Origin of the sequence: Photorhabdus antumapuensis (assembly GCF_020387775.1) — a bacterium.
GTDB lineage: Bacteria > Pseudomonadota > Gammaproteobacteria > Enterobacterales > Enterobacteriaceae > Photorhabdus > Photorhabdus antumapuensis.
The window spans coordinates 5,717-63,387 of the sequence record NZ_JAHZMK010000010.1 but is presented as its reverse complement, the minus strand read 5'-3'; the positions used below and the strand labels follow the sequence as shown (position 1 = coordinate 63,387).

Here is a 57,671-nt window from a genome sequence, read left to right as displayed (position 1 = left end):
ACAAAATAGCACTCGATTTCCTCGGTGGCACGGGGGTATTTACCGCATTAATTTGCGCTATCTGGTCAGTTGAACTAACGCGTTTACTAAAAAAATATAACATCACCATCCGAATGCCAACACAAGTACCACCAGCAATTGCCCGTTCTTTTGAACTTCTGTACCCAGTCATAGGTATCTTGTTGACAGTTTATCCTGCCAGCTTGTTATTGCAGAGTGAATTCAACCTACTTATTCCTGCGGCTATAATGCAAATGTTCCAACCCCTCATTTCCGTCGGTGATACTCTGCCTGCCATTATACTAGCGCTACTCATTGCTAACTTACTGTGGTTTGCCGGTATTCATGGTGCCAACATCGTTACTGGCTTGATGGCCCCTATTTTTATGGCAAATATTGCTACTAATGCAACATTAATGGCCCAAAGTACTGCTGCAACACAAATTATCACAGATCCTTACTGGTCGTTTTATATCTGTATTGGCGGCTCTGGTTCTACGTTGGTTCTGGCGATTCTGTATCTGCGCAGCCGCTCTATACATTTGCGTACTATCGGAAAACTGAGCGTGGTTCCATCCATATTCAATATTAACGAACCACTGCTGTTTGGTTCACCGATTGTGATGAATCCAACCTTATTTATACCACTATTGGTTGTGCCATTGGTCAATGCTGTATTGTCCTACAGCACCCTGCATCTTGACCTGGTGCATAAAATGGTCGCCATTTCGCCCTGGACTACACCGGCACCATTCGGCGCAATGATTTCTGCCGCCTGGGATTACCGCGCGGCAGTGCTGGTTATCGTATTAATGATAATCGATCTCTTTATCTGGTATCCCTTCTTCAAAATTTACGAAAAACAATTAGTCAATGAAGAAGTTAAACAACAAGAAGGTACGGTATCTACTGGTGTAGAAACTCAATCCCAACCATAAATTTGGAACATTTACACATGAATTTAGAACAACCTATTGATTTAGAACAAACTATTGTAGAACTGCTGGTTCATGCCGGAAGCGCACGCAGTCATGCACTAATAGCATTACAACATGCCAGAAACGGTGACTTTCAAACAGCACAAACACTGATGGCTGAATCCCAACAGGTAATCAAAGAAGCGCACACCATTCAAACCACTCTGATCGGATTAGATGAAGGCTGCGGTAAATTACCTGTCAATCTCATCACCATCCATGCGCAAGATCATTTAATGAACGCAATGGTTATTCAAGATCTTGCCAGCGATATGATTGAACTCTATCGCCGAATATCATCACAAGAGGAAAAAATATGAAACAAATCAAAATAGCCGTTATTGGTGGCGGTAGCAGCTACACCCCCGAATTAGTCGAAGGGCTTATTCAACACAAAAAAAACATTCCACTATCTGAACTGGCATTAGTTGACATTGACAGTGGAAAACAAAAAGTAGAAATTATCGCCGCGCTTACTCGCCGTATGTTAGTTCGTCACGGCATGGAACACGTTATCGTCAGCATCCATTTCACACCAGATAATGCCATTCGCGGTGCCAGTTTTATTTTAACTCAACTACGTGTCGGCCAGCTTCCGGCTCGCGCCGCGGACGAGCGTCTGGGGTTAAAATATGGCTTGATCGGTCAGGAAACTACCGGCGTAGGCGGCTTTGCCAAAGCATTACGTACCATCCCCGTTTTGCTAGATATCGCCCACAAAGTTGAGCAACTTGCACCAGACGCATGGATGATTAACTTCACCAATCCAGCCGGGATCGTTACCGAAGCGATTTCCCGCTATAGCAAAGCAAAAATTATCGGCCTATGTAATGTCCCGGTCACAATGCATCACATGATAGCTAATATGCTACAACGCCCTTATCAGGATGTGCAGTTACGCTTTGCCGGGCTGAATCATATGGTCTGGGTGCATCAAGTACTGGTTTCAGGTCAGGATAAAACTCAACAGGTACTTGATATGCTATGCAATGGTGCAGCCTTAACCATGAATAATATTAAAGAGGCACCCTGGCCTCCGCCACTACTCAAGGCATTAGGCGCAATCCCCTGCCCTTATCACCGCTACTTCTACCAAACCCGCAATATGTTACAGGAAGAGCGCGAAGCCGCTGTCGGACAAGGCACTCGGGCAGAACAGGTCATGAAAGTAGAACAGGAACTATTTGAACTGTATGCTGATCTAGAACTTGATCACAAACCAGAACAACTCAGTTTCCGCGGTGGTTCATTCTATTCTGAGGTTGCACTGGATCTGATTTGCGCCATTCATAACAATCTCGATAGCCAATTAGTAGTCAATACCACAAACCACGGGGCTATTCGGGGTTTGCCGGACGATGCCGTCATTGAAACCAATTGTGTTATTAATGCGAAAGGCGCCCACCCGCTAACGTTTGGCCGCCTGCCTGACAGTATGTATTCTCTGACACAACAGATAAAAACCTATGAACGCTTAACAATCAAAGCAGCAGTTCATGGCGACCGCAATGCTGCACTGTTAGCACTGATCACCAATCCATTGGTTGCCGATGTAGATATTGCTTCACCACTGTTAGATGACGTATTGACGATAAACCGTGATTATCTGCCACAATTTCGATGAATAAACAGCAATTAATTTGAAATTAGGATCGGAATAAAGTTAAAGAGATACCCATTATTGCCAACTAATACTGGTATCGTTAATTGATTTTGTCACTTTTTTTGCGGTGCAATACGCAATTATTTCTCACACTAAGTTAAAACAGGAGAGTCTGTATTATACTGCGATGAAATCAATTGATTGAAGATTACAGATTTAACCGGAGCTGTTTTTTCGAAGTCTCATTTGATGCAAAAAACAACTTATACCTTATGGATTTCAAGATGCATCGCGACGGCAAAGGAACGAATCCCCGGGAGCATAGATAACTATGTGACCGGGGTGAGTGAGTGCAGCCAACAAAGAGGCAACTTGAAAGATGACGGGTATAGATAATAACACGCTATTTGAGAGGTATCCTACAAATAACCATAATCAGATGATAAGGATTATGTACGCAGTTGAAAGGCTGATTAATGAGCACTATAATGCGGTTAGCCCTAGTGGATACATTTTGCTAGCCGCAGATGAGCGACTGAACAAGGTCTATAAACGATATATTAATCGATTTGTGACACAAAACGGCTTTACCATGACAGATAAGTTAGCTCCAAACGGGAGGGGTTATGTCATATATACATAACGAACAAGCTGAAAAAGAAAATCTTGAACTCGAAAGAGCAGTAGCTAAAAAAGCTGAACGTATGAGAGTGGCTTACAGCGCCCTAAAAAAATCCAAAAGAGAGGGTACTGTTCAATATCTCAATGAAAAACGAAACTGGTACGTAGTCCGATAAACACTTGAAGGGAGCTTTTCGCTCCTTTTTTACTCCACAATAAACAAACTACTTATACCTAATAGATTTCGAGTTGCAGCGCGGCGGCAAGTGAACGAATCCCCAGGAGCATAGATAACTATGTGACTGGGGTGAGTGAAAGCCGCCAACAAAGCAGCAGCTTGAAAGATGACGGGTATAGTAGATACTCATACTAATTAATGTACATTTATAGAGACGTAGAAATGCGCATTCAAGCAGTTTTGCAAAAATGGGGAAACAGTATTGCTCTGCGATTATCGGGAAATCTGAAAACGATACCTAATCTTGAAACAGGTGATATCGTAAACATTAATATCAGTGAAGAAGGATTAATTATTCGAAAAGCCGTCAAGAAACGATTAACCGAGTCTGACTTATTAAATAGCTTATCCGCTTATACTGCGCATGCTGATGAACTGGCAGTTCCGAATCACAAGGAGCTCAATTACTGATGTTTGTTCCTAAACGTGGAGATATTTGTTGGCTTGCTTTCAAACAAAATCTCCCTTACGAATAAAATGATAACCATCATCCCCACCTGTTCATAATGAAAATGACTCCAAGCAGGGAGAAATCAGTTCAAGTTTATTGCCCTGTTATTTACCGTGCTTAACAGACTCAACGGAAGATTCAATATACCGTTCTTCTGGGCGAAAGACAGCAATCAGACGGAAAATCAAACTTATACCGATACCGACAATCGTTGCCAGCGCCATGCCTTTGAGTTCAGCAACACCGATATTAATTTTCGCCCCACTGACACCAATGATAAGAATAACGGAAGTCAGGATAAGATTTTGTGCTTTATTGTAATCCACTTTGGAATCAATCAACACCCGAATACCTGACGCGCCAATAACCCCATAAAGCAACAGCGAGACACCACCCATGACCGGAACCGGCACGGCTTGAATTACCGCCGCCAGTTTACCGACGCAGGAGAGCAGAATCGCCACTACCGCAGCGCCCCCAATAACCCAGGTACTGTAAACTTTGGTAATTGCCATGACGCCAATATTCTCGCCATAAGTCGTATTCGGCGTTGAACCAAAGCAACCGGAAATCACGGTTGAAAAACCATTTGCGAACATAGAACGATGCAACCCCGGCTCTTTTAGCAAATCTTTCTTTACAATATTCGCCGTTACAACCAAATGACCAACATGTTCAGCTATGACAACCAGCGCCGCAGGCAAGATTGTCATAATAGCGAACCATTCAAAACGTGGTGTATAAAAAGTTGGCAATGCAAACCACGGTGCTTCACGTACCGGCGTCAGGTCAACTACGCCCATCAGGAACGCCAATGCATAACCTACCAATACGCCAATGAGAATCGGGATGATAGCCAGGAATCCTCGGAACATAACTGAACCAAGAACGGTTACCGCCAACGTTACCAGAGAAATGGTCAATGTTGTTGAATCAACATCGGCACCTTCTGCCGGACGCAAACCCGCCATATCAGCCGCCACACCCGCCAGTTCCAGACCGATAACAGCAACAATCGCCCCCATTGCCGCAGGGGGAAACAGCACATTAATCCAACTTCGCCCTGCCACCTTAACAATCAGTGAAACCAGACAAAATAGCACACCGCACAGAATAAACCCTCCCAGAGCCAATTCATATCCCAGAGGCAACAACAATAAGACCGGTGAAATAAAAGCAAAGCTCGATCCCAAATACGCCGGAACCTTTCCTTTACAAATCACCAGATACAACAATGTACCGATACCATTAAATAGCAGAACTGTCGCCGGGTTGATTTTAAACAAAATCGGCACCAATACCGTCGCACCAAACATAGCAAAAAGATGTTGGAAGCTGAGTGGAATAGTCTGTAAAAAAGGAGGCCGCTCATCTACCCCTATAATGCGACGGGTCATCTTATTTATCCTCTTAATATTATCGCGTCAGAACCAAAAAAAGCCGACTTAAAAGTCGGCTAGCTAACCTATTATTTCGTACCAAATATTTTATCGCCTGCATCCCCCAAGCCAGGCACAATGTATCCCTGTTCATTGAGTCTTTCATCAATAGAAGCCGTATACAGTTCCACATCGGGATGGGCTTTTTCCAGCGCGGCAATACCTTCGGGAGCAGCCACCAAAACCAGCACTTTAATCGACTGACAACCTGCTTTTTTCAATAAATCGACAGTTGCAATCATGGAACCACCGGTTGCCAACATGGGGTCAACCACCAGCGCCATACGTTCATCAATATTGGAAGCCAGTTTCTGGAAATAAGGGACAGGTTCTAAGGTTTCTTCATTACGATAAACCCCTACGACGCTGATCCGGGCACTGGGAACATTCTCCAATACACCATCCATCATACCCAATCCCGCACGCAGAATCGGTACGACGGTTATTTTTTTACCTTTAATCTGCTCAACTGCTACTGGGCCACACCAGCCATCAATAGTGACTTTTTCTGTTTCTAAATCAGCAGTTGCTTCATAAGTCAAAAGGCTTCCAACTTCTGCGGCCAGTTCACGAAAGCGTTTGGTGCTGATATCATTCGCTCGCATCAGGCCGAGTTTATGTTTAACAAGAGGGTGATTCACCTCAACGATCTTCATGGACCTCTCCTACTGTATGTCATGTCGCCAGCAGACAAAAAAACCGCGAGATTATACCTTCTTTTACCCATAACACCACTACCAATCCGTTGATTTTCATCAAACATAGCCCAGCTTGCCGAGAACTGAGATCCTAAACAAGAGTCTCGCAAACGTTTGCTTAGACTGTTAGAATTGTTACTATTCTGTCTTAATTTATCAAACGCAACCGCCTTGGGGGCTTCGAGTGACCAACAAAACCTCTCTCAGTTATAAAGATGCTGGTGTCGATATCGACGCCGGTAATGCCTTAGTCAACCGTATTAAAGGTGTTGTAAAACAGACCCGTCGCCCAGAAGTGATGGGCGGTTTAGGTGGATTTGGCGCTTTATGTGCATTACCACAAAAATACCGCGAGCCAATTCTGGTTTCTGGTACTGATGGCGTGGGTACCAAGTTGCGTCTGGCAATGGATCTCAAACGCCATGACACGATTGGTATTGACTTAGTTGCAATGTGCGTCAATGACCTGGTTGTTCAAGGTGCAGAACCCCTGTTTTTCCTTGATTACTATGCCACCGGGAAACTGGATGTTGATACGGCTGCCAGCGTTATCAGCGGTATCGCAGAAGGCTGTCAATTATCCGGCTGTGCTCTGGTTGGTGGCGAAACCGCAGAAATGCCGGGGATGTACCACGGTGAAGATTATGATGTTGCCGGCTTCTGCGTTGGCGTGGTTGAAAAATCAGAAATCATTGATGGCAGTAAAGTTCAGGCGGGTGATGCCTTGATTGCCCTCGCCGCCAGTGGCCCTCACTCAAACGGCTATTCTCTGATACGCAAAATTCTGGCCGTCAGCAACACCGATCCAGAAGCAACAGAGCTTGAAGGTAAATCACTGGCCGATCACCTGCTCGCCCCGACAAAAATTTATGTGAAATCTCTTTTATCCTTGATTGAACAGGTTGATGTTCACGCTATTGCTCATCTAACCGGTGGCGGTTTCTGGGAAAATATTCCGCGTGTCCTGCCTGAAAATACCCAAGCACAGATTAACGAATCCAGTTGGCAATGGCCGGCCATATTTAATTGGCTGCAACAGACTGGCAACGTTAGCCGTCATGAAATGTACCGCACATTCAACTGTGGTGTCGGGATGGTAATTGCATTACCACCAACAGAAGTTGAGCACGCGCTTGAATTACTTAATACCGCCGGTGAAAAAGCCTGGCAAATCGGTACTATCGCAACTCTGAAAGAGGGTGAACAACAGGTTGTTATTCAATGAAAAATATCGTTGTACTCATCTCTGGCAGTGGCAGCAATCTCCAAGCGGTGATTGACGCCTGCCAGCAGAACAGAATCAATGGGCAGGTTTGCGCGGTATTGAGCAATACCGCAAATGCTTACGGTCTGTTACGCGCTAAACAGACGGATATTCCCACCCATGTTATTAGCCCGAAAAACTATGCAGATCGTCAGGCTTATGATGAAGCGCTAAAACACGCGATTGATCAGTATCAACCAGATTTGCTGGTCCTCGCGGGTTATATGCGTATTCTGACGCCAGATTTTGTGCAACACTATCTTGGCCGCTTGTTAAACATTCATCCTTCTCTATTACCCAAATATCCTGGCCTGCATACTCACCGCAAAGCGATAGAAAACGGAGATACAGAACACGGCACTTCCGTCCATTTTGTCACAGAAGAGTTGGATGGCGGCCCGGTGATCCTACAAGCTAAAGTGCCTATTTTTGCCGGTGATCAGGAAAATGAGGTTGTTAAACGGGTTCAAACTCAGGAACACAGCATCTATCCATTAGTTATCAACTGGTTTGTCGAAGGGCGCCTAAGTATGGTTAATGGCAAAGCGTATCTGGATGGAAAGATTCTCCCTCCAGAAGGCTATGCCGCAGAATAATCTATTTATTAACGGCTAATTACAGTACAGTGCTGTGGTAACATACCCGGCACTGCGAACTATTATTAATTATGTTCCTTTTTTATTAAAAACACTGAGGTGTCAAATGTCTGGTGGTTCTCATACTCCACCTGTTAGGTTACGCCCCCTTGAGCGGGAAGATCTGCCTTTTATCCATCAATTAGATAACAATGCTAGCGTCATGCGTTACTGGTTCGAAGAACCTTATGAAGCTTTCGTTGAACTGTGCGATCTCTATGACAAACATATTCACGACCAGAGCGAGCGCCGATTTATTATCGCAAGTTCTGACGCCAAAGTTGGTTTGGTTGAATTAGTCGAAATCGACTATATCCACCGCCGGTCAGAATTTCAGATTATCATCGATCCCGCCTATCAGGGCCAAGGCCATGCAACCAAAGCGGCAAAACTGGCAATGGAATATGCATTTTCCGTACTTAATCTGTATAAACTCTACCTGATTGTTGATAAAGAGAATATCAAGGCCATTCACATCTATAATAAGCTAGGTTTCTATATTGAGGGCGAATTAATAGACGAATTCTTTATTAATGGCAGTTACCGCACAGCCATTCGCATGTGCGTTTTCCAACATCAATATTTTGCATCCAAGGAAGATGAAAAAATGAGTCAACAATTACAGACCATAATATAGCGACAAACGACGCCCCGTCGTATTCAAAGTTTTAATACTTTTACCTCAACACCTGGAGTAACAATGTCCCAAGACAGGCTCTATACCGAGAAAGAACTTAGTTGGTTATCATTCAACGAACGTGTGCTTCAAGAAGCAGCGGATAAGAGCAATCCATTAATAGAACGGATGCGGTTCCTTGGTATTTACTCCAATAATCTGGATGAATTTTACAAAGTCCGTTTTGCTGATGTGAAACGGCGGATATTAATTAATGAAGAACGAGGATCGGCCACTAGCGCTCGGAATGTATTGAAAAAAATTCAGGCTAAAGTGGCTAAAACCGATCAAGAATTTGATGTACTGTACAATGAATTGCTACTAGAAATAGCTCGCAATCAAATTTTTCTCATCAATGAACGACAAATTTCACCCAATCAACAAATCTGGTTACGTCAATATTTTCGTCAACATCTGCGGCTACACATTACGCCAATTCTGATCAATCCAGAAACCAACCTGGTTGAATTTCTGAAAGATGATTACACTTATCTGGCAGTTGAAATTGTCCACGGCCAGAATATTCAATATGCGCTATTGGAAATTCCGTCAGATAAGGTGCCACGTTTTGTTAACTTGCCGCCTGAAATGCCACACCGCCGCAAGTCAATGATCCTGCTAGACAATATTATGCGTTATTGTCTTGATGAAATTTTCAAAGGCTTTTTCGATTATGATTCACTGAACGCCTATTCAATGAAAATGACCCGTGATTCTGAATATGATTTAGCAACAGAGATGGAATCAAGCTTGCTCGAACTGATGTCATCCACGCTGAAACAACGGCTGACAGCGGAACCAGTAAGACTCGTTTATCAGCGAGAAATGCCAGATGAAATGGTGGAATTACTGCGTAGCAAACTTGGCTTATCAAACAATGACTCGGTGATTGCTGGCGGACGCTATCACAATTTTAAAGATTTCATTAAATTCCCCAACGAGGGGAAGAGAAATCTACTCAATAAACCTTTGCCGAGATTACGACACACCTGGTTTGATAATTTTCGCAATGGTTTTGATGCGATTCGTGAACAAGATGTGCTGCTCTATTATCCCTACCACACCTTTGAACATGTGCTGGAATTATTACGCCAGGCTTCTTTCGACCCAAGTGTACTTTCCATCAAGATCAATATTTATCGAGTAGCAAAAGACTCCCGCATTATTGATTCCATGATCCATGCTGCCCATAACGGTAAAAAAGTGACCGTTGTAGTTGAATTACAGGCACGATTTGATGAAGAAGCCAATATTCATTGGGCCAAACGGCTAACCGAAGCGGGTGTACATGTTATTTTCTCAGCACCGGGACTAAAAATTCACGCAAAACTGTTTTTTATTTCCCGTCTGGAAGGTGAGGAAATTGTTCGCTATGCCCATATTGGTACCGGTAATTTTAATGAAAAAACGGCTCGCCTCTACACCGACTACTCCTTGCTGACAGCAAATCCCCAAATTACTAACGAAGTGCGCCGGGTATTCAACTTTATTGAGAATCCCTACCGCCCGGTCAAATTTGAAAACCTGATGGTTTCGCCGCAAAATTCCCGCGCAATGCTCAACCAGCTTATTTCACAGGAAATCGCCAACGCCAGAGCGAATAAACCCGCAGGTATTACGTTAAAGATTAATAATCTGGTTGATAAAGAGCTGGTGGACCGCCTATACGACGCTTCGGAAGCGGGGGTAAAAATACGTCTACTGATACGGGGTATGTGTTCACTGGTACCCAACCAGCCAGAATTTAGCGAAAATATTCAAATCACCAGTATTGTTGACCGTTTTCTCGAACATGATCGAGTTTACGTATTCACTAATGACGGAGACGAAAAAGTCTTTCTCTCGTCTGCTGATTGGATGACCCGTAATATCGACTACCGAATTGAAGTTGCGGTTTGCCTGCTTGATCCACAATTGAAACAACGGGTACTGGACATTCTCGAATTACAATTCAACGATACGGTAAAAGCCCGTTACGTTGATAAAGAGCTGAGCAATAGTTATGTGCCACGGGGTAATAAGCGGAAAATCCGGGCACAACTGGCTATTTATGACTATATAAAAGCCCTCGAACAACCTGAACCAAGAGCTTAATTTATGCCGCTAACACATGACAAGCCGACGCCCAGACCAATAGAAATTGCGGCTATTGATCTAGGTTCAAACAGTTTTCATATGATTATCGCACGAATTGTTAACGATGCATTTCAGATTTTAGGTCGCTTAAAACAACGGGTCCATCTTGCCGACAGTCTTGATAACAACAATCAACTAAGCGAAGAAGCAATAACACGCGGTCTTGCCTGTCTGGCTTTATTTGCTGAACGGCTACAAGGCTTTCCTGCTGATAACGTTTGTCTGGTGGGCACTCACAGCTTACGTGAAGCCAGTAATGCCGAAGAGTTCATCAAACGCGCTAAAGACGTTATCCCCTACCCGATTGAAATTATTTCCGGCCATGAAGAAGCCCGCCTGATCTATATGGGGGTAGAACATACGCAACCAGAAAAAGACCGTAAACTGGTGATTGATATTGGCGGAGGCTCCACTGAACTGGTGATTGGCGAAAATTTTGAACCATTATTGGTAGAAAGCCGACGCATGGGATGCATTAGTTTCGCTAACCAATTCTTTCCCGATGACGAAATTAACGCAGAAAGATTCCGCCGAGCGCGGCTTGAAGCTGCACAAAAACTGGAGAATCTCTCATGGCAGTACCGCATCACTGGCTGGAATTCAGCGCTTGGCGCATCCGGGACCATTAAAGCGGTTTATGAAGTACTGGTTGCAATGGGGGAAAAGGACGGATTAATCACCCCAGAACGGCTGGAGATGTTGGTCAAAGAAATACTCAAATTCAAGAAATTAAAAACCTTCGACCTACCCGGATTATCAGATGATCGTAAACACTTTTTTATTCCCGGTCTGGCTATCTTATGCGGTATATTCGATACCCTGCATATAAAAGCATTACAACTCTCAGATGGTGCGCTACGTGAAGGCGTTTTATATGAAATGGAAGGCCGTTTCCGTCATCAAGATATCCGCCAAAGAACCGCAAGAAGCCTGGCTGAGCACTATAATATCGACAGAGAACAGGCAAAGCGTGTACTGAATACGACTGAAACACTTTACCAACAGTGGGCAATCCAGAACCCTAAATTAGTGCAACCTCAACTCGAAGCGATTTTACACTGGGCGGCCATGTTACATGAAGTTGGATTAAGTATTAATTTAAGCGGATTACAACGACACTCTGCCTATATTCTGCAAAACACCAATTTGCCAGGCTTTAATCAGGAACAACAATTACTGCTGGCAACCCTGGTTCGCTGTCATCGTAAGACAATAAAACTGGATGATTTGCCAAGATTCAATTTATTCAAGAAAAAACAGTATCTGCCATTAATTCAAATCCTACGTCTGGCAACTTTACTCAATAATCAACGCCAATCCACAACCATCCCTGAATCACTCAGACTGATTACTGATGATAGTCATTGGGCGCTCTATCTGCCTTATAATTATTTATCAGAAAACACCCTGATGCAGCTTGATCTGGAAAAAGAGCAAGGTTACTGGCATAACGTTACGGGTTGGCAATTAGAAATAGCCGAGGAATCAATATAAAGATTTCAGACCATCAATCAATATAATTGCATCACTGTTTCCCCGAATTCTTCGGGGAAACAAGCTATTATAAATGTCATAATTTCAAAAGAATAACACCCGCTATTATTATCACAATACCAATCCACTGAATTTGACTCAACCGTTCTCCGCGAATAAAAAAGCCCAATAAAGCAGTGACCCCACTTGCCAATGAACTCAAAACGGTAACAACGGCAACATGTCCCGTTGCAGAACCGTAAGCTAATGAAGCAAACCCGATCAGACTAAAGAAACTAATTGAAAAAACCAGAACGATAATTGAAATCGGCGGTAATGATAAGTTCCCTTTTTTTAACAGTGTAAGGAACAAAACAACCACAGCGGTTAAATAGTAAATCCATAATGCATTGATAACACCCAGATCCCTAACAGCAAATTCCCCTTGCAACCAGAAGCCTAAACCAAACATCAGTGAAGACAAAAGTGCAAAGAAAATTGAACCGGATGATTCTCGTTGTCCGTCTTTTGATTTCGGTATACTGGTTAGACAAGCACCAACAACACAAATAAATAGACTAAACAAAACCAAAGCGGTCATTGGTTTTCCATTTACTAGTGACAAAATCGTGGTAACGGCACCATAAAGCGAAACAATTGGCACGACAATGGAAGCCTTGCCGATCGATAATGCTTTAAGCAAAAACACCATTGCCATTAAATTGCAAACCGAAGCAACAACACATAGGGTCAATTGAAAGAAACTTGCATTAACAAACGACATCTCAAAATAAAAAAACAGCAACAACGATAAAACAAAAAAACCAAATAGCTGACTGTAGAATAAAGATTTAGCAACGCCGACTTTTCTTGCGACTTGCCCTGCCAAAAAATCAGTACTTCCCCAACACAATGCTGAAATCAACCCCATCAGAATAGCCATAATGATGATCTCTTATTAATTTGTTTTTAACTGAACGCTGTTAGCAATACGTGTCGCATTTTCCATCGCTTGCTCACAGCTATTACCATAAGCCAGAACATAACCGACAATAGAACCAAAATTTTTATTTTTCGATAAAATTTTATTTTTCGATGAACTTTTACTTTTCGGCGAAATAGCGAAAGGCGTCTTTTTAAACCCCGCGGAGATAAAATAAGGAATATCAACATCTATTCTAATATCATCGACAATCCCCTCACCACGATAAAAAACAAATGCATCAGCGACAAATGGATAAACTATTTCCGACGTTGGTGATATAGAACTTTCGATACCACAAACAAAATCGACTAAGTATTTGACCATATTAATCCCAGAGGTCATGAAGATCTGTTGAGCGGCTCTGGCACCCGCTATGCGCAAATTGATTTCAACTAATACAGGCCCACGAGAGGTATAAATAAACTCTACATTTATTGCACCACCTCGTAATCCCAAAACAGCGACCCACTCTTTAACAAGCTTACAAGCCATTGTAAATTCAAATTCGGATAGCTCAGCAGGATGAGATAAACCTATCATACACAGGCTATCATCAGGAGAAACAAAAATTCTATTGATACCCATTAAATGCCATTCATCATGATTATAAACTAATTCCGCCCCATAAAAATTTCCTTGCAGGAACTCTTCTATCAAAAACTCCTCATTAACTTTACCGAGCATTGACATTGTGCCATTAGATGAAATTTCTGAAATCACATGGTAATAATCATCTAGAGATTTACAAAGTGATACCCCATAGGCCCCCGCATCACGAAGTGGCTTAATAACAAATGGAAAAGGAACTTTAGGATTTTCTGGAATATTATTATAAGAAAAAACTTCGTAAGTAGGTTGCTCATAACCATGTTGTGCCAGGATATCCCTGACATTTTTCTTACTGAATGCGTTCCTCAAACCATTTATATCCGGGTGAGGTAAACCGAATTCTCGTGCTACTTCAGACGCCACAATCATAAAATCATCATAGCAGCCTAAGATCGCAGCAACAGGAATACGGTTATCTTTAATTAAATTAATGATATCTGTACTATTTCTCGTATCGACATAATAAATATTATCAAATAATTCCTTTCTTAAATCATCATATAATCCTTTATTCATTGATTCCATTGAAGTAAATAACACAGGAGAAAACCCCAAATATCTAATATAATCAATTACCGAGCATTCAACCGGTCTTGCTTCAATAAAAATAAAAACACTCATATCTACCCCATCGTTAGTTGATATTTATTAATTTATGTCGCTTTCTTCATTCCTGAAATCATCTAATTTTATTTAACAATAAAAAATTTCATTAAAATTAAGACAACCTAATCATCATGTATAGTTCCAATTAAGATGACTTTCAAATAAAAAAACCATCAGAATACAACCAGACTCAGCTCTTTAATACATAACCGATTAAATAATAACAGGAATATTTTCATAAAAGATAACTTTACCACCAAGATAAAATATTTATTCATTTTTAAAATAAAAAAACAACCAATTATTCCATTTTAATAATCAATTTCATTTGACATATCAGACTTTATATACTTTCATTAATACTGCATTAATTTACAGATATTTTTTAGTTAACAGAATAAATTGTTTAAATTAATTTATTGTTCCCAAATTTTCTTCTTATATATTTTCATTTATAGGAGTATTTATGTCATCTCATGAAATTAGAAAAACAGTATTCAGCCCCTCTCCGTGGGAAAATAAAATGGGATACTCAAGAGGTAAAAGGGTTGGTAATCAGATCTTTATTGCAGGATGTGTCGCTTCAGATGGTGATGGAAATGTTATGGGGAAAAATGCTTACGAGCAAACTCTATTTATCATAGAAAAAATTGAGAAATATTTAAAAGAGCTTGATGCAGAACTGACTGATGTTGTCAGCACAGTAACACATTTAACAGATTTCCAACATTTTGATGATTATTGTCGAGCATTTAATGAGAAATTTGGCGATATACGCCCGGTCAATACGACTATTGCCGTTAAATCGATGGTGAAGCCAGAACATTACGTTGAAATTACAACTATTGCTATCGACAGCAAATAGTTAAATTAAAGAATAATACCAATGGTAATTGATCTCTACCTGGAGGCTTGGCATGAATAAAGTTAGCGTGCTCCCCGGTTCCACTCTTAATGGGGAAATAGTCATACCATCATCTAAGCCTCATATCCAAAGAGCGCTACTATTAGCACTGTTAAATGAAGAAATAACAACCGTAAATAATATATCGTGGTGTACCGAAACCGAAGATCTCCTTATCGCTTTACAACAGTTTGGTCTGAGAATTCTGGACAGAAGTGAAAATCACATCATATTGAAAGGAGCTCGTCCAATATATCATTGTAATGGGATCATTAACGCCAACGGTTCTGGCATGTTATTTAGAATCAGTGTCGCTTTAGCGTCACTAACAGAAAAGGAAGTTTATATAAAATGCAATGATTCACTGTTCAACAGAGAAAGCCTGTATGATGAATCATTTTTTTCATACCTGAATGTATTTGCAGAAAAACGAGAAGAAAATATCGTTATTATTTCCAGGAGAATATATCCATCACAGTCATCATTAAACTTCAATAAGAGTACTCAATTCCTATCATTCTCTCTTCTTGTTTCGCCATTTATTAAAGGGAAAAGTATTATCATTAACAACAACGGCGAAACTAAGAATGGATATGTCGATATAACAATTAACATGATGGCGTTATTGGGGAGTAAAATCACACGAATAGGCAGCACATTTATTTCAACTGAATATCAATCAAGGGATATTACGATTAACATCCCTTCTGATTTCACATCACTAAGCTACATTGCTTCGTCAATATTAAGTATTAATCGACCAAGCAGAGTCACCATCAGAAGTTATTATTTTGGTAATACAATTAACGAAAGAGTATTATTTGACATATATAAAAAATTTGGTATGAATTTAAACTATAACCCAATTAAGAATGAGCTTAATATCAACCTGGAGGAGGAACATAATGCCATTACAGATGAAATCCATTTAAATGAACTTCCTTCCGCTGCCACTAACATTATCGCGGCAGCGATTAATGGCAATCGAGATATTACATTTTCCGGTCTTAATGCTATAAACAATCATAAATGTCAACGAGCATTTATTATCAACGAAAATATACGCATGATGGGAGGAAAAAGTTATTTAATTTTTAATGATACCGGGGCTTTCAACAAAATAAAGATTAACGGTAACGGGCCATTAAACGGAGGCGTTGAAATATTCAGCTACTATGATCATCGAATTTGCGCATCCAATATTATTGCATCACTAGGGGCAAGAGAACAAACAACGGTTAATCATATACATAAATTAGATGATGGTTTTCCTGGATTTATCCAATCCTTAAGTTCTCTCGGAGCTAAAATAAGTTAGCTAACAGTATAAAAGCGAGACAAAAATATGAAGTATTATGGTAATAATCATCCGCCATTTATCGAAATAAACAAAACCAAATCATTAAATGGCTCAATAACTTTACCTGCCTCCAAAAGTTCTTCAACCCGCGCCATTCTGACTGCCTCATTAACGGAAGGTACAAGTAAAATAAATAATATGGCATCAGGGAACAATACAACAGCAATGAAATTAAACTGTTCCCGTTTAGGAGCATCATTTAATAGCGATATTACAAGGACAATCGTAGAAGGCATAGATATCAGGAAAATTGATAAAAAAATCATCTTTAACCCAGGTAATTCTGGCGTTGTATTACGGCTATTAATGGGAGTATCCGGCTATTTACCTGATACTGAATTTATTACAGAATACAGTCACTCCCTGGGTACACGATCACAATCAGAAATGGTCAATGCACTAAAATTACTCAATATTCAGTGCACCACAGTTGGGCCTGATTCACTTTTACCGATAAGCATGAAATCAGATAGGAACATCGGTAGCTACACCGAAATTTCATGCAGAAAGAGCTCTCAATTCCTGAGTGGATTACTTTACTTAGGTGCCATTAGTGAACGGGATCTGCAAATAAAAGTCATCGATACAATTACCGCACCATCAATGGTTCACACGACAATGAACAATTTGCGCAAAGCCGGCATTAATATTGAATATGACGATAAATTTCGCAATTTCTTTACGACAGGAAAGAGTCGATTTATCCCATCAGAATTTAGCGTCGGCGCTGATCCAGCCAGCACAGCGGCGATCCTTGCACTTTGCGCCTCACTGAATTCTGATGTCACCCTAAATGGTTTTTTTGAGGAAGAATTAGGTAATGGCGCGGTGGTAAATTATTTAATTAACAGTGGAACGAAAATCAGATTCATCAAGGATGATTGTCTCAATATTCGATCTGGCGGAACCCTGAAAGCGCAAGATTTCGATGGTTCACTGGCACCAGATGCTGTACCTGCACTTGCTGCATTAGCTGCGTTTGCCGACGGTAAAAGCGTTTTCTATAACATTGAACATATCCGCTATAAAGAATCAGACAGAATTTCTGATTTTCGACGGGAATTAGACAAAATAGGGATTAGATCAGAAGAAAAGCTAGACCAATTAATTATTTATGGCAACCCCTATGGATATAAAGGCGGCGTTGTTGTTGATGGTCATTACGATCATGGATTAATCATGGCGCTCACAACCATAGGTTTACATTGTGATGAGCCCCTTATTATCAGTGAGCCATATCATGTTGGTCAAACCTATCCAGAATATTTCGCCGAAATATCCACATTAGGCGCCAATGTGAACGAATTAAAATATTCTGGCCCTATACCAGAAGATGTTTAAATATCATTGATAACTCTTAACCAAAGGAATTCACTATGTGTGGAATTGGTGGTGTTTTTAATACAGAAAATAAGCCTATTGATGATATTGAGAATAAGCTACAGAATATAATGTCAAAAATAGCACATCGAGGTGATCCATCTCGGTTTAATGAGAAGATTGTCAGAAATAACTTTTCAATCGCAACCAACAGACTTGCTATTGTCGAACGCGATTCAGCCTATCAACCCATATCGAATCAGGAACATGATCTTCATCTTGTTCTGAATGGTCAAATTTATAATTACAAGTCTCTTCGAAATGAATTAATTAAACAAGGTTATCAATTTAAAAATGGTGGCGATGCAGAAGTTATCCTGATTGCCTACATTTGCTACGGCAAGTCATTTATTAAAAAATTAGATGGAATGTTTAGTTTTATTCTATTTGATAATAAGAATAATAAATTCTTATTAGGCAGAGATCACGTCGGTATAAAACCTCTCTATTACACCCAAAAAGAGGGTAACTGGTATGTGGCATCAGAAATAAAATCATTGATCGCATTTAACTCAGAAATTAAACCTGTTGAACCCGGTTCAATTTTCGACGGATTTACCAATGAGAAATATATTAGCTACGACACAACTATCCCAGCAAGCAGCGATAACTTCGAACAGGCAAAAGAAAAAGTCTATTCACTGTTAGATAATGCCGTCAGAAAGCGGGTTGACACAGACCTACCTGTGTCAATTATGTTTAGCGGCGGCATAGACAGTACCATCGTGCTCTATCTTGCAAAAAAATATCACCACGATATTACGGCGATTTCATTTGGATTACCCGGCTCAAAAGACATTGAAATTGCCCAAAGATATTGTTCTGAGAATAAGATAAAGCATATTATATATACATTTACTCAGGAAGAATTAATCAATAATATCCAAGATGCTATCTATTATGGTGAATTTTTCGAACAAATCGATGCGATTGATTCAACCATTGCTCACTTTGGCTATTATATTGCTAACCGCCTTGGCTTTAAAATTGCTTTATGTGGAGAAGGTAGTGATGAAATTTTTGCTGGCTATGATTTATTTAAGACCTATCCCGATCCCCATCATCTCTCCCTATATCGATTAAATAATCTTCATAGGACTGATTTACAAAGAGTTGATCGGGCAAGCATGAGAAATACTGTTGAAGCAAGAGTTCCCTTTATGGATTCAGCACTAGTGCCTTATGTTTTAAGCCTGGATTTCTCTTACAAACTCAATAATGGGATAGAAAAACATATTTTACGTGAAGCATTCAGAGGAAAAATACCCGAATATATTATTGACAGACCAAAAATAAGAATGCCAGATGGCAGTGGTGTAAAAAATAGTATCATTGATTACGTTAAAGATATTAAATGCAATCTACCAAGAAACATAGTTGACAGCCTTAATTCTATCGGGTTAACCAATCAAAGTTCATTGTATTTCGCTGAAAAATATCTCTCTTTTGGTTATCCACTACCGAAAGAACGCTTCAAAGAATCTGGCAAAGATTTCTCAGAATCTGGTTATTTTAATTTCATATCGTAATTTAACCATTGTGTTGATTGCTGCATTGTTTATTCTATTAACAATGCAGCTATTTAGCGATAAAAAATAGGATTTTTATTTTCATCACTTGACGTCAAATTGAAACTCAATATCCTTTTTTAAGAAATCATAACCAATAATTTCAACGCTCTTATTCTTTGATACAATTATTCCTTTTTCATTCAAACTCTTAATAACTCTATTTAATTGCCTGACTGAAACACCTAAAACAGATGCCAAATCTTCCCTTTTCTCTAATACCAACACAGTTCCATTTCTTTTCGAATGATAGTAAAGAAATCGCTTTAACTTATCCTCAACAGTTAGAAATACTCCCGTTCGAAACAAAGAAGACTCAAAAAGCTTATTACTGAGTTGTTTACAAACAAATTGAAGAAATCCAGGATCTGTTAGTCCAAATATTCTTACCGTCTCTAACGGAATTGATAGCAGTACGGATCGCTCCTGGGCAAAGACAGTATTAATTATGTTATCACCTTGGGAATGAAAAAGTTCTAAATCTCCGATAAGAAAAAGAGGAATAGCAAAGGCAAAAACAAAGAATTTTCCATTAATATTATAAAACTCAACCTTTAGCTTACCCTCAACTAAAATATAGAGATGAGTAAAAATTGATGACTGATGTGTAAGATAGGTATTTTTCTTAACCTCAACCACATCTAACTTTGGCATAAACGCTGCTGGGAGAATGCTATCAAGATGATATTTATCAACATAATCTTTCAATCTATTCTCTTTATCCCGATACATATCTAATCCACTATGTTTTAAATTACTCGATAACTAAGTATACCCGTTATCTTTCAAGTTGCCTCTTTGTTGGCTGCACTCACTCACCCCGGTCACATAGTTATCTATGCTCCCGGGGATTCGCTCCCTTGCCGTCGCGATGCAGCTTGAAATCCATAGGGTATATATTTAAACATTTTCGATTTTTCCATTTATTCTCCGTTAATTTCCCCACTAAAGTATTTATTGATAACAAATAATATATTTAATAAATTTTTCTCCACTATACACAAGGATAAATAGAATTTAATTTTTCACCATGGCAATCTCATTATTTCCTTTTCCAGTCGGCTTTTCAATTCATTACCACAAAAGGAAGCGTATAATGCATTTAAATTTGTTTCAATAAAATCACTATATTGCCAACCAAAATATCGATTAATCCTCAAATATTCTTCACATAAGGTAATGTTTGCAACTGTCCGGGTATCTGTATTAATCCCAATATTTACACCAATCTCTTTTAAAAAATTAACTGGATGGTTTTCATAGATATCATAAATATCGCAAACAATATTACATGTCGGGCAAATTTCTAAATGTATATTTCTTTCTATCAGAAGATCAATAACATCTCGATCTTCAATACTTCTGACACCATGACCTATACGAGAAATATTTAATTTATTGATAGTCTCGCGCACACTTTCAGCCCCTTTCGCTTCTCCTGCATGCGCAATAACATTTCCACCATTTTCCAACACCATTCTAAACGCATTCAAATGTGCATTAAGTGGATATCTTGCCTCATCGGCAGCAAGATCGAGAGCAACAACACCGTAATTAGAATATTCATTGACAAGATATGCGGTTCTCAAACTTTGATCTTCTGAAAAATGCCGCAATGTGCATAATATTAAACCTGCTGCTATACCATATTTGACTGAATAATTTTCTATTGACTCTAAAGCAATTTCTACAATATCGCGATCACTTAACCCTAAGCAAAGATGAAGTAAAGGTGCAAATCTAATTTCAGCATAAATTACATTATCGCTTTTTAATTGTATGAAAAGATCTTCTACAGCATCAGCTATTACATCCCTTTTTTGTAATAAATCCAATGAAGGCGTAATTTTATTTAAAAAATCACCTAAATCATGGCATTTTTCAGGGGCAATATATTTTTCACAAAATGACTTCTGGGTAATATCAGGAATAAGTTTTTTAACGAAATGATAACTCAACCCACAATCAAGATGCGTATGTAACTCTACTTTTCTCAGTAAATCAGGATTAAAATTCATCTTTTATCCTCCTATATGACTAAAATTACGATAATAATGTAAATAGTTTATTCTTAAATACCTTACCCTTGATTTCAGTCACCACAATCATATTATGAGGATGATTGAGAAGATCGGTTGAATCAATAACTAAATGCCCATATGAACGTGCACTTTGATATTCAACATAACCATACACCTCTAATTTATCCTCTATCATTTCATTCGGATATAAAGCAATAGCCATTGTTATAGGATCAGGCAGATCAAATCCCTTTCTATTCGTTCTTCCCTCATTGAATTCAATCAATGTTCTATTACAGCTCACTGCAAACTGACCAAGATCACCTAAAGAATTTAATTTATCCATATCGAATTCATCAATAAAAGCCTGTTCCATACCTAACTCCCACCCACAAAAGATAAGAGGCAATCCAGAATTCAATACGATATGTGCCGATTCAGCATCAGAATAGATATTGAATTCAGCTAATGGCGTAATATTACCTGACTTCAATCCAGAACCACCCATAATATAAATTACTTTAATAAATTTATATAAATCCGGCTCTTTTAAGATAGCCATTGCGATATTTGTCAACGGCCCCAAAGTGATTATTTCTATCTCGCCAGGAAATCTTTTCACGATATCAATAATTGCATCTACTGCATGTTTATCTTCTGCTATTAGCGAAGGCTCTGGTAAATTCATATTACCCATACCATCTTTTCCATGAATATGATATGAAGCATAGTGATCTCTAAATAATGGTTTACTCATCCCTTCATATACCGGAGGAATATATGTTCCTGCTTTTTCAATACTGACTAACGCATTTTGCCTGCACTGAGCAACAGCACAATTACCGGCAACAATAGTAATACCTTCAATAAAAACTGAGGGTTCACGGAGCGCCATCAGTAATGCAACTGCATCATCGGATGCCGTATCTGTATCAATAATGAAATGTCTCATAGCCTATTTCCCTTTATCATGTTCCTTACATTAGGCTATAAGTTCCGCCAAAAAAAAGTCATATGACCTTTTTCCAGAATCAAGAAACAATGTGCACAGAGATAGATAACCAATATGTGATCTACTTCACAATACATCGTCAATAGATAATTTGAATAAATACGTTCTAAAATGAAGGTAACAGAGATAGCATCATTTGCATAATTTCTGGAGCCGTCTCGAAGAAATTGACAAAAAACGCCATAATTTACCTTAAAAAGCGCTTCCTTGACATATTTTCCACATTTTCTCCATTTTTTAGCCTATCCTCACTGTCTAAACTAATAGCATGTGATTAAACCGATATTTCAGTCGGACATAATCAATAATCAAGCAACACCTTGGCCTTGCGTTTGAGAGAATGTCGAAGAAATGAATCAAAATAATAAACACCGTACCTTCCTTTTCCGTGTAGTTTTCCGTGTAGTATTGGCCGCTGTTGCCATTGCTGCCGCCATATTTTTCTGGTACCAACTTAAAACCCCTCAACAATCTAACCCATCTGATCAATCCTCTGGTTTAAAACATTCCCCTTTACCCCCGGTTCAGGTTGCCACGGCAAAAGAGCAGGCAGTCCCTCGCTTTCTGGCCGGGCTTGGCACCATTCAAGCCGCCAATACCGCCACGGTAACCAGCCGGGTTGAAGGTCAGCTTATCGCTTTGCACTTTCAGGAAGGTCAACAAATTAAACAAGGGGATTTACTGGCAGAAATTGATCCACGCCCTTTTCAGGTTCAACTCGCACAAGCCAAAGGCCAACTGGCTAAAGATGAAGCAATATTGGCGAATGCCCGTCAGGATCTCAATCGCTACCAGAAATTGGCAAACACTCACCTGATTTCCCAACAAGAAATGGATAATCAACGTGCACTTGTCCGCCAACACGAAGCCAGTCTGAAAGTTGATCAAGCAGCAATTGATAGTGCAAAACTTCAACTCACTTACAGCCATATTACGGCTCCCATTTCCGGTAAAGTAGGCTTGAAACAGATCGATGTAGGAAATTTTATTTCCAGTGGCAACAGCTCTCCTATTGTGGTTATTACCCAAACCGATCCGGTAGATGTGCTATTTTCACTCCCTGAAAACGATATTAATGCTGTTTTACAAGCTCAGAAAACGAATCATGACGTCGTTGTTAGTGCCTGGGATCGCAATAACCAGCAACAACTTGCCGAAGGAAAACTGTTGAGCATTGATAATCAAATTGATGCTACTACCGGCACAATTAAACTGAAAGCTCGTTTTTCCAATCAAGATAGCATCTTATTCCCAAATCAGTTTGTTAATGTCCGTATTAAAGTCGATACACTGGAAAACGCAGTAGTGATCCCAAATGCTGCCCTGCAAATGGGTAATGAAGGGAATTTTGTCTGGATGTTAGGTAAAGAGAATAAAGTCAGCAAACATCTGGTCACAGTCAAATTGCAGGATACAAAACGCGTTGTTATCAGTACCGGCTTAGCAGCAGGTGATAAAGTGGTCACTGATGGTATCGATCGCCTGACAGATGGCGCTAAGGTAGATATTGTCACACCGATGGCAAATAAACCTCAGCCACAAAAACATGATAAAACGGAGAATTCCTGATGCAGGTGAACGCCCCGATCCCAGGAGGCGGACCGTCACGCCTGTTCATCTTGCGACCAGTTGCCACCACGCTGTTTATGGCAGCAATCTTGCTGGCAGGTATTATCGGCTATCGCATGCTACCCGTGTCTGCATTACCGGAAGTGGACTATCCTACCATTCAGGTTGTCACACTCTACCCCGGTGCAAGCCCCGATGTGATGACTTCGGCAGTCACCGCACCACTGGAGCGCCAACTCGGACAGATGTCTGGTCTTAAACAGATGGCATCTCAAAGTTCCGGCGGGGCTTCCGTTATCACATTACAATTCCAGCTAACTTTGCCGTTAGATGTCGCCGAGCAGGAAGTACAAGCGGCTATCAATGCAGCCAGTAATTTACTGCCAAATGACCTGCCTTACCCTCCCATTTACAGCAAAGTTAACCCCGCTGATCCGCCTATTTTAATGCTGGCAGTCACCTCCGATGCAATGCCAATGACACAGATTCAAGATATGGTGGAAACCCGTATCGCACAGAAAATTTCACAGGTCAACGGCGTAGGATTGGTGACACTCGCCGGCGGCCAGCGACCAGCCGTCAGAGTGAAGCTAAACGCCCAAGCAGTCGCTGCACAGAAATTGGATAGTGAAACCATCCGCACCGCTATCAACAATGCTAACGTTAATTCCGCCAAAGGTAGCCTTGATGGTCCGACTCGCTCTGTCACGCTTTCAGCCAACGATCAAATGAAGTCAGTAAATGATTACCGCAACTTGATCATTGCCTATAAAAATGGCTCTCCAGTACGGTTACAAGATGTCGCAACCATTGAACAAGGCGCTGAAAATACCAAACTAGGTGCATGGTCAAATAACAAGCAAGCGATTGTGATTAATATTCAGCGCCAGCCCGGTGCCAATGTGATTGAAACTACAGATAATATTCGTCAGATGTTGCCGGAACTTATCAGCAGCTTACCAAAGTTCGTCGATATGAAAATCCTGACTGACCGCACGACAACCATTCGTGCCTCAGTGAAAGATGTTCAGTTTGAGCTGTTACTGGCAATTGCATTGGTTGTTATGGTGATTTACCTGTTTTTACGTAACGGTATTGCAACACTTATCCCCAGTATCGCCGTTCCTCTTTCATTGATCGGTACATTCGCAGTGATGTATTTCTGCGGTTTCTCCGTCAATAATCTGACGCTAATGGCGCTCACCATTGCCACCGGTTTTGTCGTGGACGATGCCATTGTGGTCATTGAAAATATCTCCCGTTATATAGAACAAGGCGAGAAACCGATGACAGCAGCATTGAAAGGTGCAGGTGAAATCGGTTTTACCATTATCTCCCTGACTTTCTCTTTGATTGCAGTGCTAATCCCGCTGCTTTTTATGGGCGATATCGTTGGTCGCCTGTTTCGTGAGTTTGCAATTACCCTGGCCGTGGCAATCCTGATTTCAGCCATTGTCTCACTGACATTAACCCCCATGATGTGCGCTCGCATACTGAAACCGGAATCACAGATAAAACACAACCGTTTTGAACAAGCTAGTGAACGCTTTCTTGAACAAATGATTGCCGGTTATGCCACATGGCTGAAAAGAGCACTGAACCACCCGTGGATCACCTTTAGCATCGCCCTAAGCACATTGGCGCTAACTGCTTTGCTCTATCTAATGATTCCAAAAGGATTTTTTCCATCGCAAGATAATGGGCTGATTCAGGGAACACTAGAAGCGCCACAATCCATTTCCTTCGCTGCAATGGTGGATAAACAACAGCAAGTTTCATCCTTATTACGACAAGACCCGGCAGTAGAAAATATCACCACTTTTGTGGGCATTGATGGCAGTAACCCAACATTGAATAACGGGCGACTGCAAATCACGCTTAAACCACTCAATCAGCGTGATGACAGAATTGTTGACATTATTCCGCGTTTGCAGGAAAAAGTTGCCGCTATACCCGGCATAAAGCTCTATCTGCAACCGATGCAGGATTTGACGATTGATACTCAGGTGACTCGAACCCAATACCAATTCACTTTGCAGGCAACCTCTCTGGATGAATTGAGTATCTGGGTGCCAAAATTGTTGACTGAACTAAAACAGAGAACAGAACTAGTTGATATCAGCAGTGATTGGCAAGATCAAGGGCTGATCGCCTACGTTAAAGTAGACCGAGACACTGCCAGCCGATTGGGTATCTCAATGGCCGCTATAGATAACGCACTCTACAACGCATTCGGCCAGCGGCTAATTTCAACCATTTATACCCAGGCTAATCAATATCGGATCATCCTGGAACATGATGTGACATCGACTCCAGGGCTGGCAGCATTTGATAACATCCGTCTTAACGGAACTGACGGTCATGTCGTACCTCTCAGGGCTATTGCGACTATTGAACAAAGATTTGGCCCACTGGCAATCAATCATCTGGCTCAATTTCCCTCAGCAACATTTTCTTTCAACGTTGCCGAGAATGCCTCTCTCGAACAGGCGGTCAATGCTGTTAGTGATGCAGCACAATTGATCAAAATGCCCAAAGACATTTCCACTCAATTCCAGGGAGCAACGCTGGCATTTGAAAGCGCACTGGGCAATACATTGTGGTTAATCGCGGCTGCCATTATCGCTATGTATATCGTGCTAGGCATACTGTATGAAAGCTTCATCCATCCGGTAACAATCCTCTCTACTTTGCCGACAGCAGGAGTGGGTGCACTACTGGCGCTAATGATGGCAGGCCATGAACTGGATGTCATTGCGATCATCGGCATTATCTTGTTGATAGGTATTGTGAAGAAAAATGCCATCATGATGATCGATTTCGCGCTGGCAGCAGAACGTGAACAGGGATTATCGCCTTACGAAGCCATTTATCAGGCGTGTTTATTACGTTTTCGCCCGATTCTGATGACCACAATGGCAGCATTACTTGGGGCACTTCCCTTGATGCTCAGCACCGGTGTAGGCGCTGAATTACGTCGACCTCTGGGTATCTGTATGGTCGGTGGATTGATTATGAGCCAGATCCTGACGTTGTTTACTACACCAGTGATCTATTTACTGTTTGACCGTCTGGCCCACTATCGTCGCAATCGCCAGCTCTCAGCCCCAGACACTTCATCTATTGATCATCAGGAGCCGCGGTGAAATTTTTTGCCTTATTTATCCAACGTCCTGTTGCCACCACGCTATTGAGTTTAGCCATAACCCTATGCGGGGTATTGGGATTTACCTTGTTGCCGGTTGCTCCTTTACCACAAGTGGATTTTCCGGTGATCTCTGTTTACGCCTCATTACCGGGCGCTTCACCGGAGACAATGGCCTCATCTGTCGCGACTCCACTAGAGCACGCCTTAGGCCGAATTGCCGGAGTCAATGAAATGACATCCAGTAGCTCCCTTGGCAACACCAATATCACACTGGAATTTGATCTCAATCGTGATATCAACAGTGCAGCACGGGATGTACAGGCAGCACTGAATGCCGCTCAAAGTCTGTTGCCTTCCGGTATGCCGAGCAAGCCGCATTATTACAAAGTCAACCCGTCTGACGCCCCGATTATGATCCTCACATTGACTTCTGATACCTATAATCAGGGGCAACTTTATGATTTTGCGTCTACTCAACTGGCTCAGAAAATCGCCCAAGTTGAAGGTGTTAGTGAAGTCTCTGTTGGCGGAAGTTCATTACCCGCAGTCAGAGTTGAATTGAATCCCGGCGCTCTGTTTCATCAGGGAGTTTCACTCGATGCGGTACGCAAAGCTATCAGCAATGCCAATGTTCGCCGCCCACAAGGATATGTGGATTCCGATCAGCAACACTGGCAAATTCAAACTAATGATGAGTTAAAAACAGCCGAAAGCTATCGCCCGATCATCGTTCACTACAACAACAGTTCACCAGTGCGATTGCAGGATGTCGCAAATGTACAAGATTCTGTTCAGAATGTCAGAGCAGCCGGAATGTCTGGCGGTGAACCGGCTATTTTATTGATTATTCGCCGTGAAGCAGGCGCGAATATTATTGCCACAGTAAACCGTATCCGTGAACAATTGACTGCATTACGTGAATCTATTCCTGCCAGTATTCAACTTAAAGTTGCTCAAGACCGCACACCAACTATTCGTGCTTCATTAGCGGAAGTAGAACGAGCATTGGTGATTGCTATCGGGCTGGTCATTCTGGTGGTATTCCTGTTCTTGCGTTCTGGTCGCGCAACATTGATCCCTGCCATTGCTGTACCTGTTTCACTTATTGGCACATTTACCGCCATGTATCTGTGCGGTTTCAGTTTGAACAATCTTTCTTTAATGGCGCTGACAGTTGCCACAGGGTTTGTGGTAGATGATGCGATTGTGGTACTGGAGAATATTTCCCGCCACCTTGAAGCTGGCATAAAACCCATGCAAGCGGCACTACGAGGTGTCCGGGAAGTGGGTTTTACGGTCCTCTCGATGAGTATTTCGCTGGTAGCAGTCTTTATCCCACTGCTGCTCATGGATGGATTGGTTGGTCGGCTGTTCCGTGAATTTGCCATTACCCTAACCACATCAATCGGCATCTCATTATTGGTTTCTCTCACACTAACGCCAATGATGTGCGCTCATTTACTAAAATCTCAGCTTCCCAAAGCACAGAAGAAAATACGGGGATTCGGTAAAGTTCTACTGAAAATTCAGCAAGTTTACGGACGCTCCCTGATGTGGGCTCTTAATCATAGCCGTTGGGTATTGTTAATTTTGGCTGGCATCATTGCCCTAAATGTTTGGCTCTATATCAATATCCCCAAAACTTTCTTCCCAGAGCAAGATACCGGTCGGTTGCTAGGGTTTGTTCGGGCAGATCAAAGTATCTCTTTCCAATCTATGCGTGAAAAAATGAAAAATTTCATGCAGACAATCAATGCAGATCCTACGGTAGACAACGTTATCGGTTTTACCGGTGGTGGGCGGGTAAATAATGGCTTTATGTTTATCTCCCTAAAACCATTGAAAGAACGTTCAGAAAGCACTGAACAGGTTATTTCACGCCTGAGAATTAAACTTGCCAATGAACCGGGAGCAAATCTATTTCTTATTCCGGTACAAGATATTAGGACTGGCGGTCGCCAGGCTAATGCCAGCTATCAATTCACATTGCTGGCAGATGATCTGAATGATCTTCGCAAATGGGAGCCTATTATCCGTAAAGCATTAGGGCAATTACCGCAACTGACTGACGTGAATTCAGATAAGGAGGATAAAGGCGCTGAAATGGCAATAATCTATGACCGCGATACCATGTCTCGTCTGGGCATTAATGTCAGTGAAGCCAATAGCTTGCTAAATAATGCTTTTGGTCAACGACAAATATCCACCATTTATCAACCACTTAATCAGTACAAGGTTGTGATGGAAGTTGCACCAGAATATACGCAGGATGTCAGCGCACTGGAAAAAATGTTTGTGATTAACAATCAAGGAAAAGCCATTCCGCTCTCCTATTTTGCCCATTGGCAACCGGCTAACGCACCGCTAAGCGTCAATCATCAAGGGCTTTCTGCTGCTTCAACCATTGCTTTCAACATACCGGAAGGCTATACCCTCTCTGATGCTGTCAATGCGATTGAAAGAACCATGACTGAACTTGGTGTACCCTCAACGGTTCGAGGCACTTTTGCTGGTACCGCCCAGATTTTCCAGGAAACCCAGAAATCACAATTATTCTTGATTCTGGCCGCCATTATTACCGTCTATCTGGTGTTAGGGATATTGTATGAAAGTTATATTCATCCACTGACCATTCTTTCTACTCTGCCTTCGGCCGGTATTGGTGCCCTGCTGGCACTGGAACTGTTTGACACACCATTCAGCCTGATAGCATTAATAGGCATCATGTTATTGATTGGTATCGTAAAAAAGAACGCCATTATTATGGTGGATTTTGCCATTGAAGCTCAACGTAACGGTAATATCCGCGCCCGTGATGCGATATTCCAAGCTAGCCTGTTACGTTTCCGTCCGATTCTGATGACCACACTGGCCGCCTTGTTTGGTGCCCTGCCACTGGTTTTGAGTAGTGGCGACGGTGCGGAATTACGCCAACCCTTAGGAATAACCATTGTGGGTGGTTTGGTTATGAGCCAGCTTTTAACACTATATACCACACCGGTTGTCTATCTCTGTTTTGATCGATTAAGAGAAAAGTGGCAACAACGGCGTACTACCAGGCAAATTATGGAGCAATTATGAAACTCGGCATCAGTGGTAAACTGTTTATGGCCATTTTCGCCACTTGTATGCTAGTACTCATCACCATGCACTGGGGCGTAAGAAGCAGCTTCCAGCATGGTTTTATTGGTTATATAAAACAAAATATCCAGTTACGTACAACCATGTTAGCTGAAGCACTGGCTGAACAATATCAACAATATGGCAGTTGGAAATTCTTAAAGAGGAATGACCGGGCAATTTTTCAAATCATTCGCTCCATTGAACAAACCAGTGAAAGCCGCCAGGGTCCACCGCCTCGTGGTTGGCGAACTCAATTTTGGGTGGTGGACAGTAATATGAAACTACTGGTTGGTCATGAAGGCAAAATCCCGGCAGAGACTTATCGCAAACCGATCATCTATCATCATCAAGTCGTTGGCTGGGTCATTGTCAGCACATCAGATAAAATTACCCGTCAAGCTGATATCAGTTTTGATCGCCAACAACAACTGACAAGCTGGATAATTGCCGGTTTATCTACCTTGCTGGCAATGATAGCCACACTATTATTATCCCGCGGTATGTTAAAACCCGTTAAACGTTTGGTTGAAGGAACGCATAAATTGGCAGCCGGTGATTTCAGTGCCCGAGTCACACCATCAAGTAAAGATGAAATTGGTCAGCTTGCCCACAATTTTAACCAACTCGCCAGTACCTTGGAAAAAAACGAGCAGATGCGTCGCGATTATATGGCAGATATTTCTCATGAACTACGCACTCCCCTTTCTATATTGCGTGGCGAATTGGAAGCGTTACAGGATGGTGTTCACAAACCAACTCCAGAAATACTCAATTCGTTATTGGCTGAAATTACCACATTGACCAAACTGGTTGATGATCTACACCAGCTATCTCTATCCGATCGCGGGGCGCTGGCATACCGGAAAGAATTTATCAACATCAGTGAGTTAATTCAGGTTGCTATCGCATCTTATCGTGGACGTTTCCTTGATAAACAAATCCAAATGGATATTAAACTTCCTGAAATTATTATGGTGCTTGCTGACCCAAGCAGATTGACTCAGCTATTTCATAATTTACTGGAAAATAGTCTTCGCTATACCGCTGATAATGGAAAATTGATCATTAAAGGTTATTCTGACAATAACCACTTCATTCTGAATTGGGAAGACAGCAAGCCCGGCTTGTCACCAGAGCAATGCCAACGGGTTTTTGAACGATTCTACCGCAGTGAATCCTCACGAAACCGTGCCAGTGGTGGATCAGGACTTGGGTTAGCTATTTGCTATAACATCGTTGAAGCACATAACGGTACGATCCATGCCGAACCCTCACCTTTAGGTGGCCTGAGAATTATCGTAGAATTGCCGCTAACTGAATCCCTTGACGGCGAAACATTATGAGTACAGAATTTGAACATTATACTGTTTTGATTGTTGAAGATGAGCCAAAGCTTGGACAGTTGCTGGTGGATTACTTACAGGCGGCTAATTACCAAACCCAGTGGCTACTGCGAGGTGATGAAGCTGTCTCCCATGTACAGCAACACAATCCAGATATTATTTTGCTGGATTTGATGCTTCCAGGCTGTGATGGCATCTCTATCTGTCGGGAAATTCGTCGCTTCTCTGACATACCGATTATTATGGTCACCGCCAAAACGGAAGAAATTGACCGTTTACTTGGATTGGAAATCGGGGCAGATGATTATATTTGTAAACCTTACAGCCCACGTGAAATTGTCGCGCGAGTTAAAACGATTCTTCGTCGCTGTTACCGACCACAAGATATTGTCAAGCAAAGCGATCTACAAATTGACGAAGCCTGTTTCCAAGCGCGTTACCGCAATAAAATACTGGATTTGACCCCGGTTGAATTCCGGTTATTAAAAACGATGGCAAGTCGCCCAGGGCAAGTATTTTCCCGCGATAATTTACTGAATAATCTATATGACGATCACCGAATCGTGACAGACCGTACCATTGATAGCCACATTAAAAATTTACGCCGTAAACTGGAACAATTGGATGACAGTAAAACATTCATTCGTTCTATTTATGGACTTGGTTACCGATGGGAAGCGGATATATGCCGTTTGTTATAACTGTCACACTTTAACTGAATTAAATTTCTTTCAACCTTTCACCGGTCAGAAATTCAGCTATATTAAAAATACTTACCTTTAATTGGAGGAATTTCTTATGGCTGTAGGTCATTATGATCTTAAGAGAACAAAAAACAAGCAGTATTACTTCAATTTAAAAGCATCGAACGGTGAAGTTATCCTTACCAGTGAAATGTATACCACCAAGGCAGCAGCGAATAAAGGAATTCGTTCTGTCCAAGCAAATTCACCGGCAGAAAAAAACTTCGAAATCAGAGAAAACAAATCTGGCAAGTCTTATTTCGTGCTGAAAGCGAGAAACTATCAAGTTATCGGCATCAGCGAGTCTTTCGATAATGAAGTCGCAGCCAAAAAAAGCATTCAATCTGCGATTAAACACGGTTCTAGCGTCAATGTTCGAGATCTGACAAAGTCAGAATGATATTTTTTCATGATAAACCGCACCTTATCAGTTGAAAGTTATCGTCAATTGATAAGGCGCTCTTCATCGATCACGTTCTTTGTTGATCAATAGAACCAAACGTTTCGTGCTAATAAATTTGTATCCCCAACAAATTAAGCGTTAGAATCCCCGGCCTTATCCTTACTTTTTATAGTGAAAACTCATCTCAACTCAAACCGAGAATTTTTAAACCATGTTTACTCCAGAATTACTTTCCCCTGCCGGTTCGCTGAAAAATATGCGTTATGCTTTTGCCTATGGCGCAGATGCCGTATATGCTGGCCAACCGCGTTACAGCCTGCGTGTTCGCAATAATGAATTTAATCACGAAAATCTGGCACTCGGCATTAAAGAAGCTCATGAACTTGGTAAGCGCTTTTATGTTGTGGTCAATATTGCTCCTCACAATGCCAAATTGAAAACTTTTATCCGCGATCTAAAGCCTGTCATCGAGATGGAACCTGATGCCCTCATTATGTCTGATCCCGGACTGATTATGATGGTTCGTGAAGCTTTTCCTGAAATGGAAATTCATCTTTCCGTTCAAGCTAACGCGGTTAACTGGGCGACAGTAAAATTCTGGCAACAAATGGGGCTGACACGGGTCATTCTTTCCCGTGAACTTTCTCTGGATGAAATTAACGAGATTCACCAGCAGGTTCCCGATATGGAACTGGAAGTTTTCGTACATGGTGCATTGTGTATGGCCTATTCCGGCCGTTGCCTATTATCCGGCTATATTAATAAACGAGATCCCAATCAGGGAACCTGCACTAATGCCTGCCGTTGGGAATATCATGTCCAAGAAGGCAAAGAGGATGATATCGGTAATATTGTGCATATGCATGAACCGATACCGACAAAAAATATCGAGCCAACATTGGGAAAAGGCACACCAACAGATAAAATATTTACGTTCGAAGAAGCAAAACGCCCTGGTGAATATATGTCAGCTTTCGAAGATGAACATGGCACTTACATCATGAATTCCAAAGATTTACGTGCAGTTGAACATGTTGAGCGATTAACTAAAATGGGCGTTCACTCTCTGAAAATTGAAGGACGTACAAAATCCTTCTATTACTGCGCTCGCACAGCACAAGTTTACCGCCGAGCCATTGATGATGCCGTTGCAGGGAAACCTTTTGATCCAACACTGCTAACAACGCTGGAAGGACTTGCTCATCGCGGTTATACCGAAGGATTTTTGCGCCGTCATACCCATGATGCCTATCAGACTTATGAATACGGTTACTCTATATCCGATACCCAACAATTTGTTGGTGAATTTACAGGTGAGCGAGTCAACGGATTGGCTGAAGTTACTGTTAAGAATAAATTCATGATCGGAGACCGCCTCGAATTAATGACACCGTCAGGCAATATCCAGTTTACATTGGAAGCAATGCATGATAAAAAAGGCCAATCAATGGAAGTTGCGCCTGGGGATGGGTATATTGTTTATTTACCAATTCCTAAACAAATTGATATTAATTTCGCCTTATTAATACGTAATCTAAATGGTATTAATTCTCAATATCCTCAAACGAACCGAGACTCAGACAAATAATCATCAATATCCCCTCTTCATGATGATATATTTCTTTTTTTAGAAACAGATCACATCAATACTATTTTATTTACCGTAGTATTGTTGGTGAAAAATAAAAAATTAAAAAAGTTTTGCAGTAAGACTAGGAACCACCTCCTTGGCCGGCTCAATCTCCCTTGAGCTGGCCTTTTCTTTTTTGCTCCGAGAAATAAAATCAACAAGTTACAGAATTCATTTACATGATTAATTAAATAGAGAAATTTAACTATTAAATCAATGAATATTTATAGTAATGTGTTTCTTATACTCTACATATTAATAAGAAAATATTTCTACTTATTGAAATATCACACTATCTAAAGAAATGTAATTAAAATTTTCCACTGTTTAATAATTCAGGAAATCCATCATATTTAGACCAAATATTATACAATTTGATAGAATTAATCAGGTGAAAATTATGAAAACAGATAATTACAATTTACTTATTGTTAAAACTATTAGTTCAACATTTACCTGACTATATCCACTTAATCACCCAAAACGGCTTTTGCTTCATATACCCATAATATAAATAAGGGTAAAATAACCCAATCACCCCAAAGCTGATAAATGACAGCGCAGTATCTGTTGCTCCCTCATAGAAATCCCCTAATAGGAGCTGCTCAGTAAACCAAAAGACCATAAAAACGCATTTTTACACTGGATCAGCATGAAAAATATCATCTAACAATAACATCAAGAAAAATCAGCTTAGCGAGTAACAGTAATAAACAGTCAACCTTCATCTATCAAACTCAGTTTGTATCAACAGGTACAATGACTTTATAAAAAATCGTTTGCAAACAAGTTACTAAAGAGGAAACGTAATAATAAATTATTCTTGGTAAATGGAAGAAACCGAAATATCACCATTCGCAATAGAAACATGAGAAATTTTCCATCTATGACAAAATCAAACGATATTGATGTATTTATCAATCAGCTAATTAATTGATAAATACAAGTCAAAACTAAAAATTTAGTATGATTATTATTCTGTATTATTATCACTTTTACAAAAGAATAAATAACTATATTGACTGTTGCTTACAGGATTATATGAATTTAAAAACATTAACGTCAAAAATGGTTATTTATCATATATAATGTTGTAACATAGTTATAAATAAATTGACAAAATAAAAAATTATTTACATGAATAATTAAAATCAATGCCACTTATACCTAATAGATTTCGAGTTGCAGCGCGGCGGCAAGTGAGCGATGCATCTTGAAATCCATAGGGTATATATTATAAATTAATAAAGAACAATAATGAAAAAATTCATTCCACATTTTTTTGATATTAATAAAGATAAATAATTAAATTTATAAGATATAATCTATATAGGTTAAAAACATTCTCAGCAAAATAAAATACAATTGCTTTTCAAGGCTTTACATAAATAATAATGTATATCCAATCTACGATGAAAACATTTTATTGTTGAATAATAAAAGCAAATGAAATATTAACAAGATCAATAAAGACGATGGGTTTAACTATATTAATATTTCAATTTACCAAAACCTTATCAATGTCAATGCTATCAATACAGTGGAAAATTTATTCTTTATCGGTATTAAATCTCATATACCTAATTTATCTTATTCCAAGAAAACTGTCTGTTAGCAAACGATAAGAATTACGAAAACATATAATCCAACACATAAAAATCTTACGCTTTCTCCCCCATATCCCCTAAAGAATGGTAACGTCACTTTTGCACTAAATAGCCACTTTTCAGGTAATAAAATTCTCTTTAACCTCACACCTGAAGCGATCCACTACCACATCCCTCCCAATATAACTTGTTATCCTAAAAAGGATAAATGACAATCGATAGCATCTTTTCATAACTGGAGTAAGACATGACTGATATCGCTAAGTTGTTAGGCAAAGATGCGGATAGTTTATTGCAACATCGTTGTAGTACCATTCCGAGTGAAAATCTTTATCTGCCAGGCTCAGATTTTGTTGACCGCGTAATGATCGACAATAACCGACCCAATACGGTTCTGCGCTCCATGCAAACCTTGTTAAATCATGGTCGCCTTGCAGGTACGGGTTATTTGTCTATTTTGCCAGTGGATCAAGGTGTAGAACATTCTGCCGCCGCTTCTTTTGCAGCAAACCCTCTCTATTTCGATCCAAAAAATATCGTTGAACTGGCTATTGAAGCCGGCTGTAACTGTGTTGCCTCTACTTATGGCGTGTTATCCGCTGTTTCTCGTCGTTATGCTCATAAGATCCCATTTTTGGTTAAACTGAACCACAATGAAGCACTGAGCTATCCCGCTCAATATGATCAAACTTTATATGCCAGTGTTGAACAAGCATTCGAGATGGGCGCTGTTGCCGTTGGAGCAACAATTTACTTTGGTTCTATTGAATCACGGCGTCAAATTGAGGAAATTTCAGCCGCCTTTAAACGGGCGCATGAATTGGGCATGGTAACGGTATTGTGGGCCTACCTACGTAATTCCGCCTTCAAAAAAGAGGGGGTAGATTATCACTCCAGTGCAGACCTAACAGGCCAGGCTAACCATTTGGCAGCCACTATCGGTGCCGATATCGTTAAACAAAAAATGGCCGAAAATAACGGCGGCTATACGGCGATTGGCTTTGGTCATACCGATAAACGTGTTTACACTAATTTAACTACCGATCATCCTATCGATCTGGTCCGTTATCAGATAGCTAACTGCTACATGGGTCGCGCCGGTATGATTAACTCAGGTGGTGCATCCGGTAATAATGATTTGAGTGACTCCGTTCGTACCGCTGTCATTAATAAACGCGCTGGCGGTATGGGGCTAATCCTCGGCCGTAAGGCGTTCAAAAAATCCATGAAAGAAGGCATTGAACTGATTAATGCAGTTCAAGATGTCTATCTGGATAAGCAAGTCACTATAGCCTAAATCAAGCTTATCGCCGGTGATAATGAATATACCCTTCATCTTTCAAGCTGCTGCTTTGTTGGCGGCTTTCACTCACCCCAGTCACATAGTTATCTATGCTCCTGGGGATTCGTTCACTTGCCGCCGCGCTGCAACTCGAAATCTATTAGGTATAGATCGTAAGTCGCTACCAAAGCTGAGTTATACTGCCCTCACAGCATAAACACCTTACTCTTCTTGTTCATTATCACTTTCTCACCAAATCCCGAAAACGCCAATCATACTCTCACCACCACTGATGAAAATGGTGCACAGGCCCAATTCCTTTTCCTACATCTAACGAGTCCGCTTGTTCTAACGCCGTCTGGAGGTATGATTTGGCAACAGGCAATGTTGTCTGCCAATTCGAATAACGCGGACGTAAAGCGGCCAGTGCAGCGGAGAGCGTACACCCTGTACCATGTGTATGACGAGTATTAATTCTGGGCGCAGTAAAACGCCATTCTCCCTCAACAGTAAATAGCCAATCAGGGCTTTCATGTTCTGTAAGGTGCCCGCCTTTCAGTAAAACGGCTTCGCATCCTAGCGATAATAATTCACGCCCTTGTTTTTGCATCTCCGTTTCGGTTTTTGCTACAGGGCATTTCAATATCGCTGCGGCTTCCGGCAAATTTGGGGTAATCAACGAAGTCTTCGGTAATAATCGTTCAACAACCTCGGAAACCGCTTCCGACGCCAGCAACGGATCGCCACTTTTCGCAATCATTACCGTATCCAATACAACATAAGGAACGGAATAACGACTTATTGCGTCGGCAACAACGGCAACGTTGGCTGCATTAGATAACATGCCTATCTTAGCGCTATCAATTCTGATATCTGACAACACAGATTCAAGCTGTGCCGCAACAAAAGTAGGATCGATATCATAAATAGATTGCACACCACAGGTATTTTGCGCAACAAGCGCCGTCATTACTGTTGTGCCATAAGCACCAAGTGCAGAGAAAGTTTTTAGGTCGGCTTGAATGCCAGCACCACCACTAGGATCAGTACCAGCAATTGTCAGTGAATTGATTCTTATCATAGGTACTCCTTCCAACCAGCAAAAGAAAAGCAAGTATCAGGAAAAAGACACCTCGACTTCCCTACGCTGGCATTATCCAGATCAGGTATTACGGGTCCATCTCAGCTCAGCGAAGAGCGCCCCGAGTCAAAACAAAAACACCCTATCAGATAACTAACAGGGTGATATTGGTATATACCCGTTATCTTTCAAGTTGCCTCTTTGTTGGCTGCTCTCACTCACCCCGGTCACATAGTTATCTATGCTCCCGGGGATTCGCTCCCTTGCCGTCGCGATGCATCTTGAAATCCATTGGGTATATCATTGTTGCCAATAAAAAAATCAAACAGACAACAAATTTACTTCGTCAATCCAAAATGATTGACAAAAAGAAGTTATGCTGCAGTAACGTTTGCCGCAGAAGGACCTTTCTGACCGTCCTGAATTTCAAACTCAACTTTTTGACCTTCGGCCAGAGTTTTAAAACCCTCGCTCTGAATAGCACTGAAATGTACAAACACATCTTTGCTACCATCAGCCGGAGTAATAAAACCAAAACCTTTAGATTCGTTGAACCACTTTACAGTACCAGTGATTTTTGCCATTTTAAGAATTTCCTTTGGATCACTTAATTCTAATTCGCCGTTCGGCGCAACATAAAAACTAGAGCAAGTTGCTGCTATTAACAGAACCCTATAACAGAACCATACCTCGTTTACCCGAACGATTTATCACATATTCTTAATATGATGGCAAGCCATTTTTTATCAGCTATGGAGCTAACGCACATATTTAAAATTCTTAACAACAATTATTGTTTAACATAGCTGCAAAAATTTGAAAACCCAAGGTTATCCTAATTAGCTTACAGTTTATCCACTCAACAAAACCCCAGATAACATAAATAACTCTAATTTATTTTGACTATCTTATTATTGGATTTTTTATATCGATAGTATGTCCATAGAGACCAATCTCTACAGTTTGTAGTGAAAAAAATCAACACACTTCCAATATTAGTCAACTAAAATATCAGTATTAAATATACCCAGTTAATACCTATCACATCTTAATATTAATTTTTTGTTTAACTTTTATTGAAAATAGCAAGAGTAGAATTCCTGAATTTAGATGTTTGTCATATTTTACGTGATACAGAGGATCTTCCCAATTTATGTCGTCGGGAAATTGGAGCAATAAATAATGAAGTTTGATTTAACCGCAGCCTGTACCCTATCAGCTACTCTTTTAGTCTCATCTGGGACAGTGTTTGCAACAACGGCAGATATTACTAACAAATCATTAACAACCACTGAATCCCACACACTGATCAGTTATGGCAACAATTCAGGCAGTTTATGGGAAAAATTCAGCAATAATGTCGCTCTCACTTGGGATGAACCCAACAATGAACTTTATCTGCCGGTAATTACTTGGCATAACAGACATACCTACGATAAGGAGAAAACCGATAAATATAATGAGCGCCCCTGGGGTTTCGGCTATGGTAAATATCGTTACGACGAAGACAATGATTGGCATTCCCTTTATGCAATGGCTTTTATGGATTCTCATAACCGTTTGGAACCCATCGTTGGTTATGGATTTCAGAAGATGTGGATACCCGGTGATTTAGATGGTTTCCGAATGGGAATTGGTTTCACTCTGAGCGTTACAGCTCGTCATGATTATTATTATGTCCCTATTCCACTCCCATTACCGTTATTCTCCATAGAATATGATCGGTTATCGCTTCAAGGAACGTACATTCCCGGCACATATAACAACGGTAATGTACTCTTCGCTTGGTTACGTTGGCAGTGGTAACCGGATAAAAAATACCAGGCTGCGTAACATCAGCCTGGTATTTTTATAGTGATAATCCAGGTATATGTTATCCCTGCTCCTCTGTTTTCATTTTATCACGGCGGGAATGGGACATTAAAAACCCAATCCATAACACCCCCACCCAGAATGGCATCAGGATGACTGAAATACGGATGCTATCCATCATCAAAATAATGACAAGTATAAAGGCAAGGAAAACCAGACACAGATAATTACCGAATGGATACCAAAATGCCTTAAATGATGGCTCTATCCCCTGTTTAACTTTTTCTGCCCGGAATTTTAAATGCGCCATACAGATCATGACCCAATTAATCACCAACGTTGTTACCACCAACGCCATTAATAACTCAAATGCTTTACCCGGCATCACATAATTGATCAATACGCCAATGGACGTTGCCAAAGCAGATATAACAATAGCTCTGATAGGAACACCACTCTCATTAACTCTTTTCAACATCCCAGGAGCATTGCCTTGTTTTGCTAAACCGTACAGCATTCGACTGTTGCAATACACACCGCTGTTATAAACGGATAATGCAGCAGTCAGGACAACAATATTCAGAACGTTAGCCACCCAGAAACTATCCAGGTTGTGAAAAATCATAACAAATGGGCTTTCACCTTCAACGACATTGCCCCATGGATAAAGCGACAACAACACGGTCAGAGAACCGATATAGAAAATCAATATTCTGTATACCACCTGATTGGTAGCCTTAGGAATACTAATACGTGGATTTTCCGCTTCTGCTGCGGTAATACCCACCAGTTCCAACCCACCAAAAGAGAACATGATTACAGCCATTGCCATAATAAGGCTGGAGATCCCATTAGGCATAAAGCCGCCATGCTGCCAAAGGTTAGTAATACTGGCTTGGGGTCCGCCGTTTCCGCTGACTAACAGGTAAGCACCAAAAACAATCATACAGATAATTGCGGTCACTTTAATGATGGAAAACCAAAATTCTGTTTCACCATATAACCGGACATTAATTAAATTTACCGTATTGATTAAAACAAAGAAAACGGTTGCAGAAACCCAAGTTGGAATATCAGGCCACCAATAGTGGATATACATTCCCACAGCCGTTAATTCAGCCATTCCGACCAGAGTAAACATCGCCCAGTAATTCCAGCCTGATAAAAACCCGGGAAAATCGCCCCAATATTTATACGCAAAATGACTAAACGACCCCGCTACAGGCTCCTCGACTACCATCTCTCCTAGCTGACGCATAATCAGAAATGCAATAAAGCCTGCGATAGCGTATCCTAAAATTACAGAGGGACCTGCCATTTTTATGGTTTGTGCAATACCGAGAAACAACCCAGTCCCAACAGACCCCCCCAAAGCAATAAGTTGAATATGCCGGTTTTTTAAACCGCGTTTAAGTGTTGACCGCTGCGATTGTCCTGCCATCTTGTCCTCTTGATACAACTTCTATCTTGTTATTTGTGGGAAAACAACCGCTTCCCCTTATCTGCTTTACTGCCTATCTCAATAGGGCTATTTTATTTGCCCTTCTTTGCCATAAAGAGCAAACCTGGGCAGTGCTCAGACAAAAGCGTTAGCTTTTGAACGCACTTTAGTGCGGCCCGTAGGGCGAGCGAAGCAGATCATCCTCACATACTACGTGTACGCTCCGGTTTTTCCGCGCTGTCCGTGTTCACTGTTCATTGATAAGAACGGCCTGCAACAATTACGCCTATTGGACTGGCACTTAATTCAAAGCAGACAAAACACTAGCTTTAAAGGGTGGATATTGAAGATATATGTTAGCACAGATATATGACGGGAAAATGGCTGATGAGTATCAGCAACTAATCAGAAAGGCAGATATCGAGTCACAGAACAAATACCTGAATCAAATTGTTCCCCCTGATCACAATAGCTATCCAAAGCTAACAGGTACAAGAACAGACATATTCCAAGTAATACTAAGATTGCAATGGTTTTTTTTATGTCCAATTCTATTTCCTTCAAGTTCGGTCAGAACGCAATACGTTAAGAATAAAGTTGGGAAATGATATTTTACAACAATGAAACAAGAAAAATATTCATCCTGTGCTTTCATTGTGAAAAAATCGTACCGGCAACAGTATGCATGCTAACAATGTAATCAGAACGCATTTAAACAAATACTAACTATGTGGATTCTATTCACTATAACAAAAAAATCAATTGTCACATTCAGTTACAATTTAAATCGTTATGTCAAGGCTTTGTCATCTTTAGAAAAAGTTGTGTATACTTCCTTTCACTTTCAACCAGAACAAAATTGTTAATGCCACAGGATAATCACTTAGCACTTGTATGCGCTCTCAGCAAATGGATTGAGAATCACCTTGGCCGGGTAATCCACTTGGAAGAACTGGCAACTTACTCCGGTTACTCGCTTTGGCACATGCAGAAAATATTCAAGGAAGTCACCGGAATTTCTCTTGGTAAATATATCCGCCAGCGACGCCTGGCCGGCGCTGTTCATCTTTTAAGAAACAGCACTTTGCCTATTTTTGATATCGCCCTGGATTTCGGCTTTGGTTCTCAGTCTCATTTCACTTACATGTTCCGCAAAGAGTATGGCATCACTCCCTATGATTTTCGGCAGAATCCAGAGATTGAGCTCGAAGTTAAATTACCTCTGCATTTCACTACTAACCGTTCATGACGCGATAACCAGAGAACAACATTGAAACGGGCAAATACCCAACAAATGCAACTGTGCTTTCCGGTGAAAGGCAATCCGGTGAAAAACAAAGAACTTCAACCTTTGCGTTCCGACCTTTTATTTGATGCCAGACACAATACTTCCCTTAACAAGGCTCTCTGGGTTTCATGGTTAGATGGACAGAGAGCTCTGTCGAATTTTTTAACGGCACTTGGTTTCCGTTAACATGAATTTGAAAAAACGGACAAACCTGATGCCAGTACCTTTAATATTTCATCCCTGATATCCTGATTCAATGGGCATCATCTGGTTTTCGTCGCTAACCAACAAACAATTGATCCTACGGTCACCATTAGCACGCCTTGCCAAAATGAAAAAGAGAGTACAGTGCTAAGAAACAATGATGAAAAAGCCGTAGATATAATCGGCGTGAAATAAGATAGTGTAGCCAATAATGCAACATGTCCCCTGATGATCGCAACGGTCCAGGCGGCATTCGCCACCCCCATAACCGCTCCAGCAAACAATAATATGCTAACGCTACGTAGGTTTATCACCATTTCAGGAGGAGATGTGAAAAAATATTGAATCCATAATGCAAAAGCCGTCAGGATAAAAAATAACGACATGCCATTCTTACCTGCCGCCATTATTTTTGTAATGTTACAATACACCGCCCAAATAATTGCTCCCGCAAAAGCCAGCCCATAGCTTAATGGGTTGCTTTGGATATTTCCTACCATCTGTCTGAGTGACCAGCCATTATCACCACTCATCACCCAACCGATCCCCAGAATAGACAATAATAAACCAGGATATAACCACCCGTTCACTTTCTGCCTATTAATAATCACTGCGAGTAAAACAGTAAAACCTGGCCATAGGTAGTTAACCATACCCAACTCAATTGCTTGAGCACGATTATTAGCAAAGCCTAGTGCAAGTGATAAACAGATTTCATAACTGACAAATAACAAACTGCCAAGCCACAAATAGACTCTGGGAAAGGCGCTAATTTTTGGGAAGCCTATTAGCAGAATCAGAAAAATTGATCCAACAGTATAAATCAGTGCTGCTCCACCTACAGGCCCAAAATCTTCACTCACATTTCTTATCAACCCAACGATTGTACTCCACAATACAATCGCCAATATTCCGTACAAAGTCGCTTTGTGTTGTTCTATCCTTGTTTTCACCTCTATTCCCATATCTATTCTTATTCTCGCTCTTTGTCATACTGAATCAAATAAATCAGTACCAGAATGATAGTGACAAAAAAATGGAAAGCACTAGATACACCGTTCCACTGTTTAGACATCCACATGCCAAACCATTCGCCACCAATTGACATAAATGCCATCTGCCAAGTCAAGAATCCCAAGGTCAGACCCGCTATCGCAATCGCTTTCTTTTTATTAAAGATAGCAGCATTAGATTTTAAATTTACCAGTAAATGAATACCGCCAATCCAACATAACACCGCTGTTAAAGTTTCTAAAGAAATAATGACAATATAACCAATGTGGTGTAGCAACGGTGAATGAATTGCACGATAGGTAATAGTCGTATCTGGGAAAATGGTATCCATCATTAATACATGCTGTACAAATGCGAAATTAGTCGCATAATCTGTAATATTGCCAAAGGCAGCTAATGTCGCAAACAAAGCTATTGCAAAAATCATCAAAGTTTTAGATAAGCGAATAATCATTTGTCAAGTTCTCAAAGAATGGTATACGTACCAAAAAGATCATAAAGAACACAAACTATCATATAATTTAACAATCATCACCTTATTTCAACATATTTAATCTTAAAATTACGTTTAAAATATTCTCATCTAATATCTGATTGATATTTTTCTGTTCATACCATCATTAGATCAGTTATTATCTGATCCATTGTTATTTACTTGACTATTATTTATGGACGATTCTCCAGTTAGTGCAATAAAAAGCTATTTCAGTCAAACATTGAGTAGAAAAGATTATATTATTAGTTCTATTAAAATAGTGGTTATTTTTGGAATATTAATCTTTCTCTCTGGTTACCTAGCAGAAAACAATTATGCCGCCCATATGCAATATGAATTATCTGTGTGGCTGTACATGATCTCCATTGGCTTATGGGCAATGTGTTCCTTCGCTACGATTTACTATTTAATCATGAAAACTGCCTATAGATTCAATGATATAGGGCTATATGGCTGGTTAATCTCTATTTTTATCTATCTGTGCGGTGTGTTACCAAACTATTTTTCTGACAAAATAATAATGTATTCACCACTTATCAGCCTAATTGGGATTATTCTTGCGTTTATTCTGCCAAGAGGAAAAAATCATAATAAAGAGTAATATTTTTTCCATATCTCAAAAATTTCATTTAATCTGACTATTACTTAAGATAGTAATAGTCATTATAAAATAAAGCGACGATTATTTATATATACTGAATATTTTATTACTTAGCCATAACCTTACTTCTTTCGCTATAGAAATAATAATGAAAGCGACTTGGTGTTAAAACAGTGATAACAGGAAAGATATGACCAATAACTGGCGAGATAATCTGTAATTACAGGTTAAAACAAAGTGAAGACAAATTCGAAGAGTGGACCATGAAAATCTACAGAGTTGATGAGAGGAATCATGCCATAAAAATCACTCTGATAAAGTTTTTTCTATGGCACGATCTCACACGATACGGCGGCAAACTAAAATACTACAAAACACTAAAACTACTTTTTATATTTCTCAACCAGAGCCAGAGCTATTGACTCAGTTTGTGCATCAGGATTACCACTGATGTCATCTGGTCTGAAATGCATCTGGAATGCACTGATGGTCTTACGGGTTTCTTCATCAAGCACACCGGTTTGTGGAATGGTATAGCCATATTTAGCCAATGTCTTCTGGATTAATTCAACAGAAGCACCATCATTCCATTTTCTGCCAGCCATATATTTTTCAACGGTTGCATCTTCAGGCCATGCACCGATACCTTGCTCTGCTAAACTCTTCCAAGGGAAAAGTTTACCTGGATCATACTTTCTCAAAGGCGCGATATCACTGTGACCAATGACATTAATAGGTTCAATGCCATAACGTTGAATAATATCTTTCGCTAAACGTGTTAATAGATCGATCTGCTGCTCATTAAACGGATACCACTCTCTCTCAAGTAGCATTTCCGTAAATCCTTTATTAACAATTTCAATGCCAATCGAAGTGTCATTCAAGTCTTTCCGACCATTCCATCCACTGACGCCAGCATGCCATGCTCTCTTATCTTCAGGAACCAGTTGCAGAACAACAGGCTTTCCTCTCACATAATTTGGTAACGATGGCAGCAAATAATGAGCACTGACACCGCCCTTAGTGAGTATACGCAAAGAATCTTTATCATCGACAGCGGTATAGTGGAACACCAAAAACCTTACTCTGTCATTTTGCCCTTGTGAAGGAAAAGAGCTATCAACTTTATAAGTGCCCCGATCTTCCAGGCTGGAACACCCCGCCAATAGCATAAATAAGCCAACCAATATGATCTTCTTCATCATTTCCCTGTCCCACCTATTAATTGAAAGAAAGATAATAACACAAAGAAATCAAATGACTACAAAATAAATTTTATGTTTTACATGATTTTTTTATAAAATAATCAGTCTTGTTCTTGACATAGAGCACAAGTGAAAGATGCCTTATTCCCATAACTTAGATGGAAATAAGGCAAGAATAACAAATGAAACGTGAAAGGCTATCAGCCGCTGGTTGTTAAAGAGTACTAACCATACTTTGTTCTAGCATTTCACTTGTGACTAGCAACTTGGTTCGATTTGGCAAAACTTGCCGTTTCTTCCCAAATACCAACTTCGACCTTTTTCTGAATTTCAGGATACTGATTAATATCAAATATCGGTAACTTACCGACACGTCTCTGTTGGTTGTAATCTTTTGCGAGTTTAAATGCGACGCCAGAAAGCAACAAAATAGCGGTCAGATTGGTAATTGCCATCAATGCCATAGACAAATCAGCCATTTTCCAAACTAAAGGCAATTCAGCTAACGCACCAAACATCACCATACCCAACACCGCCAGACGTAAGATCATTAAGCCCGCAGTATGATTACGTTCAAGGAATACAATATTGCTTTCAGCATAAGCATAATTCGCAATGATTGATGTGAATGCGAAAAAGAAGATAGCCAGTGCAATAAATTCAGATCCCCAATCACCAACAGCGGAAGACAATGCCCGCTGAGTCAATTCTATTCCACTTATTCCCGAAATATTGCCATCAAGCACACCCGATGACAGGATGATAACAGCGGTAGCACTACAGATAACCAGAGTATCCATAAAGACACCTAGCATTTGCACATAACCCTGAGATGCCGGATGAGGAGGATATGGAGAAGCGGCAGCGGCAGCATTGGGTGCTGATCCCATCCCGGCTTCATTTGAAAACAGACCGCGTTGAACACCTTGTGTCATCGCCTGTGCAACACCATAACCAACGGTTCCCGCAACCGCTTCCTGCAAACCGAATGCGCTTTTGAAAATCAATGCAAACACTTCCGGCATGCGTTCAAAGTTATGCCCGACGACCCAGAACGCCAAGATCAGATAAGCTATCGCCATAAAAGGGACAACCAACTCTGCAACCCGAGCAATAGAGCGCAAGCCGCCAAAAATAATGGCCCCACTAAGAATCACTAAACCGATGCCGACATACAAAGGATCGAAATTAAATGCGAAAGCAGCAGCCTGAACAATGGAATTTGCCTGAACAGCATTAAATACCAGACCAAAAGCAATAATAAGAAATATGGAGAACATCACACCCATCCAGCGTACTCCAAGCCCCTTTTCCATATAGTAGGCCGGACCACCGCGGTAATTCCCCTTATCGTCTTTTGTCTTGTACAGCTGGGCAAGTGTACTCTCAATAAAAGAGGTTGCCATTCCAATCAGAGCAACTATCCACATCCAAAAAATGGCGCCAGGCCCACCAGCCGTTAAAGCGATTGCCACACCAGTAAGGTTACCAGTACCAACCCGTGCAGCTAAGCTGGTGCACAGAGCCTGGAATGATGAAATCCCTGCACTGTCAGATTTTTTACTGTTTTTCAAAACTGAAAACATGTGCCCAAAATGGCGAATCTGTATAAAACCTGTACGTATAGTGAAGTAAATACCCGCCCCAAGAAGAAGATAAATCAATACGGAGCCCCAAAGGATACTGTTAAAAAAGCTAATTAGTTCCGTCAAGATATTTTTCCCCTTAAATTAGTAAACCCAGTCTGACCATAAAATCGTATCCGGCAGAATTCATTGCGCTTAATATGCCTTTATAATTAACAAGTAACACAATGCTGTATAAAAAAACACAGAGATACTGGTCAGGAAAACGCTATGAATGTAACACAAGTTTGAAATTGATGTATAATGTTTACTGACCTTTTTACATTATCCATCAGATTAAATGAATGTTTGGCGTACTGTTTTTGACTGAGAGTTAATAGATATGTCATTCAATCGACTATTGCCCGTCAGTCACTTCATACACTTTTGGCTATGCCTCCTACCCGTAATTCACAACAAGCTACATATATGAAACCCGTTACTTTACTCTTTACCCACACAATCACTCACACAAGTAAAAGAAGTTCTATCAATGGACCGCTTTTTAGTTAAATCAACAACCAATTAATATCAAGAAAAAAAATTCAAAAATAAGATATTGTGATTAATTTTGTGAGCAGATTATCAGCTTTAACAAAAAGATCATCATTAATTTAGAAAATTTCGCATAGTGACACTTATCACATAACACATTAAAAATCAAAAAGATAAAAAACTCTCTTATCGGATCACAATGCAATATCAACACATATACTCAATGTGGGAAATATCATCCCAATAGATAACATAACATGCAAAAAACTAATAAACATCTCAACCTATATCTGACATTTATCTGTAGACTTCCTCAATCACAAGAACAAATGATATTTTTCTCTTAGCTATTTGTGTTAAGTTATCATTAACATTAGAAAATTTTTAACAAATATTCTCCACTTCTTTATTTGATTATAACGAATACATTTCTGCTTATTTTTCTATTCTCTGAATACCTTCAAATATATATAATCGTTCCCACTATTCCATTCTCTATAAGATGATTGTCCAATATTTCCACAAACGGATTAAAATAACAATAAAGCTGATATAATAAGATCCTTTTTTTATAAAAGATCGAGCGGTACTTTGATTACCTGCCAGATAGACCAAACCTTTTATAAGGTTTGTAGAAAATTTGTTGAATAAGCAACAGAATTTTAAGTAAATCGGGTACACTGCAAACCAAAGTCATTAGAATGATATTACCACTTTAAATTACCCTAAGACTGGATACTACGAGCACAGGTTTCTTGGATAAATCCCAAAAACACAAGACTTAACTTTGACAATTCACCGTGATGGTCAGTTAGAGACAGCTTAACCCAAATCACACCTATCATTTTGTTACAATAACTCGTTGAATACCTATACCCTATGGATTCCAAGATGTATCGCGACGGCAAGGGAGCGAATCCCCTGGAGCATAGCGAACTATGTGACCGGGGTGAGTGAGTGCAGCCAACAAAGAGGCAACTTGAAAGATAACGGGTATATAAACATCAAAATCCTCTCAACACAGTTAGATGATTAATCGCCATCTCATTAGGCTATAAAAACAACAGGCTTAACCCAACTATACATAGTTAAAATCAACTTTTACTTTACATTATTTTAACATTATGTTTTAATTTCTTTAAAATATTATTTCATAATAAAACTATATTGTAAAAAATATGAAAAAACTTCTCTCATATGCAACATAAAACTGGATCTTTTATTATCTACTGCTAATATTTTCATTTGTTATCTTTTACAAAAAAAATATGTTTATGAAGTTAATATTGTATAAATATCTCACTTTTATTCTAAATGCATAATTTAAACAATATACGTTGAGGTTATGAATGATGTTAAGAAGAAAAAGGAAGAATCCCACTGATAACAATTTACCTATAAGAGTCTATCGTGGGAGATCTAAATATGAATATCACCCTCCATCAGGAGGTTCAATATCCATTTGTTGTTTAAGTTCACCATTATCTGTCGTTTGGGAGGAATATGAAAAAATTCTTAATAAGGAAAAACAATAACTAAATAATAACATTTCAAATATTATACAGTAAGTACTTTATTTACAGTTATAAAACCAGCGGGAGAACAAACTCCCGTTAGCGGTTTTTGCCTAAATACACCAACAATAAAGATTTTTACACGCTATTAAATTAACTATCCAGTTTTAACTTCTCATATCTACTTATCATTTATCAAACCAAGCTGATCATCCAATTCCTTCTCAAGATAGGAATCTTAAGCTCCAGCCCAGCGGCAATCCGTCATTTTTGTGAGCAATCGGCCCACCTTTAAACGAGCTTTTACGCGGTTCTGAACTGCTCTCCAAAAGCTGATCATCCGGGCAAAGAAATTCAGCACAGCTCAGACCATTTCAGTATGAGCTGGAACATATCGTAGCAAAAGACGATGACAAGGAGGAAAAAGTGATAAATGAAAGAATGAGTTAGCAGTAACTTGCGATATTTTGCAAGTTACTGGATAACAGCAGCCGCCTTAAAAATATACTCTTTGAATAGCAACGCCAGCGCCGCAGCAATAATAAACCATTGGAGTCGATCAAATTTACCTTCAAGTTTATCAAAACGTTTATCTATAGATTCAAAACGCTTATCCATAACATCGAAATGTTTATCAATAGATTCGAAGCGTCTATCTATTAATTCGAATCGCTTATCAATAGATTCAAAGCGTTTATCAAGTGACGCAAAGTTAGCCTCAGTCTCACGGCGCAGATTATCAACACTCTCCTGAGTTGCAAGATATTGTATATTCTGCCCTCAAATGAATGCAGTTTTCCGCCACTATTTTTAAGAATTTTACAGCAAAAATTCCTGTAAATTCAGAAAACCCCACGGAGCATTCGCTACCGTGAAGTTTTCACAAGATGACGGATTACATATGCTGAATAATCGCGTCACCAAATTCGCTACATTTCAATAGCTTGGCACCTTCCATCAGACGTTCGAAATCATAAGTCACCGTCTTCGCGGCAATCGCACCTTCCATACCTTTAACGATCAGATCTGCTGCTTCTGTCCAGCCCATATGGCGCAACATCATCTCAGCGGAAAGAATCACAGAACCTGGGTTCACCTTATCCTGACCGGCATATTTAGGTGCTGTACCATGAGTTGCTTCAAACAGAGCACATTCATCACCGATGTTTGCTCCCGGAGCAATACCAATACCACCAACCTGAGCAGCCAGTGCATCAGAAATATAGTCACCATTCAGGTTCATACAGGCGATAACATCATATTCAGCAGGACGCAACAAAATCTGTTGTAAAAACGCATCTGCGATGACATCTTTAACAATGATTTCTTTACCGTTTTTCGGATTCTTAATTTTCACCCAAGGACCGCCATCCAACAGTTCACCGCCGAACTCTTCACGAGCAAGCTGATAACCCCAGTCTTTGAAAGCACCTTCGGTGAACTTCATAATGTTGCCTTTATGAACCAGAGTGACAGATTCACGGTCATTGTCAATTGCGTATTCGATGGCAGCACGAACCAGACGTTTAGTGCCCTCCTCAGAGCAGGGTTTCACACCGATACCACATTGCTGTGGGAAACGGATTTTATTTACGCCCATCTCTTCTTGCAGGAATTTGATCACTTTATCCGCTTCGACAGACCCCGCTTTCCATTCAATACCGGCGTAAATATCTTCCGCGTTTTCACGGAAAATAACCATATCGGTCAATTCAGGTTGTTTGACCGGGCTTGGCGTTCCCTGGTAGTAACGAACAGGACGAAGGCAAACATACAGATCTAATTGCTGACGCAATGCTACGTTCAGAGAACGAATACCACCGCCAACCGGCGTGGTCAGAGGACCTTTAATGGCGACGCGATATTCACGGATCAGATCCAACGTTTCATCCGGCAACCAAACATCTTTACCGTATACATGAGTCGATTTTTCACCGGTGTAGATTTCCATCCAGGAAATTTTACGCTCACCCTGATAGGCTTTCTGAACCGCTGCATCGACCACTTTCAACATTGCAGGGGTAACATCGACACCAATCCCATCCCCTTCGATATAAGGGATGACCGGGTTATTCGGAACAACCAGTTTACCTTTAGCGTCGACTGTTATTTTTTTACCTTCCGCCGGAATAACTACTTTGCTTTCCATTAACCTCTCCTTTCAAGTAAGCGTAATACCTTGTTAATTTTTTGTAAGGGACGTGTCAATACTACTTGAATATTCTGCGAACGCCAATTGATAGCAGACTAATGTATAATACCCCTTCCATTTTATTCAGTGATCTATGATGACAAATTTCTCTATTAAAAAACACAAACTTAACCGATTCAGCCAAAGAAAAATATCACATTCTGTCAAAAAACCAACAGTACCTCGTCGAGTGCTGATATTTAACAAACCTTACGATGTTTTACCCCAGTTCACTGATGAAATGGGCAGAACAACACTAAAGGACTTTATCCCATTCCCCAATGTGTATGCTGCCGGGCGTTTAGATCGTGACAGTGAAGGATTATTAATTCTAACCAATGACGGCAAACTTCAAGCACAGCTAACCCAACCAAATAAAAAAACAGCCAAAGTTTATTATGTGCAAGTTGAAGGCGTTCCAGATGAAATCTCTCTCGATAAGTTACGCAAAGGCATCATATTAAAAGATGGGCCTACCCTACCCGCAGGTGTCGAGTTAGTTCATGAACCGACATGGCTCTGGAGTCGCCATCCACCCATTCGTGAACGTAAAAATATCCCGGTAAGCTGGTTAAAAATAACACTTCATGAAGGCCGAAATCGTCAAGTGCGCAGAATGACAGCACATATCGGTTTTCCTACACTTCGGCTAATTCGTTTTAATATGGGAAACTTACAATTAGGCAAGATGAAACCCGGTGAATGGAAGGAAATCAATTTTGTTTAGCCCCCACATCACAGTTGCCTGTGTTGTCCATGCCCAGAATAAATTCCTGGTAGTTGAAGAGACAATTAATGGCAAAGCATTATGGAATCAACCCGCTGGTCATCTTGAGGCTGGTGAAACATTGTTACAAGCAGCGGAACGCGAATTATGGGAAGAAGCCGGTATTCAGGCTAAGCCGCAAGCACTGCTGAAAGTTCATCAGTGGGTTGCACCAGACGGCACCCCTTTTATCCGTTTTCTGTTTCTGGTTGAAATGGAACAACAAACAGTGACCCACCCACAAGACCGTGATATTGACTGTTGCCATTGGGTTACAGCAGAACAAATATTCAGTAGCCATTATCTTCGTTCTCCACTTGTCGCAGAAAGTATTCACTGTTACCTGCAAAACGAAAAACATCCTCTCACCCTACTGGATAGTTATGTTTCTCCGTTTATTTAATAACAAAACAGTGATACGTTTAATGCACCCCGATTTGCAACGTGTTAAAATACGGCGCTTGTTTTTTTCTCCAGTGAGATTCCCATGTCAGATAACAGCCAGAAAAAAGTCATTGTCGGCATGTCCGGCGGTGTAGATTCCTCCGTTTCCGCCTATTTGCTACAACAGCAAGGTTATCAAGTGGCTGGCTTGTTCATGAAGAATTGGGAAGAGGACGATAATGAAGAGTACTGTTCAGCCGCGACTGATCTGGCTGATGCCCAATCCGTTTGCAATAAGTTGAGCATCGAGCTTCATACCGTCAATTTTGCTGCCGAATATTGGGATAATGTTTTCGAGCATTTTCTTTCTGAATATAGAGCGGGCAGAACACCTAACCCAGATATTCTATGTAATAAAGAAATTAAGTTTAAAGCATTTCTGGAATTCGCTGCTGAGGATTTAGGCGCGGATTACATCGCAACAGGTCATTATGTCCGCCGCAAGGATATTAACGGTAAAAGCCAATTATGGCGTGGGCTGGATGACAATAAAGACCAAAGCTACTTCTTATACACGCTGAGCCACCAACAAATTGCTCAAAGCCTATTTCCGGTCGGTGAACTGGAAAAACCGGAGGTCCGTCGTATCGCTGAAAAAATCGGTCTGGTGACGGCAAAGAAAAAAGATTCCACCGGTATCTGTTTTATTGGTGAGCGCAAATTCCGTGATTTCCTTGGCCGTTATTTACCTACCAAACCTGGCCCAATTATGACAGTAGATGGAGAAACCCTCGGTGAACATCAGGGGCTGATGTACCATACGCTGGGGCAACGTAAAGGTTTAGGGATCGGTGGAACGAAAGAAGGCAGCGAAGAGCCGTGGTATGTCATAGATAAAGACGTTCAGGACAACATCCTGATCGTGGCACAGGGGCATGAACACCCCCGTTTAATGTCTACCGGCCTTATTGCTCAGCAACTTCACTGGGTTGACAGACAGGCATTAACTGAAGAAATCCATTGCGTCGTCAAAACACGTTATCGTCAGCAAGATATTCCTTGCACTGTCACCCCCATAAACAAAGATAAAATAGAAGTCCGTTTTGCTAACCCTGTCGCCGCAGTCACCCCTGGCCAATCAGCCGTCTTTTATCAGGGTGAAGTTTGTCTTGGCGGTGGAGTGATCGAACAACGTTTGCAGGAGTAATTGTGGCAAAGAATTATTACAACATTACGCTAGCGCTGGCGGGAATTTGCCAGTCAGGTCGCTTGGTACAACAACTTTCTCATGAAAACCAGTGTGATACTGATGCTGTTGCAACTATGGTTAATAGCATTTTAAACACCAACCCGGCATCCGTTTTAGATGTGTTCGGCAATCATGAACGCAATCTGAAAATTGGGCTGAACGCAATGCTAGGGATGTTTAATAGCTCTAACAATGGTATTTCTGCCGATCTTACCCGCTATATCTTGAGTCTGATAGCACTGGAGCGCCGACTAAATAAAAATCAGGCAGCTTCCGATGCACTGGCTAACCGTATCAGTTTACTAGAACGCCAACAGGCACATTTCGAACCCATGTCAGAAGGGATGCTCAACGCGTTGGCCGGTATTTATGTCGATGTTATCAGCCCATTAGGTCCACGTATCCAAGTGACAGGTTCCCCTGATATTCTGCGCAATCCACTTGTACAAGCGAAAATCCGGGCTATTCTACTGGCTGGCGTCCGTTGTGCGGTCTTATGGCAACAAGTTGGCGGCGGTCGTTTGCAATTAATGTTTTCTCGTCAACGCCTGATCCAACAGGCGAAAGATATTCTTTCTCATTGTTAAATAAAATCCGGGAGTTGCTACCAATGGAATTATCCTCACTGACTGCTGTTTCTCCGATCGATGGCCGTTACGGCGATAAAGTCAGCGTATTACGTACTATTTTTAGTGAGTTTGGCTTACTGAAATTCCGCGTGCAGGTTGAAGTACGTTGGCTGCAAAAACTGGCAGAATGTGCTGAAATTAAAGAAGTTCCCGCATTTGATACAGACGCAAACGCTTACCTGAATGAAATTATCGCAAATTTCAATGAACAAGATGCAATGCGTATTAAAACTATCGAACGCACCACTAACCACGATGTCAAAGCAGTGGAATATTTTCTGAAAGAGAAAGTTGCACATATTCCTGCACTACATCAAGTTTCTGAGTTTATTCACTTTGCCTGTACTTCTGAAGATATTAACAATCTAGCTCATGCTCTGATGCTACAAACAGCCCGTGAAGAAGTACTTTTACCACAATGGCGCCAGATGATTAATACCATCAAAAAAATGGCGAGTGAATATCGAGACTTACCACTGTTATCTCGCACTCACGGCCAACCAGCCACACCGTCCACGGTTGGTAAAGAGTTTGCCAATGTTGCTCACCGGATGGAACGCCAGTATCGTCAACTGGAACAAGTTGAAATACTCGGCAAAACTAATGGCGCCGTGGGTAACTATAATGCCCATATAGCCGCTTACCCACAGGTTGATTGGCATCAGTTTAGTGAAACTTTTGTGACTTCACTCGGCATCAAATGGAATCCATACACGACCCAAATCGAACCCCATGATTATATTGCCGAATTGTTCGATACCATCGCCCGTTTCAACACGATTCTGATCGATTTTGACCGTGACATTTGGGGTTACATTGCGCTTAACCATTTCAAACAGAAAACGGTTGCCGGTGAAATCGGTTCTTCCACTATGCCACACAAAGTCAATCCAATTGATTTTGAAAACTCGGAGGGCAACCTGGGGCTGGCAAACGCGGTATTTGGTCATTTAGCAAGCAAGTTACCGATTTCCCGTTGGCAGCGTGATCTGACTGATTCAACCGTATTACGTAACCTTGGTGTTGGTCTGGGATATGCTCTGATCGCTTATCAAGCTACGATGAAAGGCTTAAATAAGTTGGAAGTCAATGAACAGCACCTGCTGGATGAGCTAGATCAAAACTGGGAAGTGCTTGCTGAACCTATCCAGACAGTAATGCGGCGTTATAGTATTGAAAAACCTTATGAAAAACTCAAAGAACTTACCCGTGGTAAACGTGTCAATGCTGAAGGGATGAAAACCTTTATTGATGGACTGGATTTACCGGAAGAAGAGAAAACACGCCTGAAAGCCATGACGCCAGCAAATTATATTGGCCGTGCAATTACACTGGTTGATGAATTGAAATAGTTGATATTCAACAGACGGATAAAATATCCGTCTCAGACCGCTGACAAACCTCGTCGAAAATAACGAGGTTTTTTCTTTTATCATGAATAATAATACTACAATGTTAATCCAATAACAAAAACATGAAATATATTAGAACATTTAACAGAATTAACCGTATTAAATAAATTAGCAGAAAAAAGTTCAAAAAAGTTCAAAAAGCATTAAATAAATAAGTGTTGTATTTAATACCATTAACAGAGAGTTGAAAAGAAATCAGTATATAAAAGAATATTATCTGAATAAATGAGCATTCAAGAGCTTTCTAGCTGTTATTTTACGAAGTAAGCCATAAAGAAATGGAGTATGCCAATCAATCATTGGCGGCTGGCTATGAGCCGTTTTATGATTGAGTTCGGTGATCGTCTGGACGGTCGCTTATAATCCGGTGCAATTACACAGAATAATGTACAGGCTCGTTATTTAAGTATATTGCCTGATTAACCTATTCAATATTTTTATTTTTTTTACAGGGTATATAAGCATTAATAAATGCTAATTATTTTTCTCATTTTTCACTAATAGCTTTATGATGGGCAGATTTTAAATCTGTTATTAAAATCTATTTTTTAACTAGTATAATACGGTTTTAACCGTTGTTTTTACTGCTTTTAACACTTACTTTTTATTAAGTTTAATCATCATGGCATATTGTGTTTTATATTTAATCAACGTTAATCATACTCTCTTTATCTTTACTGACGCTGTTTTACTGGCAATCCTGAGCAGTTTTCACAAGTTACCCTCCTTTATTTTATCTTTATATACCTAATAGATTTCG

47 protein-coding genes and 1 riboswitch (1 of these 48 cut by a window edge) are annotated in these 57,671 nt (G+C 40.4%); of the genes, 30 read left to right on the top strand and 17 right to left on the bottom strand.

All coding sequences use genetic code 11. The annotated features are described in order from the left end of the window. The 5 genes from KZ793_RS02390 to KZ793_RS02370 all read left to right on the top strand — a co-directional run. Window positions 1-938 carry the 3' portion of a PTS sugar transporter subunit IIC gene (locus tag KZ793_RS02390; protein ID WP_225813169.1) on the top strand. 391 nt of this gene lie to the left of the window's left edge, so the window shows 938 of its 1,329 coding nt (coding positions 392-1,329); its start codon lies off the left edge, out of view; it ends in the stop codon at window positions 936-938. Between the two features lie 17 nt (window positions 939-955). Continuing rightward, the gene (locus KZ793_RS02385; RefSeq protein WP_225813167.1) at window positions 956-1,297 is read left to right on the top strand and encodes a PTS lactose/cellobiose transporter subunit IIA; all 342 of its coding nucleotides are present in this window, start codon (window positions 956-958) and stop codon (window positions 1,295-1,297) included. Beyond that, entirely contained in the window at window positions 1,294-2,601 is a 1,308-nt protein-coding gene (locus KZ793_RS02380; RefSeq protein ID WP_225813165.1) for a 6-phospho-beta-glucosidase, read from the top strand. The genes KZ793_RS02385 and KZ793_RS02380 overlap by 4 nt, the downstream gene beginning before the upstream one ends. Window positions 2,602-3,206: 605 nt before the next feature. Beyond that, window positions 3,207-3,377 carry a hypothetical protein gene (locus KZ793_RS02375; RefSeq protein WP_225813163.1) on the top strand — a complete coding sequence of 57 codons (171 nt, stop codon included), beginning with the start codon at window positions 3,207-3,209 and terminating at the stop codon, window positions 3,375-3,377. 224 nt (window positions 3,378-3,601) lie between these two features. Beyond that, the gene (locus tag KZ793_RS02370; RefSeq protein WP_225813162.1) at window positions 3,602-3,850 is read left to right on the top strand and encodes an AbrB/MazE/SpoVT family DNA-binding domain-containing protein; all 249 of its coding nucleotides are present in this window, start codon (window positions 3,602-3,604) and stop codon (window positions 3,848-3,850) included. A 144-nt stretch (window positions 3,851-3,994) separates the two neighbouring features. On the opposite strand, the gene uraA is transcribed toward KZ793_RS02370, so the two are convergent. Together uraA and upp are read right to left on the bottom strand one after the other, a co-directional pair. Then, the gene (gene uraA / locus KZ793_RS02365; RefSeq protein WP_225813160.1) at window positions 3,995-5,287 is read right to left on the bottom strand and encodes a uracil permease; all 1,293 of its coding nucleotides are present in this window, start codon (window positions 5,285-5,287) and stop codon (window positions 3,995-3,997) included. Window positions 5,288-5,358: 71 nt separating this feature from the next. Further along, window positions 5,359-5,985: a uracil phosphoribosyltransferase gene (upp, locus tag KZ793_RS02360; RefSeq protein WP_225813159.1), complete on the bottom strand. Its 627-nt coding sequence runs from the start codon at window positions 5,983-5,985 to the stop codon at window positions 5,359-5,361. 226 nt (window positions 5,986-6,211) lie between these two features. On the opposite strand from upp, the gene purM reads away from it, so the two are divergent. From purM to ppx, 5 genes are all read left to right on the top strand, one after another. Next, window positions 6,212-7,252, top strand: a complete 1,041-nt coding sequence (gene purM / locus KZ793_RS02355; protein WP_225813156.1) for a phosphoribosylformylglycinamidine cyclo-ligase — start codon at window positions 6,212-6,214, stop codon at window positions 7,250-7,252. Then, window positions 7,249-7,887 carry a phosphoribosylglycinamide formyltransferase gene (gene purN, locus KZ793_RS02350; protein WP_225813154.1) on the top strand — a complete coding sequence of 213 codons (639 nt, stop codon included), beginning with the start codon at window positions 7,249-7,251 and terminating at the stop codon, window positions 7,885-7,887. Before purM ends, purN begins: the two co-directional genes overlap by 4 nt. A gap of 106 nt (window positions 7,888-7,993) precedes the next feature. Further along, complete coding sequence (gene speG, locus KZ793_RS02345; RefSeq protein WP_225813152.1) at window positions 7,994-8,563, top strand: spermidine N1-acetyltransferase; 570 nt, start codon at window positions 7,994-7,996, stop codon at window positions 8,561-8,563. A 63-nt stretch (window positions 8,564-8,626) separates the two neighbouring features. Further along, window positions 8,627-10,696 carry a polyphosphate kinase 1 gene (ppk1, locus tag KZ793_RS02340; protein WP_225813150.1) on the top strand — a complete coding sequence of 690 codons (2,070 nt, stop codon included), beginning with the start codon at window positions 8,627-8,629 and terminating at the stop codon, window positions 10,694-10,696. 3 nt (window positions 10,697-10,699) lie between these two features. Next, on the top strand, window positions 10,700-12,232 hold the full coding sequence (gene ppx, locus KZ793_RS02335) for an exopolyphosphatase (protein WP_225813149.1): 1,533 nt from the start codon (window positions 10,700-10,702) through the stop codon (window positions 12,230-12,232). A 76-nt stretch (window positions 12,233-12,308) separates the two neighbouring features. On the opposite strand, the gene KZ793_RS02330 is transcribed toward ppx, so the two are convergent. Next, window positions 12,309-13,154 carry a DMT family transporter gene (locus KZ793_RS02330; protein WP_225813148.1) on the bottom strand — a complete coding sequence of 282 codons (846 nt, stop codon included), beginning with the start codon at window positions 13,152-13,154 and terminating at the stop codon, window positions 12,309-12,311. Window positions 13,155-13,169: 15 nt separating this feature from the next. Continuing rightward, a complete protein-coding gene (locus tag KZ793_RS02325; RefSeq protein WP_225813146.1) occupies window positions 13,170-14,426 on the bottom strand; it encodes an ATP-grasp domain-containing protein in 1,257 nt (418 codons plus the stop codon). Window positions 14,427-14,877: 451 nt separating this feature from the next. Between KZ793_RS02325 and KZ793_RS02320 the strand changes: the two genes are divergently transcribed. The 4 genes from KZ793_RS02320 to KZ793_RS02305 are packed head-to-tail and all read left to right on the top strand — an operon-like array spanning window position 14,878 to window position 19,584. Then, on the top strand, window positions 14,878-15,276 hold the full coding sequence (locus KZ793_RS02320; protein ID WP_118987011.1) for a RidA family protein: 399 nt from the start codon (window positions 14,878-14,880) through the stop codon (window positions 15,274-15,276). A gap of 52 nt (window positions 15,277-15,328) precedes the next feature. Further along, a complete protein-coding gene (locus tag KZ793_RS02315) occupies window positions 15,329-16,633 on the top strand; it encodes a 3-phosphoshikimate 1-carboxyvinyltransferase (RefSeq protein WP_225813144.1) in 1,305 nt (434 codons plus the stop codon). A gap of 27 nt (window positions 16,634-16,660) precedes the next feature. Next, window positions 16,661-18,016, top strand: a complete 1,356-nt coding sequence (gene aroA / locus KZ793_RS02310; RefSeq protein ID WP_225813143.1) for a 3-phosphoshikimate 1-carboxyvinyltransferase — start codon at window positions 16,661-16,663, stop codon at window positions 18,014-18,016. Between the two features lie 35 nt (window positions 18,017-18,051). Beyond that, complete coding sequence (locus tag KZ793_RS02305; RefSeq protein ID WP_225813141.1) at window positions 18,052-19,584, top strand: asparagine synthetase B family protein; 1,533 nt, start codon at window positions 18,052-18,054, stop codon at window positions 19,582-19,584. A gap of 84 nt (window positions 19,585-19,668) precedes the next feature. Here KZ793_RS02305 and KZ793_RS02300 read toward each other — a convergent pair whose 3' ends face one another. The 3 genes from KZ793_RS02300 to KZ793_RS02290 all read right to left on the bottom strand — a co-directional run bounded on the left by KZ793_RS02300 (window position 19,669) and on the right by KZ793_RS02290 (window position 22,596). Then, the gene (locus KZ793_RS02300; protein ID WP_225813139.1) at window positions 19,669-20,331 is read right to left on the bottom strand and encodes a Crp/Fnr family transcriptional regulator; all 663 of its coding nucleotides are present in this window, start codon (window positions 20,329-20,331) and stop codon (window positions 19,669-19,671) included. Window positions 20,332-20,648: 317 nt separating this feature from the next. Further along, window positions 20,649-21,641, bottom strand: coding sequence for an adenosine deaminase (add, locus tag KZ793_RS02295; RefSeq protein ID WP_225813137.1), 993 nt, complete (start codon window positions 21,639-21,641; stop codon window positions 20,649-20,651). Between the two features lie 25 nt (window positions 21,642-21,666). Then, a complete protein-coding gene (locus KZ793_RS02290) occupies window positions 21,667-22,596 on the bottom strand; it encodes a nucleoside hydrolase (RefSeq protein WP_225813135.1) in 930 nt (309 codons plus the stop codon). Between the two features lie 411 nt (window positions 22,597-23,007). On the opposite strand from KZ793_RS02290, the gene KZ793_RS02285 reads away from it, so the two are divergent. From KZ793_RS02285 to fbaB, 8 genes are all read left to right on the top strand, one after another. Continuing rightward, on the top strand, window positions 23,008-24,225 hold the full coding sequence (locus KZ793_RS02285; RefSeq protein ID WP_225813133.1) for an MdtA/MuxA family multidrug efflux RND transporter periplasmic adaptor subunit: 1,218 nt from the start codon (window positions 23,008-23,010) through the stop codon (window positions 24,223-24,225). After that, the gene (locus KZ793_RS02280) at window positions 24,225-27,371 is read left to right on the top strand and encodes an MdtB/MuxB family multidrug efflux RND transporter permease subunit (RefSeq protein ID WP_225813132.1); all 3,147 of its coding nucleotides are present in this window, start codon (window positions 24,225-24,227) and stop codon (window positions 27,369-27,371) included. The genes KZ793_RS02285 and KZ793_RS02280 overlap by 1 nt, the downstream gene beginning before the upstream one ends. Continuing rightward, complete coding sequence (gene mdtC, locus KZ793_RS02275; protein ID WP_225813131.1) at window positions 27,368-30,454, top strand: multidrug efflux RND transporter permease subunit MdtC; 3,087 nt, start codon at window positions 27,368-27,370, stop codon at window positions 30,452-30,454. The genes KZ793_RS02280 and mdtC overlap by 4 nt, the downstream gene beginning before the upstream one ends. Next, window positions 30,451-31,839, top strand: a complete 1,389-nt coding sequence (baeS, locus tag KZ793_RS02270; protein ID WP_225813130.1) for an envelope stress sensor histidine kinase BaeS — start codon at window positions 30,451-30,453, stop codon at window positions 31,837-31,839. The genes mdtC and baeS overlap by 4 nt, the downstream gene beginning before the upstream one ends. Continuing rightward, window positions 31,836-32,540, top strand: a complete 705-nt coding sequence (baeR, locus tag KZ793_RS02265; RefSeq protein ID WP_225813129.1) for an envelope stress response regulator BaeR — start codon at window positions 31,836-31,838, stop codon at window positions 32,538-32,540. Before baeS ends, baeR begins: the two co-directional genes overlap by 4 nt. 97 nt (window positions 32,541-32,637) lie before the next feature. Next, entirely contained in the window at window positions 32,638-32,982 is a 345-nt protein-coding gene (locus KZ793_RS02260) for a YegP family protein (RefSeq protein ID WP_225813128.1), read from the top strand. A 214-nt stretch (window positions 32,983-33,196) separates the two neighbouring features. Beyond that, the gene (trhP, locus tag KZ793_RS02255; RefSeq protein ID WP_225813127.1) at window positions 33,197-34,573 is read left to right on the top strand and encodes a prephenate-dependent tRNA uridine(34) hydroxylase TrhP; all 1,377 of its coding nucleotides are present in this window, start codon (window positions 33,197-33,199) and stop codon (window positions 34,571-34,573) included. A gap of 1,896 nt (window positions 34,574-36,469) precedes the next feature. Further along, window positions 36,470-37,519, top strand: a complete 1,050-nt coding sequence (fbaB, locus tag KZ793_RS02250; protein WP_225813122.1) for a class I fructose-bisphosphate aldolase — start codon at window positions 36,470-36,472, stop codon at window positions 37,517-37,519. 265 nt (window positions 37,520-37,784) lie between these two features. On the opposite strand, the gene thiD is transcribed toward fbaB, so the two are convergent. Together thiD and cspE are read right to left on the bottom strand one after the other, a co-directional pair. Further along, on the bottom strand, window positions 37,785-38,585 hold the full coding sequence (thiD, locus tag KZ793_RS02245; RefSeq protein ID WP_225813120.1) for a bifunctional hydroxymethylpyrimidine kinase/phosphomethylpyrimidine kinase: 801 nt from the start codon (window positions 38,583-38,585) through the stop codon (window positions 37,785-37,787). 41 nt (window positions 38,586-38,626) lie between these two features. Then, window positions 38,627-38,719: riboswitch (TPP riboswitch) on the bottom strand. 240 nt (window positions 38,720-38,959) lie between these two features. Next, entirely contained in the window at window positions 38,960-39,169 is a 210-nt protein-coding gene (gene cspE, locus KZ793_RS02240) for a transcription antiterminator/RNA stability regulator CspE (protein ID WP_011147003.1), read from the bottom strand. Window positions 39,170-39,767: 598 nt separating this feature from the next. Between cspE and pagP the strand changes: the two genes are divergently transcribed. Beyond that, window positions 39,768-40,391 carry a lipid IV(A) palmitoyltransferase PagP gene (gene pagP / locus KZ793_RS02235; protein WP_225813118.1) on the top strand — a complete coding sequence of 208 codons (624 nt, stop codon included), beginning with the start codon at window positions 39,768-39,770 and terminating at the stop codon, window positions 40,389-40,391. Between the two features lie 67 nt (window positions 40,392-40,458). On the opposite strand, the gene KZ793_RS02230 is transcribed toward pagP, so the two are convergent. Then, a complete protein-coding gene (locus KZ793_RS02230; protein ID WP_225813116.1) occupies window positions 40,459-41,838 on the bottom strand; it encodes an amino acid permease in 1,380 nt (459 codons plus the stop codon). 405 nt (window positions 41,839-42,243) lie between these two features. After that, window positions 42,244-42,387, bottom strand: coding sequence for a PhoP/PhoQ regulator MgrB (locus KZ793_RS23055; protein WP_112877748.1), 144 nt, complete (start codon window positions 42,385-42,387; stop codon window positions 42,244-42,246). 316 nt (window positions 42,388-42,703) lie between these two features. Between KZ793_RS23055 and KZ793_RS02220 the strand changes: the two genes are divergently transcribed. After that, window positions 42,704-43,087 (top strand): helix-turn-helix domain-containing protein, encoded by a 384-nt coding sequence (locus tag KZ793_RS02220; protein ID WP_225813115.1) that lies wholly within the window; start codon window positions 42,704-42,706, stop codon window positions 43,085-43,087. A 302-nt stretch (window positions 43,088-43,389) separates the two neighbouring features. Here KZ793_RS02220 and yddG read toward each other — a convergent pair whose 3' ends face one another. Beyond that, window positions 43,390-44,295: an aromatic amino acid DMT transporter YddG gene (gene yddG / locus KZ793_RS02215; protein ID WP_255619127.1), complete on the bottom strand. Its 906-nt coding sequence runs from the start codon at window positions 44,293-44,295 to the stop codon at window positions 43,390-43,392. 8 nt (window positions 44,296-44,303) lie between these two features. Continuing rightward, window positions 44,304-44,798: a DUF2165 family protein gene (locus tag KZ793_RS02210; RefSeq protein WP_225813113.1), complete on the bottom strand. Its 495-nt coding sequence runs from the start codon at window positions 44,796-44,798 to the stop codon at window positions 44,304-44,306. 214 nt (window positions 44,799-45,012) lie between these two features. Between KZ793_RS02210 and KZ793_RS02205 the strand changes: the two genes are divergently transcribed. After that, the gene (locus tag KZ793_RS02205) at window positions 45,013-45,441 is read left to right on the top strand and encodes a DUF805 domain-containing protein (RefSeq protein WP_225813112.1); all 429 of its coding nucleotides are present in this window, start codon (window positions 45,013-45,015) and stop codon (window positions 45,439-45,441) included. Window positions 45,442-45,824: 383 nt separating this feature from the next. Here KZ793_RS02205 and KZ793_RS02200 read toward each other — a convergent pair whose 3' ends face one another. From KZ793_RS02200 to icd, 4 genes are all read right to left on the bottom strand, one after another. Next, window positions 45,825-46,643 carry an N-acetylmuramoyl-L-alanine amidase gene (locus tag KZ793_RS02200; RefSeq protein ID WP_225813392.1) on the bottom strand — a complete coding sequence of 273 codons (819 nt, stop codon included), beginning with the start codon at window positions 46,641-46,643 and terminating at the stop codon, window positions 45,825-45,827. A gap of 251 nt (window positions 46,644-46,894) precedes the next feature. Further along, on the bottom strand, window positions 46,895-48,358 hold the full coding sequence (locus KZ793_RS02195) for an alanine/glycine:cation symporter family protein (RefSeq protein ID WP_225813110.1): 1,464 nt from the start codon (window positions 48,356-48,358) through the stop codon (window positions 46,895-46,897). A gap of 2,396 nt (window positions 48,359-50,754) precedes the next feature. After that, complete coding sequence (locus KZ793_RS02190; RefSeq protein ID WP_225813108.1) at window positions 50,755-50,898, bottom strand: hypothetical protein; 144 nt, start codon at window positions 50,896-50,898, stop codon at window positions 50,755-50,757. A gap of 277 nt (window positions 50,899-51,175) precedes the next feature. Continuing rightward, complete coding sequence (icd, locus tag KZ793_RS02185; protein WP_011147021.1) at window positions 51,176-52,429, bottom strand: NADP-dependent isocitrate dehydrogenase; 1,254 nt, start codon at window positions 52,427-52,429, stop codon at window positions 51,176-51,178. Window positions 52,430-52,568: 139 nt separating this feature from the next. Between icd and rluE the strand changes: the two genes are divergently transcribed. The 5 genes from rluE (at window position 52,569) to purB (ending at window position 56,851) form a co-directional block, all read left to right on the top strand. Beyond that, window positions 52,569-53,198 carry a 23S rRNA pseudouridine(2457) synthase RluE gene (gene rluE, locus KZ793_RS02180; protein WP_225813106.1) on the top strand — a complete coding sequence of 210 codons (630 nt, stop codon included), beginning with the start codon at window positions 52,569-52,571 and terminating at the stop codon, window positions 53,196-53,198. Continuing rightward, a complete protein-coding gene (locus KZ793_RS02175) occupies window positions 53,191-53,640 on the top strand; it encodes an NUDIX domain-containing protein (RefSeq protein WP_225813105.1) in 450 nt (149 codons plus the stop codon). The genes rluE and KZ793_RS02175 overlap by 8 nt, the downstream gene beginning before the upstream one ends. A gap of 84 nt (window positions 53,641-53,724) precedes the next feature. Then, entirely contained in the window at window positions 53,725-54,828 is a 1,104-nt protein-coding gene (mnmA, locus tag KZ793_RS02170; RefSeq protein WP_225813103.1) for a tRNA 2-thiouridine(34) synthase MnmA, read from the top strand. 2 nt (window positions 54,829-54,830) lie between these two features. Beyond that, complete coding sequence (gene hflD, locus KZ793_RS02165; RefSeq protein WP_225813102.1) at window positions 54,831-55,457, top strand: high frequency lysogenization protein HflD; 627 nt, start codon at window positions 54,831-54,833, stop codon at window positions 55,455-55,457. A 23-nt stretch (window positions 55,458-55,480) separates the two neighbouring features. Further along, complete coding sequence (gene purB / locus KZ793_RS02160) at window positions 55,481-56,851, top strand: adenylosuccinate lyase (RefSeq protein WP_225813100.1); 1,371 nt, start codon at window positions 55,481-55,483, stop codon at window positions 56,849-56,851. Window positions 56,852-57,671: the final 820 nt, after the last annotated feature.

Excerpts from the sequence above, each read along its gene's own strand:
- ppx (WP_225813149.1), top strand. The coding sequence starts at position 10,700 with ATGCCGCTAACACATGACAAGCCGACGCCCAGACCAATAGAAATTGCG.
- thiD (WP_225813120.1), bottom strand. The coding sequence starts at position 38,585 with ATGATAAGAATCAATTCACTGACAATTGCTGGTACTGATCCTAGTGGT.
- KZ793_RS02285 (WP_225813133.1), top strand. The coding sequence starts at position 23,008 with ATGAATCAAAATAATAAACACCGTACCTTCCTTTTCCGTGTAGTTTTC.
- ppk1 (WP_225813150.1), top strand. The coding sequence starts at position 8,627 with ATGTCCCAAGACAGGCTCTATACCGAGAAAGAACTTAGTTGGTTATCA.
- KZ793_RS02380 (WP_225813165.1), top strand. The coding sequence starts at position 1,294 with ATGAAACAAATCAAAATAGCCGTTATTGGTGGCGGTAGCAGCTACACC.
- pagP (WP_225813118.1), top strand. The coding sequence starts at position 39,768 with ATGAAGTTTGATTTAACCGCAGCCTGTACCCTATCAGCTACTCTTTTA.
- upp (WP_225813159.1), bottom strand. The coding sequence starts at position 5,985 with ATGAAGATCGTTGAGGTGAATCACCCTCTTGTTAAACATAAACTCGGC.
- baeR (WP_225813129.1), top strand. The coding sequence starts at position 31,836 with ATGAGTACAGAATTTGAACATTATACTGTTTTGATTGTTGAAGATGAG.
- KZ793_RS02220 (WP_225813115.1), top strand. The coding sequence starts at position 42,704 with ATGCCACAGGATAATCACTTAGCACTTGTATGCGCTCTCAGCAAATGG.
- rluE (WP_225813106.1), top strand. The coding sequence starts at position 52,569 with ATGACAAATTTCTCTATTAAAAAACACAAACTTAACCGATTCAGCCAA.
- KZ793_RS02230 (WP_225813116.1), bottom strand. The coding sequence starts at position 41,838 with ATGGCAGGACAATCGCAGCGGTCAACACTTAAACGCGGTTTAAAAAAC.
- KZ793_RS02315 (WP_225813144.1), top strand. The coding sequence starts at position 15,329 with ATGAATAAAGTTAGCGTGCTCCCCGGTTCCACTCTTAATGGGGAAATA.
- aroA (WP_225813143.1), top strand. The coding sequence starts at position 16,661 with ATGAAGTATTATGGTAATAATCATCCGCCATTTATCGAAATAAACAAA.
- KZ793_RS02260 (WP_225813128.1), top strand. The coding sequence starts at position 32,638 with ATGGCTGTAGGTCATTATGATCTTAAGAGAACAAAAAACAAGCAGTAT.
- fbaB (WP_225813122.1), top strand. The coding sequence starts at position 36,470 with ATGACTGATATCGCTAAGTTGTTAGGCAAAGATGCGGATAGTTTATTG.
- cspE (WP_011147003.1), bottom strand. The coding sequence starts at position 39,169 with ATGGCAAAAATCACTGGTACTGTAAAGTGGTTCAACGAATCTAAAGGT.
- icd (WP_011147021.1), bottom strand. The coding sequence starts at position 52,429 with ATGGAAAGCAAAGTAGTTATTCCGGCGGAAGGTAAAAAAATAACAGTC.
- KZ793_RS02280 (WP_225813132.1), top strand. The coding sequence starts at position 24,225 with ATGCAGGTGAACGCCCCGATCCCAGGAGGCGGACCGTCACGCCTGTTC.
- KZ793_RS02325 (WP_225813146.1), bottom strand. The coding sequence starts at position 14,426 with ATGAGTGTTTTTATTTTTATTGAAGCAAGACCGGTTGAATGCTCGGTA.
- mnmA (WP_225813103.1), top strand. The coding sequence starts at position 53,725 with ATGTCAGATAACAGCCAGAAAAAAGTCATTGTCGGCATGTCCGGCGGT.
- KZ793_RS02190 (WP_225813108.1), bottom strand. The coding sequence starts at position 50,898 with ATGGATAAGCGTTTTGAATCTATAGATAAACGTTTTGATAAACTTGAA.
- KZ793_RS02385 (WP_225813167.1), top strand. The coding sequence starts at position 956 with ATGAATTTAGAACAACCTATTGATTTAGAACAAACTATTGTAGAACTG.
- KZ793_RS02200 (WP_225813392.1), bottom strand. The coding sequence starts at position 46,643 with ATGAAGAAGATCATATTGGTTGGCTTATTTATGCTATTGGCGGGGTGT.
- purB (WP_225813100.1), top strand. The coding sequence starts at position 55,481 with ATGGAATTATCCTCACTGACTGCTGTTTCTCCGATCGATGGCCGTTAC.
- purN (WP_225813154.1), top strand. The coding sequence starts at position 7,249 with ATGAAAAATATCGTTGTACTCATCTCTGGCAGTGGCAGCAATCTCCAA.
- yddG (WP_255619127.1), bottom strand. The coding sequence starts at position 44,295 with ATGGGAATAGAGGTGAAAACAAGGATAGAACAACACAAAGCGACTTTG.
- KZ793_RS02370 (WP_225813162.1), top strand. The coding sequence starts at position 3,602 with ATGCGCATTCAAGCAGTTTTGCAAAAATGGGGAAACAGTATTGCTCTG.
- KZ793_RS02375 (WP_225813163.1), top strand. The coding sequence starts at position 3,207 with ATGTCATATATACATAACGAACAAGCTGAAAAAGAAAATCTTGAACTC.
- KZ793_RS02320 (WP_118987011.1), top strand. The coding sequence starts at position 14,878 with ATGTCATCTCATGAAATTAGAAAAACAGTATTCAGCCCCTCTCCGTGG.
- add (WP_225813137.1), bottom strand. The coding sequence starts at position 21,641 with ATGAATTTTAATCCTGATTTACTGAGAAAAGTAGAGTTACATACGCAT.
- KZ793_RS02290 (WP_225813135.1), bottom strand. The coding sequence starts at position 22,596 with ATGAGACATTTCATTATTGATACAGATACGGCATCCGATGATGCAGTT.
- KZ793_RS02305 (WP_225813141.1), top strand. The coding sequence starts at position 18,052 with ATGTGTGGAATTGGTGGTGTTTTTAATACAGAAAATAAGCCTATTGAT.
- uraA (WP_225813160.1), bottom strand. The coding sequence starts at position 5,287 with ATGACCCGTCGCATTATAGGGGTAGATGAGCGGCCTCCTTTTTTACAG.
- baeS (WP_225813130.1), top strand. The coding sequence starts at position 30,451 with ATGAAACTCGGCATCAGTGGTAAACTGTTTATGGCCATTTTCGCCACT.
- KZ793_RS02330 (WP_225813148.1), bottom strand. The coding sequence starts at position 13,154 with ATGGCTATTCTGATGGGGTTGATTTCAGCATTGTGTTGGGGAAGTACT.
- speG (WP_225813152.1), top strand. The coding sequence starts at position 7,994 with ATGTCTGGTGGTTCTCATACTCCACCTGTTAGGTTACGCCCCCTTGAG.
- KZ793_RS02210 (WP_225813113.1), bottom strand. The coding sequence starts at position 44,798 with ATGATTATTCGCTTATCTAAAACTTTGATGATTTTTGCAATAGCTTTG.
- KZ793_RS02205 (WP_225813112.1), top strand. The coding sequence starts at position 45,013 with ATGGACGATTCTCCAGTTAGTGCAATAAAAAGCTATTTCAGTCAAACA.
- trhP (WP_225813127.1), top strand. The coding sequence starts at position 33,197 with ATGTTTACTCCAGAATTACTTTCCCCTGCCGGTTCGCTGAAAAATATG.